This is a genomic window from Paraburkholderia jirisanensis (assembly GCF_054782355.1).
This window is the reverse complement of the sequence record NZ_BAAGSQ010000029.1, coordinates 115490-171784: the sequence shown is the minus strand read 5'-3', so window position 1 is coordinate 171784 and position 56295 is coordinate 115490. Positions and strand designations below refer to the sequence as shown.

The 56295-nt window shown below is 62.3% G+C and carries 49 protein-coding genes, 1 other RNA gene and 2 pseudogenes (1 of these 52 running past the window's edge); 21 read left to right on the top strand and 31 right to left on the bottom strand.

What is annotated here, in order from left to right; translation table 11 throughout:
* Positions 1–103 carry the beginning of a helix-turn-helix transcriptional regulator gene (locus tag ACYVNQ_RS26515; protein ID WP_460906423.1) on the bottom strand. It extends 677 nt beyond the left edge of the window, so 103 of the gene's 780 nt are visible here — the first part of the coding sequence; its start codon is at positions 101–103; the stop codon falls past the left edge of the window.
* A gap of 266 nt (positions 104–369) precedes the next feature.
* Between ACYVNQ_RS26515 and ACYVNQ_RS26510 the strand changes: the two genes are divergently transcribed.
* The 3 genes from ACYVNQ_RS26510 to ACYVNQ_RS26500 all read left to right on the top strand — a co-directional run bounded on the left by ACYVNQ_RS26510 (position 370) and on the right by ACYVNQ_RS26500 (position 2847).
* Positions 370–1416 carry an AvrD family protein gene (locus tag ACYVNQ_RS26510; protein WP_460906421.1) on the top strand — a complete coding sequence of 349 codons (1047 nt, stop codon included), beginning with the start codon at positions 370–372 and terminating at the stop codon, positions 1414–1416.
* A complete protein-coding gene (locus ACYVNQ_RS26505; RefSeq protein WP_460906419.1) occupies positions 1417–2172 on the top strand; it encodes an ATP/GTP-binding protein in 756 nt (251 codons plus the stop codon).
* 99 nt (positions 2173–2271) lie between these two features.
* Positions 2272–2847 (top strand): flavodoxin family protein, encoded by a 576-nt coding sequence (locus ACYVNQ_RS26500; RefSeq protein WP_460906417.1) that lies wholly within the window; start codon positions 2272–2274, stop codon positions 2845–2847.
* Positions 2848–3126: 279 nt separating this feature from the next.
* Here the strand turns inward: ACYVNQ_RS26500 and ACYVNQ_RS26495 are convergent, their stop codons facing one another.
* The 3 genes from ACYVNQ_RS26495 to ACYVNQ_RS26485 all read right to left on the bottom strand — a co-directional run bounded on the left by ACYVNQ_RS26495 (position 3127) and on the right by ACYVNQ_RS26485 (position 6154).
* Positions 3127–4581, bottom strand: coding sequence for an NAD(P)(+) transhydrogenase (Re/Si-specific) subunit beta (locus ACYVNQ_RS26495; RefSeq protein ID WP_460906415.1), 1455 nt, complete (start codon positions 4579–4581; stop codon positions 3127–3129).
* A gap of 2 nt (positions 4582–4583) precedes the next feature.
* Positions 4584–4940 carry an NAD(P) transhydrogenase subunit alpha part 2 gene (locus tag ACYVNQ_RS26490; protein WP_460906413.1) on the bottom strand — a complete coding sequence of 119 codons (357 nt, stop codon included), beginning with the start codon at positions 4938–4940 and terminating at the stop codon, positions 4584–4586.
* Between the two features lie 68 nt (positions 4941–5008).
* The gene (locus ACYVNQ_RS26485) at positions 5009–6154 is read right to left on the bottom strand and encodes a Re/Si-specific NAD(P)(+) transhydrogenase subunit alpha (protein ID WP_460906411.1); all 1146 of its coding nucleotides are present in this window, start codon (positions 6152–6154) and stop codon (positions 5009–5011) included.
* 234 nt (positions 6155–6388) lie between these two features.
* Here ACYVNQ_RS26485 and ACYVNQ_RS26480 point away from each other — a divergent pair, with 234 nt between their 5' ends.
* From ACYVNQ_RS26480 to ACYVNQ_RS26470, 3 genes are all read left to right on the top strand, one after another.
* Complete coding sequence (locus ACYVNQ_RS26480) at positions 6389–6865, top strand: NUDIX hydrolase (RefSeq protein ID WP_460906409.1); 477 nt, start codon at positions 6389–6391, stop codon at positions 6863–6865.
* 17 nt (positions 6866–6882) lie between these two features.
* Positions 6883–8028, top strand: coding sequence for a tRNA 2-thiouridine(34) synthase MnmA (gene mnmA, locus ACYVNQ_RS26475; protein WP_460906407.1), 1146 nt, complete (start codon positions 6883–6885; stop codon positions 8026–8028).
* Positions 8029–8165: 137 nt separating this feature from the next.
* Positions 8166–9776, top strand: a complete 1611-nt coding sequence (locus ACYVNQ_RS26470) for an FMN-binding glutamate synthase family protein (protein WP_460906405.1) — start codon at positions 8166–8168, stop codon at positions 9774–9776.
* A 109-nt stretch (positions 9777–9885) separates the two neighbouring features.
* Here the strand turns inward: ACYVNQ_RS26470 and ACYVNQ_RS26465 are convergent, their stop codons facing one another.
* On the bottom strand, positions 9886–10512 hold the full coding sequence (locus ACYVNQ_RS26465) for a glutathione S-transferase N-terminal domain-containing protein (protein ID WP_460906403.1): 627 nt from the start codon (positions 10510–10512) through the stop codon (positions 9886–9888).
* A 220-nt stretch (positions 10513–10732) separates the two neighbouring features.
* On the opposite strand from ACYVNQ_RS26465, the gene ACYVNQ_RS26460 reads away from it, so the two are divergent.
* From ACYVNQ_RS26460 to ruvB, 8 genes are all read left to right on the top strand, one after another.
* The gene (locus ACYVNQ_RS26460; RefSeq protein ID WP_460906401.1) at positions 10733–12163 is read left to right on the top strand and encodes an aminopeptidase P N-terminal domain-containing protein; all 1431 of its coding nucleotides are present in this window, start codon (positions 10733–10735) and stop codon (positions 12161–12163) included.
* A gap of 11 nt (positions 12164–12174) precedes the next feature.
* Complete coding sequence (locus ACYVNQ_RS26455; protein ID WP_460906399.1) at positions 12175–13422, top strand: UbiH/UbiF/VisC/COQ6 family ubiquinone biosynthesis hydroxylase; 1248 nt, start codon at positions 12175–12177, stop codon at positions 13420–13422.
* Between the two features lie 307 nt (positions 13423–13729).
* On the top strand, positions 13730–14794 hold the full coding sequence (gene dusB, locus ACYVNQ_RS26450; RefSeq protein WP_460906397.1) for a tRNA dihydrouridine synthase DusB: 1065 nt from the start codon (positions 13730–13732) through the stop codon (positions 14792–14794).
* Positions 14791–15024 (top strand): Fis family transcriptional regulator, encoded by a 234-nt coding sequence (locus tag ACYVNQ_RS26445; RefSeq protein WP_460906395.1) that lies wholly within the window; start codon positions 14791–14793, stop codon positions 15022–15024. Before dusB ends, ACYVNQ_RS26445 begins: the two co-directional genes overlap by 4 nt.
* Before the next feature lie 43 nt (positions 15025–15067).
* Positions 15068–16633 (top strand): bifunctional phosphoribosylaminoimidazolecarboxamide formyltransferase/IMP cyclohydrolase, encoded by a 1566-nt coding sequence (gene purH / locus ACYVNQ_RS26440; RefSeq protein WP_460906393.1) that lies wholly within the window; start codon positions 15068–15070, stop codon positions 16631–16633.
* A gap of 112 nt (positions 16634–16745) precedes the next feature.
* Positions 16746–17291 carry a crossover junction endodeoxyribonuclease RuvC gene (gene ruvC, locus ACYVNQ_RS26435; RefSeq protein WP_460906391.1) on the top strand — a complete coding sequence of 182 codons (546 nt, stop codon included), beginning with the start codon at positions 16746–16748 and terminating at the stop codon, positions 17289–17291.
* A gap of 56 nt (positions 17292–17347) precedes the next feature.
* On the top strand, positions 17348–17929 hold the full coding sequence (ruvA, locus tag ACYVNQ_RS26430; protein ID WP_460906389.1) for a Holliday junction branch migration protein RuvA: 582 nt from the start codon (positions 17348–17350) through the stop codon (positions 17927–17929).
* A 130-nt stretch (positions 17930–18059) separates the two neighbouring features.
* The gene (ruvB, locus tag ACYVNQ_RS26425) at positions 18060–19133 is read left to right on the top strand and encodes a Holliday junction branch migration DNA helicase RuvB (protein ID WP_460906387.1); all 1074 of its coding nucleotides are present in this window, start codon (positions 18060–18062) and stop codon (positions 19131–19133) included.
* Positions 19134–19137: 4 nt separating this feature from the next.
* On the opposite strand, the gene ACYVNQ_RS26420 is transcribed toward ruvB, so the two are convergent.
* From ACYVNQ_RS26420 to tyrS, 3 genes are all read right to left on the bottom strand, one after another.
* Positions 19138–19803: a histidine phosphatase family protein gene (locus ACYVNQ_RS26420; RefSeq protein ID WP_460906385.1), complete on the bottom strand. Its 666-nt coding sequence runs from the start codon at positions 19801–19803 to the stop codon at positions 19138–19140.
* Between the two features lie 85 nt (positions 19804–19888).
* Complete coding sequence (dtd, locus tag ACYVNQ_RS26415) at positions 19889–20347, bottom strand: D-aminoacyl-tRNA deacylase (protein ID WP_460906383.1); 459 nt, start codon at positions 20345–20347, stop codon at positions 19889–19891.
* 64 nt (positions 20348–20411) lie between these two features.
* A complete protein-coding gene (gene tyrS, locus ACYVNQ_RS26410) occupies positions 20412–21653 on the bottom strand; it encodes a tyrosine--tRNA ligase (protein ID WP_460906381.1) in 1242 nt (413 codons plus the stop codon).
* A gap of 245 nt (positions 21654–21898) precedes the next feature.
* On the opposite strand from tyrS, the gene ACYVNQ_RS26405 reads away from it, so the two are divergent.
* Entirely contained in the window at positions 21899–23029 is a 1131-nt protein-coding gene (locus tag ACYVNQ_RS26405) for an anhydro-N-acetylmuramic acid kinase (protein ID WP_460906379.1), read from the top strand.
* A gap of 94 nt (positions 23030–23123) precedes the next feature.
* On the opposite strand, the gene erpA is transcribed toward ACYVNQ_RS26405, so the two are convergent.
* The 3 genes from erpA to rplM all read right to left on the bottom strand — a co-directional run bounded on the left by erpA (position 23124) and on the right by rplM (position 24609).
* The gene (gene erpA, locus ACYVNQ_RS26400; protein ID WP_460906377.1) at positions 23124–23489 is read right to left on the bottom strand and encodes an iron-sulfur cluster insertion protein ErpA; all 366 of its coding nucleotides are present in this window, start codon (positions 23487–23489) and stop codon (positions 23124–23126) included.
* 287 nt (positions 23490–23776) lie between these two features.
* The gene (gene rpsI, locus ACYVNQ_RS26395; protein ID WP_460906375.1) at positions 23777–24169 is read right to left on the bottom strand and encodes a 30S ribosomal protein S9; all 393 of its coding nucleotides are present in this window, start codon (positions 24167–24169) and stop codon (positions 23777–23779) included.
* A gap of 11 nt (positions 24170–24180) precedes the next feature.
* On the bottom strand, positions 24181–24609 hold the full coding sequence (rplM, locus tag ACYVNQ_RS26390; RefSeq protein ID WP_460906373.1) for a 50S ribosomal protein L13: 429 nt from the start codon (positions 24607–24609) through the stop codon (positions 24181–24183).
* Positions 24610–25280: 671 nt separating this feature from the next.
* Between rplM and ACYVNQ_RS26385 the strand changes: the two genes are divergently transcribed.
* A complete protein-coding gene (locus tag ACYVNQ_RS26385; protein ID WP_460906371.1) occupies positions 25281–25703 on the top strand; it encodes an OsmC family protein in 423 nt (140 codons plus the stop codon).
* A gap of 112 nt (positions 25704–25815) precedes the next feature.
* Here ACYVNQ_RS26385 and rnpB read toward each other — a convergent pair.
* The 3 genes and pseudogenes from rnpB to pyrC form a co-directional block, all read right to left on the bottom strand.
* Positions 25816–26229, bottom strand: an RNA gene (gene rnpB / locus ACYVNQ_RS26380) — RNase P RNA component class A.
* Between the two features lie 105 nt (positions 26230–26334).
* A pseudogene (locus ACYVNQ_RS26375) lies at positions 26335–26955 on the bottom strand (DUF3025 domain-containing protein); the annotation flags it as partial.
* Between the two features lie 235 nt (positions 26956–27190).
* The gene (pyrC, locus tag ACYVNQ_RS26370) at positions 27191–28273 is read right to left on the bottom strand and encodes a dihydroorotase (protein ID WP_460906369.1); all 1083 of its coding nucleotides are present in this window, start codon (positions 28271–28273) and stop codon (positions 27191–27193) included.
* 169 nt (positions 28274–28442) lie between these two features.
* Between pyrC and ACYVNQ_RS26365 the strand changes: the two genes are divergently transcribed.
* Entirely contained in the window at positions 28443–29357 is a 915-nt protein-coding gene (locus tag ACYVNQ_RS26365) for a class II glutamine amidotransferase (RefSeq protein ID WP_460906367.1), read from the top strand.
* 88 nt (positions 29358–29445) lie between these two features.
* Here the strand turns inward: ACYVNQ_RS26365 and ACYVNQ_RS26360 are convergent, their stop codons facing one another.
* The 5 genes from ACYVNQ_RS26360 to ACYVNQ_RS26340 are packed head-to-tail and all read right to left on the bottom strand — an operon-like array spanning position 29446 to position 34167.
* Positions 29446–30387 (bottom strand): transporter substrate-binding domain-containing protein, encoded by a 942-nt coding sequence (locus ACYVNQ_RS26360; protein ID WP_460906365.1) that lies wholly within the window; start codon positions 30385–30387, stop codon positions 29446–29448.
* 51 nt (positions 30388–30438) lie between these two features.
* The gene (locus tag ACYVNQ_RS26355; protein WP_460906363.1) at positions 30439–31644 is read right to left on the bottom strand and encodes a pyridoxal phosphate-dependent aminotransferase; all 1206 of its coding nucleotides are present in this window, start codon (positions 31642–31644) and stop codon (positions 30439–30441) included.
* Positions 31645–31676: 32 nt separating this feature from the next.
* Positions 31677–32357: an RraA family protein gene (locus tag ACYVNQ_RS26350; protein ID WP_460906361.1), complete on the bottom strand. Its 681-nt coding sequence runs from the start codon at positions 32355–32357 to the stop codon at positions 31677–31679.
* Positions 32358–32389: 32 nt separating this feature from the next.
* On the bottom strand, positions 32390–32890 hold the full coding sequence (locus ACYVNQ_RS26345; protein WP_460906359.1) for a LeuD/DmdB family oxidoreductase small subunit: 501 nt from the start codon (positions 32888–32890) through the stop codon (positions 32390–32392).
* A gap of 17 nt (positions 32891–32907) precedes the next feature.
* Positions 32908–34167, bottom strand: coding sequence for a 3-isopropylmalate dehydratase large subunit (locus ACYVNQ_RS26340; protein ID WP_460906357.1), 1260 nt, complete (start codon positions 34165–34167; stop codon positions 32908–32910).
* A 238-nt stretch (positions 34168–34405) separates the two neighbouring features.
* Here ACYVNQ_RS26340 and ACYVNQ_RS26335 point away from each other — a divergent pair, with 238 nt between their 5' ends.
* Positions 34406–35317 carry a LysR family transcriptional regulator gene (locus ACYVNQ_RS26335; protein WP_460906355.1) on the top strand — a complete coding sequence of 304 codons (912 nt, stop codon included), beginning with the start codon at positions 34406–34408 and terminating at the stop codon, positions 35315–35317.
* A 64-nt stretch (positions 35318–35381) separates the two neighbouring features.
* Here the strand turns inward: ACYVNQ_RS26335 and ACYVNQ_RS26330 are convergent, their stop codons facing one another.
* The 6 genes from ACYVNQ_RS26330 to ACYVNQ_RS26305 all read right to left on the bottom strand — a co-directional run bounded on the left by ACYVNQ_RS26330 (position 35382) and on the right by ACYVNQ_RS26305 (position 41193).
* Positions 35382–36107, bottom strand: a complete 726-nt coding sequence (locus tag ACYVNQ_RS26330; protein ID WP_460906353.1) for an amino acid ABC transporter ATP-binding protein — start codon at positions 36105–36107, stop codon at positions 35382–35384.
* Positions 36104–36781, bottom strand: a complete 678-nt coding sequence (gltK, locus tag ACYVNQ_RS26325; RefSeq protein ID WP_460906351.1) for a glutamate/aspartate ABC transporter permease GltK — start codon at positions 36779–36781, stop codon at positions 36104–36106. The genes ACYVNQ_RS26330 and gltK overlap by 4 nt, the downstream gene beginning before the upstream one ends.
* Positions 36781–37521 (bottom strand): amino acid ABC transporter permease, encoded by a 741-nt coding sequence (locus ACYVNQ_RS26320; RefSeq protein ID WP_460906349.1) that lies wholly within the window; start codon positions 37519–37521, stop codon positions 36781–36783. The genes gltK and ACYVNQ_RS26320 overlap by 1 nt, the downstream gene beginning before the upstream one ends.
* An 86-nt stretch (positions 37522–37607) precedes the next feature.
* A complete protein-coding gene (locus ACYVNQ_RS26315) occupies positions 37608–38501 on the bottom strand; it encodes a glutamate/aspartate ABC transporter substrate-binding protein (protein ID WP_460906347.1) in 894 nt (297 codons plus the stop codon).
* A gap of 218 nt (positions 38502–38719) precedes the next feature.
* Entirely contained in the window at positions 38720–40024 is a 1305-nt protein-coding gene (locus ACYVNQ_RS26310; protein WP_460906345.1) for a Glu/Leu/Phe/Val family dehydrogenase, read from the bottom strand.
* Positions 40025–40233: 209 nt separating this feature from the next.
* Positions 40234–41193, bottom strand: a complete 960-nt coding sequence (locus tag ACYVNQ_RS26305; RefSeq protein WP_460906343.1) for a LysR substrate-binding domain-containing protein — start codon at positions 41191–41193, stop codon at positions 40234–40236.
* Between the two features lie 171 nt (positions 41194–41364).
* Here ACYVNQ_RS26305 and purB point away from each other — a divergent pair, with 171 nt between their 5' ends.
* Together purB and ACYVNQ_RS26295 are read left to right on the top strand one after the other, a co-directional pair.
* Positions 41365–42753: an adenylosuccinate lyase gene (purB, locus tag ACYVNQ_RS26300; RefSeq protein WP_460906341.1), complete on the top strand. Its 1389-nt coding sequence runs from the start codon at positions 41365–41367 to the stop codon at positions 42751–42753.
* Positions 42754–43126: 373 nt separating this feature from the next.
* A complete protein-coding gene (locus ACYVNQ_RS26295; protein ID WP_460906339.1) occupies positions 43127–43498 on the top strand; it encodes a hypothetical protein in 372 nt (123 codons plus the stop codon).
* 38 nt (positions 43499–43536) lie between these two features.
* Here the strand turns inward: ACYVNQ_RS26295 and ACYVNQ_RS26290 are convergent, their stop codons facing one another.
* The 5 genes from ACYVNQ_RS26290 to edd form a co-directional block, all read right to left on the bottom strand.
* Positions 43537–44403, bottom strand: coding sequence for a hypothetical protein (locus ACYVNQ_RS26290; RefSeq protein ID WP_460906337.1), 867 nt, complete (start codon positions 44401–44403; stop codon positions 43537–43539).
* A 233-nt stretch (positions 44404–44636) separates the two neighbouring features.
* Entirely contained in the window at positions 44637–45131 is a 495-nt protein-coding gene (locus ACYVNQ_RS26285) for a gluconokinase (RefSeq protein WP_460906335.1), read from the bottom strand.
* 10 nt (positions 45132–45141) lie between these two features.
* Positions 45142–46509, bottom strand: a complete 1368-nt coding sequence (locus tag ACYVNQ_RS26280; protein WP_460906333.1) for a GntP family permease — start codon at positions 46507–46509, stop codon at positions 45142–45144.
* Positions 46510–46740: 231 nt separating this feature from the next.
* Entirely contained in the window at positions 46741–47376 is a 636-nt protein-coding gene (eda, locus tag ACYVNQ_RS26275) for a bifunctional 4-hydroxy-2-oxoglutarate aldolase/2-dehydro-3-deoxy-phosphogluconate aldolase (RefSeq protein WP_460906331.1), read from the bottom strand.
* Between the two features lie 11 nt (positions 47377–47387).
* Positions 47388–49343, bottom strand: coding sequence for a phosphogluconate dehydratase (edd, locus tag ACYVNQ_RS26270; protein ID WP_460906329.1), 1956 nt, complete (start codon positions 49341–49343; stop codon positions 47388–47390).
* Between the two features lie 294 nt (positions 49344–49637).
* Between edd and ACYVNQ_RS26265 the strand changes: the two genes are divergently transcribed.
* A complete protein-coding gene (locus tag ACYVNQ_RS26265; protein ID WP_460906327.1) occupies positions 49638–50483 on the top strand; it encodes a MurR/RpiR family transcriptional regulator in 846 nt (281 codons plus the stop codon).
* Between the two features lie 216 nt (positions 50484–50699).
* Here the strand turns inward: ACYVNQ_RS26265 and ACYVNQ_RS26260 are convergent.
* Positions 50700–56276, bottom strand: a pseudogene (locus ACYVNQ_RS26260) (YadA-like family protein); the annotation flags it as partial.
* Between the last annotated feature and the right edge of the window lie 19 nt (positions 56277–56295).

The following is a 56295-nucleotide window of genomic DNA, read 5'->3' as shown; positions in this document are numbered from 1 at the left end:
CGAACACGGCGCCGCGATAAGGTATCAGCTCGGACAACCAGCCGCCGACCCATTTCGCGAAGTCGTCCCGACTCGCGTTTTCACTGTATCTGTCGTCTTCCATCGAATTTCCCTCGAATACGAGCACGCTGGTTTGTCATCGGCGCTGTTGCGCTCGACCGGCCAGCCTGGAGCCGAAATATTCTGCGTGGTATTGAGGAAAAGCCAAATCAGAAACGTCCCAATGAGGATGCCGAATCGTCACGTTATTCGTGAGCATCAGCCATCGGCAATCGCTTTGCCAATACTCCGGGTGGAGTATGGAAATCATGCGACGCTCAGCCGAAACTAGTGCCGCTCCAGTTTCAGTTGAACCCGTGAGAGGCATGCATGGACCGTGGCCCGCAATCGTTTGCATCCCGCTTGATCGATCCTGCGCTGTTCGGAATAGACAACGATTACTTCCCGCATATCGATGCCATTCTCGGCGCACGCGAGTCGCGCTATTTCGGCAGCGGATTTCAACGCGTGCGCTATTGCGCAAAAGTCGATGTCGCGGCCAGCGAACCGTTGCTTGCCGACGGATCGCTCTGCGTGCGGTATCCGCCGGACTGGTCCGTCAAGGCACCGCAAAACCGGATCTCGCCTCACCTGTCGACCGTCGACGCGGTCTACCTGGGCGCCACGCTCTCCGAGTGGGCGCTGCATCACGCGTTCACCACGCAGCAGGGCCATCCTGCGCCGCTGCTAACCCATTGCGAGGTCAAAAGCGGCGCCGTACCGGACGAATACCTCGATGCACTGCCGTTCACGATACGCAGCCTCGGCACCGCGCCAAACAAGGACCGCAGCTCTCCATACGGCCTAAACACCGCACTGCAACTGCGCATCGGCGTGATGCAGATGGTGGTGGAAATCGCACACAGCGGTGCGTTGAAGAGCGAGCGCACTGCGCAGCAAACAGACCCGCTCGCGTCAGCAGGCCCTCAAGCCGATGCCGGCCGGCTTGCCGTCGCGGGCACGCACCATATCGACCTGCAGCACGTGCTGCTCGACCGCGCCGGCTTGCGGGCCAGCGCGGAAGTGCTGTTCGGCCCGACGGCGCCGGGCTACCGCCTGCTGTCGTATGTCGAATTCGTGCTCGCCAGTGCGCAGCTCGCGCAGGCCATCATTTATCGAACCGACCGTATCCCGCGCGTGCACAGCAACACGCTGTGGATGCGCGACTTCAGGATCGCCGCCGCCGCGCACTGCAAGGTGTGCGAGCCTCAACTGATCGAGCTGCGCACGCTGAACCATAAGCGCCAATGCCTGGGCGGGGATCTATGGTCGGTGTACCGTTTTCTGTGCCGCCTCGGTCCGCTCGGCGCGACCTTCACGTTCGCGCACAAGCTAAACGGCGCGCACGCCGCGCCTGCCACGACGGAGCGCAGCTAAATGCGCATTGTCATCTCCGGCACGTATTCGACTGGCAAGACCACGCTCACCGATGCGCTGGCCTATTTGACCGGCATTCGCCGCACTCATGCACGCACGATGCGCGAAATCCTGCCGGAGGCGTTGCCCGGCAAAGTGCTCGAGGAGTGCGGTCTCGCCGAGCTGATGGAACTCTGCTTGTGGCGCTTCAAGGAACGCGTTGCCGCCGAGCAGGCATGCGGCAGCCCGTTCATTTCCGATGGCTCGTGCCTGCACGAGTGGATCTACGCGCGCGCCAGGCTGGATACCGGCGTCAATCCCGCGCACGGCCCCATCACGCGAAGCTTGCTGCATGCCACGCAAGCGAGCGCCCGGCGCACCTATCGGCGCGTGTTTGACCGGCTCATCCATGCAGTCGAAGCGCACGCAAAGTCCGCGTACGACGAGGTCATTCACCTGCCGATCGAGTTTCCGTTGCGCGACGACGGGCATCGTCCGGTATCCGAACCGTTCAGGCGGCTTACCGAGCAGATGCTGCTCGATACATTGCAACGCCTGCGGATTCCGGTTCATGTCGTCAGCGGCACCGTCGAATCCCGGCTCGCGCAGATCGTCAACCGCTACGGATGGTTACCGACGCGCAGCGTCGCCGAAGCGCTTGCGCTCGCGCAGGCAAACGCGCTTCGCGTCGAGCACGAGGCACTGGAGAAACATGCTGCGTGGCGCCGCGACATGAACTGGCCACGCCGTGTGCTGCGGCAGTTAAGCAGGTTGTAAACAGGCCGGCTGCCATGCGAGGTGCAGCGGGCTCTCTGCTTTTGCCCGTTCACTCACCCATTCACTCAATCATCCATTCCGAAGAACAAGGAGTCTTTTATGCCTAAAGTGGCCATCGTTTTCCAAAGCAACAGCGGCCATACCGCCGTGCTTGCCGAAGCTGTCAAGCGCGGCATCGTGTCGAACGCGGGCACCGAGGCCGTGTTGATTCCGGTCAATGCGGCAAGCGAGCATGCACACATACTCGATGCAGCCGAGGCGATCATATTCGGCGCGCCGACCTTCATGGGCAACGTGCCGGCCGAATTCAAACAATTCATGGATTCGACCGCTAGCGTATGGTTGAAACAAGGCTGGCGTAACAAGGTCGCGGCAGGCTTCACCTGCTCGGCGTGCTGGAGCGGCGACAAGCTGAATACGCTGGTGCAGATGGCGATTTTCGCTGCGCAGCATTCCATGCTGTGGGCGCCGCTCGGCATGATGCCGGGAAACTGTACGAGCGCGGGCTCGCCAAGCGATCTGAACCGGGTTGGTGGGTTTCTCGGCGCGATGGCACAAGCTAACGCCGATCAGGGCGCGGACGTCGCGCCGCCGCAGGCGGACCGCGACACGGCGGAGCATCTCGGCAAACAGGTCGCCGATATCGTGCATCGGCTAACTTATGGGGTGCGTTGACGCATTAACCAACGCGTGGCGACCGGCGTAGACATGGGTAGCGGGTGTTGGGCCGCGCGCTTTTGCCTTGCTGTTTGTTACTGGACGCGCGGCCGCACCGATGTTGGCCGCGCGCTACTACAGCAATTAGCAGGATGAGGCAGTGGGGCCCAGTTGACAGCGCGGTCCGATGTGGCGCAACCAGGGGTGGCTCGGCTGAGGTGGTTCGGCTGAACGGCGGGAGGCAGGCGACGCAGCGGATATCCTCCCGCCACGACGGCCAGCCGCCTCGCACCGCGATCACTCCACCGACTTCACCATATCCTCGATCACCTTCTTCGCATCGCCGAACACCATCATCGTCTTGTCCATGTAGAACAGGTCGTTGTCGAGCCCGGCGTAACCCGCCGCCATCGAGCGCTTGTTGACGATCACGGTGCGCGCCTTGTACGCCTCGATAATCGGCATGCCCGCGATCGGCGATTTCGGATCGGTCTTCGCCGCCGGGTTCACCACGTCGTTCGCGCCCAGCACCAGCACCACGTCGGTCTGGCCGAACTCGTTGTTGATGTCGTCCATTTCGAACACGAGGTCGTACGGCACTTCGGCCTCCGCCAGCAGCACGTTCATGTGCCCCGGCATGCGGCCCGCCACCGGGTGGATCGCGTAGCGCACGTCGATGCCCTTCTCCACCAGCTTGTCGGTCAGCTCCTTTAGCGCATGCTGCGCGCGCGCCACCGCCAGCCCGTAGCCCGGCACGATCACCACCGTCTCCGCATTACCCAGCATGAACGATGCGTCTTCGGCCGAGCCCGCCTTCACCGGCCGCTGCTCGGTCGCGCCGCCTGTGGCCGCGGCGCTGGCTTCCCCGCCAAAGCCGCCCAGCAGCACGTTGAAAAACGAGCGGTTCATCGCGTGGCACATGATGTACGACAGGATCGCGCCCGATGAGCCCACCAGCGAGCCCGCGATGATCAGCATCGCATTGTTCAGCGAGAAACCGATGCCCGCGGCCGCCCAGCCCGAGTACGAGTTCAGCATCGACACCACCACCGGCATGTCCGCCCCGCCGATCGGGATGATGATCAGCACGCCCAGCACGAACGCGATCAGCGTCATGATGATGAACGGCAGCCAGGACTGCGTCAGGAAGAACAGGATCCCGAAGCCGAGCATCGCCAGCGCGAGCAGCAGGTTGATCATGTGCTGGCCCGCGTACACCACCGGCGCGCCCTGGAACAGCCGGAACTTATATTTGCCCGACAGCTTGCCGAACGCGATCACCGAACCGGAGAACGTGATCGCGCCGACGAACGTGCCGATAAACAGTTCGATGCGGTTACCGTACGGCAGGAAACCCGGGACCGGATTGTCCGGATCGACCAGCCCGAACGCCGACGGCTCCGACACCACCGCATACGCAATGCACACCGCTGCCAGACCGATCAGCGAGTGCATCGCGGCGACCAGTTCGGGCATCTTGGTCATCTCGACGCGCGCGGCGACGAACGCGCCGATCGCCCCGCCCACTACCAGCGCCGCGAACAGCAGCCCGAGGCCAAGCCCGAGATTCGAGCCGAGGCCGGCCGCCTGTTTGAGGATCAGTGCGATGGTCGTGACGATCGCGATCGCCATACCGACCATGCCGAACAGGTTGCCGGCGCGTGCGCTTTTCGGGTTCGACAGGCCTTTCAACGCCTGGATAAAGCAGACCGACGCGATCAGGTACAGCAGCGTCACGAGGTTCATGCTCATTTTTATGCGCCCTCCTGCTTGCCGCCGGGGGCTGCGAGCTTGCCTGCGGCTGCGCCTGCGAGCTTCTTAGGTTCTTTCTTCCTGAACATCTCGAGCATCCGTCTTGTCACCAGAAACCCGCCGAACACGTTGACCGCCGCGAGCGCCACCGCCACCGTGCCGAAGAACTTGCCGGTGCCGCCCACCGTCAGCCCGACCGCCAGCATTGCGCCGACGATCACGATCGCCGAGATCGCGTTGGTCACCGCCATCAGCGGTGTGTGCAGTGCCGGCGTGACGTTCCAGACGACGTGGTAGCCGACGTAGATCGCCAGCACGAAGATGATCAGGTTGATCACCGTGTGGTTGATGACTTCCATTGCCATTTCTCCTTGTGCGTGAAGGCGTCCTGAGGGCCTGAGCGGGCCGCGGGACGCTTTGCGAGGCTTTACGAAGCCTTGCGTGCGAGTTCGCCGTCTCGTGTGAGCAGGGTGGCCGCGACGATGTCGTCGGCCAGATCGATGTTCAGCGCCCCTTCGTTCGTGACGATCAGCTTGAGGAAATCGAGCAGGTTGCGCGCGTACAGCGACGACGCGTCGGCCGGCACCATTGCCGCGAGGTTCGTATAGCCGGCCAGCGTCACGCCGTGTTTCGTGACCACCTGGTCGGTTTCAGTGAGCGGGCAATTGCCGCCGCGCCGGCCGTCGGCCTCCGCGCCGCGACCTGCGGCGAGGTCGATCAGCACCGAGCCGGGTTTCATCGCCGTGACCGTTTCCGCGGAAATCAGCGTGGGCGCGGCGCGGCCCGGGATCAGCGCGGTGGTGATCACGATATCCGCCTGTTTCGCGCGCTCGTGCACCAGCGCCGCCTGGCGCGTGAGCCACGACGGCGGCATTGGTCGCGCGTAGCCGCCCACGCCGACGGCCGCTTCGCGTTCTTCGTCGGTTTCGTAGGGCACGTCGAGGAATTTCGCGCCGAGCGATTCGATCTGCTCTTTCACGGCAGGACGCACGTCCGACGCTTCGATCACGGCGCCCAGACGTTTAGCCGTGGCGATCGCCTGCAGACCCGCGACGCCCGCGCCGAGGATCAGTACGCGCGCCGCTTTCACGGTGCCCGCGGCGGTCATCAGCATCGGCATGAAGCGGGGGTACAGGTCGGCAGCGAGCAGCACCGCCTTGTAGCCCGCGATGTTCGCCTGCGACGATAGAACGTCGAGACTCTGCGCACGCGTGGTGCGTGGCGCGGCTTCGAGCGCGAAGGCAGTCACACCCGCAGCCGCGAGGCGCGCAGCGTTTTCTGCATTGAACGGATCGAGCATGCCGACCAGCGTCGCACCGCGCTTCATCAGCGGCAGCTCGGCCTCGGTCGGAGACTGGACCTTCAGGACCAGTTCGGCGGCAAACGCAGTGGCGGCATCGGCGAGCTGCGCACCGACGGCGGTAAAGGCGTCGTCCGGAAAACTGGCGCGCACCCCAGCGCCGCTTTGCACCGTCACCTGGTGACCCTGCGACACGTATTTCTTCACCGTCTCCGGCGTTGCGGCCACGCGGGTTTCGTAGGGGCGCGTCTCGGCTGGCACTCCGATGTGCATCGTGAACTCTCCTCGACTTTCTTGTTAGACAGACTCGCCGACGAGGGCAACGCCGGCTTGCAAATGCAACGGCTACCGCGTCACTTTAACCAAAACCCGCGACCAAATCGATATTTGTGCGGGATCCCCGCCCAGCAGGGCTCTGCGGCCTCATCGGCGTGACAGGCGGCCCCGGCGCGTCGGCTATCGGTGCACCCGGGCGGCGAAAGCTCATAACCGGTAAAATGCAGCCCCATGAAACCGGAAACGTGGGCTCCGCATGTAACGGTCGCCGCCGTGGTCGAACGCGACGGGCGCTTTCTCGTCGTCGAGGAACACACTTCGGCCGGGCTGCGCCTCAACCAGCCGGCCGGGCACCTCGAGCGCGGCGAAACGCTCGTCGACGCAGTCTCCCGCGAAACCCTCGAGGAAACCGCGCATCCGTTCACGCCCGACGCGCTGATCGCCGTCTATATGACGCACTTCGGCCGCGCGGACAGCGAAGGCGTCACCTATGTGCGTTTCACCTATTGCGGCACGGTCGCCGACGCGCAAAACCGCGCGCTCGACCCGGACATTGTCCGCACGCTGTGGATGAGCGCCGATGAACTGCGTGCGTGTCCCGAGCGGCATCGCTCGCCGCTGGTGATGCGCTCCGTCGACGATTACCTCGCGGGCCGGCGTTTCCCGCTCGACCTGGTGCACACGCATTCGGTCGGGCCTCCCCGATAAAGAAGTCAGGCACAAGCATGAGCAAGCAGAAAGTCGTAGTGGGCATGTCGGGCGGCGTCGATTCGTCGGTCACCGCATGGCTGCTGAAAGAACAGGGCTACGACGTGGTCGGCCTTTTTATGAAGAACTGGGAAGACGACGACGACGGCGAATACTGTTCGACCCGGCAGGACTGGATCGACGTGGTTTCGGTGGCCGATCTGATCGGCATCGACGTCGAGGCGGTCAACTTTGCCGCCGAGTACAAAGACCGCGTCTTCGCCGAATTCCTGCGCGAGTACTCGGCCGGCCGCACGCCGAACCCGGACGTGCTGTGCAACGCGGAAATCAAGTTCAAGGCCTTCCTCGACCACGCGATGTCGCTCGGCGCGCAAACCATCGCGACCGGCCACTACGCGCGCGTGCGCGAGATCGACGGCCGCTTCGAACTGCTGAAAGCGAAGGACCACACGAAAGACCAGTCGTACTTTCTGCATCGGCTCAACCAGGCGCAGCTGTCCAAAACCCTGTTCCCGCTCGGCGAGATTCCGAAAACCAAAGTGCGTGAAATCGCCGAACAGATCGGTCTGCCAAACGCGAAGAAGAAAGATTCGACCGGCATCTGCTTCATCGGCGAGCGGCCGTTCCGCGAGTTCCTGAACCGCTATCTGCCGACCCAACCGGGGCCGATGAAAACCACCGACGGGAAAACCGTCGGCGAGCATATCGGTCTTGCGTTCTATACGTTCGGCCAGCGCAAGGGCATTGGTCTCGGCGGCAGCAAGGAAGGCAGCGGCGAGCCATGGTTCGTCGCCGGCAAGGACATCGCATCGAACACGCTGTTCGTCGCGCAGGGCCACGACCACCCGTGGCTGCTCAGCGAAACGCTGAGCGCCGGCAATACCAGCTGGGTGGCCGGCCACGCACCGTCCGAGGGCTTCGCCTGCGGCGCCAAGACCCGCTATCGGCAAGCCGACGCGGCGTGCCATTTCGGCCACGCCGAGGTTGCGCCGGAACGCTTCTCGCTGCACTTCGACGACGCCCAATGGGCTGTCACACCGGGGCAATCCGCGGTGCTCTACGATGGCGACATCTGTCTCGGCGGCGGCATCATCGAACACGCGGCCACCGCGCAGCACGCCGCCGGCAGCGACGTGCGGCAAGCAGCGCTGGCGGCGCGCTGAAAAACGCGCGGTACGGCTCGCTGGCTGGCCGTACGCAAGGAAAAGCCTGTCCGTCAGTCATCAACCCGCAGCGAATTCCGTCCGCACCGATGTGGGCGATCCCGTCGCGGTGAACTCAAAAAAGCAACGGAGTCCCCATGTTCTCTCGACGTTATCTGGCGATGTGGTGCGTGGTGCTGCTCGCGGCGGCCTGCGCGCTGCTGGCGGCACTCGATCGCATCTCGTGGCTGTGGCTGATCGTGCCCGCGCTGCTGGTCGGGCTCGGCGCATCGGATCTGCTGCAACAGCGCCATGCGATCCTGCGCAACTACCCGCTGTGGGGCCACTTCCGCTTCATGTTCGAGTTCATCCGGCCGGAGATCCGCCAGTACTTCGTCGAAGACGACACCGAGGAAAAGCCGTTCTCGCGCGCGCAGCGCAGCATCGTCTATCAACGCGCGAAGAATGAAACGGACAGCCGCCCGTACGGCACCGAGATCGACGTAAAGGCGGTCGGCCACGAGTGGATCAGCCATTCGCTCGCGCCGACCAGGCTCGATAACCACGACTTCCGGATCGTCGTCGGCGATACGCGCGCGCAGCCGTACTCGATGTCGATCTTCAACATCTCCGCGATGAGCTTCGGCTCGCTGTCCGCAAATGCGATCCGTGCGCTGAACCTCGGCGCGAAGAAAGGCAATTTCGCGCACGACACCGGCGAAGGCTCGATGTCGAAGCATCACCGTGAGCATGGCGGCGACATCATCTGGGAGATCGCATCGGGTTACTTCGGCTGCCGCAACGACGACGGCACCTTCAACGCCGACAAGTTCGCACAGCAGGCGCGCGAACCGCAGGTGAAGATGATCGAAATCAAGCTGTCGCAAGGCGCGAAGCCCGGCCACGGCGGCGTGCTGCCGGCCGCGAAGATCACACCGGAAATCGCCGAAACGCGCGGCGTGCCGATGGGCCGCGACTGCATTTCGCCGGCGACGCACTCGGAGTTCTCGACGCCGCGCGAACTGCTCGCCTTCGTCGAGCGGCTGCGCACGCTGTCGGGCGGCAAGCCGACCGGCTTCAAGCTGTGCATCGGCCACCCGTGGGAGTTCTTCGGCATTGCGAAAGCGATGCTGGAAACCGGCATCCTGCCGGACTTCATCGTCGTCGATGGCGCGGAAGGCGGCACCGGCGCCGCGCCGCTCGAGTTCACCGATCATATCGGCGTGCCGCTGCAGGAAGGCCTGCTGCTGGTGCGCAATACGCTCGTCGGCATCGGGCTGCGTGACAAGATCCGCATCGGCGCGAGCGGCAAGATGATCACCGCATTCGATATCGCGAAGACGCTGGCGATCGGCGCGGACTGGGTCAACGCGGCACGCGGATTTATGTTTGCGGTGGGCTGCATTCAGGCGCAGCACTGTCATACCGGCCGCTGCCCGACCGGCGTGGCCACCCAGGACCCGGTGCGGCAGCGCGCGCTGATCGTGACCGACAAGTCCGACCGCGTGTTCAACTTCCATCACAACACGCTGCACGCGCTGAAGGAAATCGTGCAGGCCACTGGCCTGATGCACCCGTCCGATCTGCGGCCGCATCATATCGTGCGGCGCGTGTCGTCTTATGAAGTCCGGCTGATGTGCGACCTGTTGAAGTTTCTCGAACCCGGCGATCTGCTGAACGGCAACTATCGCTACACGCTGTACGAGAAATGGTGGCCGGTGGCGCGCAGCGATTCGTTCACGCCCGAAGTGACGAGCGTCGCGGCTTGAGGCGGGTTGCGGCGGGTTGCGGCTTGACGCGTTATGCGAAAGGACTGGGCGGCGAGCACGCATAGCGGCAGGCCGTGCAGCCTGCCTACCCGCCAGCCCTGCGCGATATTCAGTTGGCCGGCGCGGTATCGGTCAGCGCCGTGTCGATGAACGACTGGCGTTGCGACAGCTTCTGGTAATGCTTGTCGAGACTCGGATGGTGCTCGCGCCAGTTCAGATCGGGCATTCTGAAATCCAGATAGCTGAGCGCACAACCGACGGCGATGTCCGCCAACGTATAGTGGTTGCCTGCGCACCAGGTCTTGCTGCCGAGGCCTTGCGACATCGCGACGAGACCCTCGTCGACCTTGCGCCGCTGCCGCGTGAGCCACTTTTCGCTGCGTTCACCGGCCTCGCGCTGCACGCCCTCGATGCGTACCAGCACCGCCGCATCCATCATGCCGTCCGCCAGCGCTTCCCAGCAGCGAACTTCGATGCGTTCACGGCCCGGCTGCGGAATCAGCTTGCCGACCGGCGACAGCGTATCGACGTATTCGCAGATCACCCGCGAATCGAACACCGCCTCGCCGTCGTCCATGACGAGGCACGGCACCTTGCCAAGCGGGTTGAAGGTGTGGATCGAAGTGTCGTCGGCCCAGACGTTTTCGAGCACCAGCTTATAGTCGATTTTTTTCTCGGCGAGCACGATCCGCGCTTTGCGGACAAATGGGCTCGACAACGAACCGATGAGTTTCATCACATCTGCCTTTTCTTGAACTGGGCGAAAGTATACGTGGAATGGCGCCATTTCAACTGGCATGGCGGCTTCTGGCGAGTCCCGCCGGTACGGCTTGTGGGCGGATTGCAACAGAGCCGACGCGCGCACTGGCGCTCGGGCGCGCTACCCTTGTCCGAACGGCCGGCGATGCACGCGGCGCGGCCGCAAACCATTGCGCATTGAGCGCTACAATCGCACGATGAACCTGCCTACCGAACCCTCCATCGATCTGACAGCGGCCGTCGCCATCTACCGTCAGCGCCGCGCGCGCGTACTCGCCGCACTGCGCGCGGCGGGCGGCGGCGTGGCGATCGTGCCGACCGCCACCGAAGTGCTGCGCAACCGTGACGCCGACTATCCGTACCGGCACGACAGCTACTTCTACTATCTGACCGGCTTTACCGAACCCGAGGCGCTGCTCGTGCTCGACGCGAGCGCGGCGGCAGGCGAGCCCGAGGCGATTCTGTTCTGCCGCGCGAAGAATGCGGAGCGCGAAACCTGGGAAGGCTTCCGCTTCGGCCCCGAGGGTGCGCGCGATACATTCGGCTTCGACGCGGCCTTCCCGTTCGACGAACTCGATACGCATGTGCCACGCATGATTGCCGACAAGCCGGCACTGCACTATGCACTCGGTGCGTCGGCAGAGCTCGACGCGCAGGTGCGCAGCTGGCTGGACGCGGTGCGTGTGCGGGCGCGCAGCGGCGTGCAGGCGCCGACCACCGTGCATGACCTGCTGCCGCTGCTCGATGAAATGCGGCTCGTCAAAGACGACCATGAACTCACGGTGATGCGGCGCGCCGCGCAGATCTCCGCGCTGGCGCATCGCCGTGCGATGGCTGCGTGCCGGCCGGGCATGCGCGAGTACGAACTGGAAGCGGAGCTGCTCTATACGTTTCGCAAGCATGGCGCACAGGCGCCGGCGTATGGCTCGATCGTCGCGGCAGGCGCGAATGCGTGCGTCCTGCATTACCCGGCCGGCAACGCGATCGCGCGCGACGGCGATCTGATCCTGATCGACGCCGCCTGCGAACTGGACGGCTATGCGTCTGACATCACGCGCACTTTTCCCGCCAACGGGCGCTTCAGCGCCGCGCAGCGCGAGTTGTACGACATCGTGCTCGCCGCGCAGCAGGCCGCCATCGACGCGACGCGCGCCGGTGCGAGCTTCGATGCGCCACATGAAGCAGCCGTGCGGGTGCTCGCGCAGGGGCTGCTCGACACGGGCATCATCGCCCGCGAGCGCTTTTCGAGTGTCGACGACGTGATTGCCGAGCGTGCGTACGCGCGCTTTTACATGCATCGCACCGGCCACTGGATCGGCATGGACGTTCACGATTGCGGCGACTATCGCGAACGCAGCGTGCCGCCCGACGCGCAGGGCCTGCAGCCGTCACGCACGCTCGCGCCGTCGATGACGCTGACGATCGAACCCGGCCTGTATATCCGCGCGGCCGAGGATGTGCCGGAGCAATACTGGAACATCGGCATTCGCATCGAAGACGACGCGGTCGTCACCGGCACCGGCTGTGAACTGCTCACGCGCGATGTGCCGGTGGCCGCCGACGAGATCGAGGCGCTGATGCGCGATGGGCGTGCAGACCTTGGTGCGGCCGCGCCGCGTAGCGCATGAGCATGCCAGGCATGGATCGCACACAGCAAACCGATGCCGCTTCGGCAGTCGACGCACCTCGCCCCGACGCCGTCTCGCGCACAGACGCCACGGGCCAGCCGTTCGACTTCGACGTGACGATCGTCGGCGCGGGGCCGGTTGGGCTCGCACTCGCGGGTTGGCTCGCGCGACGCAGCGCCACGCGCGCGCTGTCGGTCGCGCTGATCGACGCACGCGAACCGGAAGACGCCGTGTCGGACCCGCGGGCCATCGCGGTCTCGCACGGCAGCCGGATGATCCTCGAGCCGCTGCGCTGGCCCGCGGACGCCACCGCCATCCAGCGCATACACGTATCGCAGCGAGGCCACTTCGGGCGCACGCTGATCGAACATGCGGAACACGGACTGCCCGCGCTCGGCTATGTGCTGCGCTATGGGTCGGTCGTGCACGCGTTGGCTGAAGCGGTGCGTGCAACATCGGTGCATTGGTTCAAGTCGACTACCGCGCAGCCGCCGGTACAGGAAAACGACGGCGTTACGCTGCGCATCGAAAACAGCCATGTGACGCGTACGCTGCGCACCCGCATTCTGGTCAGCGCAGAAGGCGGGCTGTTTCATGAACAGCAGGCGCGCGCAGGCGGCTCGCGCGATTACGGGCAAACCGCGCTGGTCGGTACGGTAACCGTATCGGCACCGCGACCGCACGTGGCGTGGGAGCGTTTTACCTCGCAAGGCCCGATTGCGCTGCTGCCGCTCGGTGGCGTGCGCGGTGCGGATTACGCGCTCGTCTGGTGCTGTACGCCGGCAGAAGCTGCGCGCCGCGCCGAATTGTCCGACGATGCGTTTCTGTGCGAACTCGGCATTGCGTTCGGCGAACGCATGGGACAGTTCACGCAGATCAAGGGGCGCGCGGCCTTTCCGCTTGGCCTCAATAGTGTGGATGCACTGGTCAAGGGCCGCGTTGTTGCGGTCGGCAATGCGGCGCAGACACTGCACCCGGTGGCGGGCCAAGGGCTCAACCTGGGCCTGCGCGACGCGCACGCGCTGACCGACGCGCTGTCGCAGTTCGGCGCGACGCCGCTCGCGCTCGCCGCATTCGCACAAAAGCGCGCGCTAGACCGGCGGCTGACGATCGGCGCAACCGACACGCTCGCGCGTTTGTTTACAGTCGACTTGCCGGCATTGGGCACGCTGCGCGGGCTTGCGCTTGCCGCGCTGGAGTTCGTGCCGCCGGTGAAGACGGCGCTCGCGCGGCAGATGATGTTCGGACAACGTCGTTAATGCTGGTTCGCGCACGGGTCCTGCAAATGGACACGACAGTGTTCGTCTTCTTTTGGTCTTCGCGCGGTCGTCTCACGGTCTTCTCGTGGTCTTCTCGTGGTCTTCTATGACCCAACGGACTTTCATAGAAGATTTAACGGCGTGCCGCAGGCTCAACTGTCGTTGCGTTGAGCCGTTAACGTTAAAATAGAAACTTTCCCTTCGCGGTTTGCGGTTCTCACTGCTGTGTCAGGATTACCTGATGCAGCGGCTTATCCACGCGTTTTGCACGCGTTTTGCATCCGCCTTGCACCCGTTTTGCGTCGCTATGCCCGTTCTCGGCTCACACAATTTGCGTAACAACCTGTTCGTCGCCCCGATGGCCGGGGTCACGGACCGGCCCTTCCGTCAGCTCTGCAAGCGCCTGGGCGCGGGCTACGCGGTGTCCGAAATGGTGGCATCGAACGCGCAGCTGTGGAAAAGCGAAAAAACCATGCGCCGCGCGAACCACACGGGCGAGGTCGAGCCGATCGCGGTGCAGATCGCCGGTGCCGATCCGCAGATGATGGCCGAGGCGGCACGCTACAACGTCGCAAACGGCGCGCAGATCATCGACATCAACATGGGCTGCCCCGCGAAGAAAGTGTGTAACGTCGCGGCCGGTTCGGCGCTGCTGCAAAACGAGCCGCTCGTGCAGCGTATCGTCGAAGCAGTCGTGAACGCGGTCGGCATTGGCCCCGACGCGGTGCCTGTTACGCTGAAGATCCGCACCGGCTGGGATCGCGAAAACAGGAATGCGCTCACCGTTGCACATCTTGCCGAGGCTGCGGGCATTTCAATGCTGACCGTGCACGGCCGCACGCGCGCCGACCTGTATCACGGCGCGGCCGAGTACGAAACCATCGCCGCGGTGAAGGCCGCCGTGAAAATTCCAGTCGTGGCGAACGGCGACATTACGTCGCCGCACAAAGCGCGCGACGTGCTCGCCGCCACCGGCGCAGACGCAATCATGATCGGCCGCGCAGCGCAGGGGCGCCCGTGGCTGTTTCGCGAGATCGAGCATTTTTTGCAGACCGGCGCCCTGCTGCCGGCGCCGCGTATCGACGAAATCCAGCAGGTGATGAACGATCACCTGGAGGACCACTACGCGTTTTATGGGGAATTTACCGGCGTACGTACTGCGCGTAAGCATATCGGCTGGTACACTCGCGGCCTTTCCGGCGCCAACGCGTTCCGTCATCGGATGAACACGCTGGACACGACGCGCGAGCAGTTGCTCGCTGTCAACCAATTTTTCGACGAGCAGAAGGCGGTTTCCGACCGCCTTGTGTACGTCGACGAAGATGTCAATAACAACGGCGACCCGGACCAATCCGACCGATTAGCAGCATGAGCAAGCACAATATCGAACAATGTGTCCGCGATAGCCTGGATGTGTATTTCCAGGATCTCGACGGCTCCAATCCGCACGACGTCTACGAAATGGTGATGGCGTGCGTCGAAAAACCGATGCTCGAGGTGGTGCTCGAGCAGGCCGGCGGCAACCAGTCGCTGGCAGCCGAATATCTCGGCATCAACCGCAATACGCTGCGCAAAAAGCTGCAACAGCACGGGTTGCTGTAGCGCGCGCCCCGCCACGCTTTCATCGGGCTTTTCCGTTCTCATCATGATCAAGCAAGCGCTCATCTCTGTTTCCGACAAGTCCGGCATCGTCGATTTTGCGAAATCGCTGTCGGCGCTCGGCGTCAAGATCCTGTCCACCGGCGGCACCGCGAAACTGCTCGCGGACGCGGGGCTCGCCGTCACCGAAGTGGCCGACTACACGGGCTTCCCGGAAATGCTCGATGGGCGCGTAAAGACGCTGCATCCGAAAGTGCACGGCGGCATTCTCGCGCGCCGCGACCTGCCCGAGCATATGGCTGCGCTCGGACAGCACGACATTCCGACGATCGACCTGCTCGTCGTGAACCTGTATCCGTTCGTGCAGACGGTGTCTAAAGAAGATTGCACGCTGGAAGACGCGATCGAAAACATCGACATCGGCGGCCCGACGATGCTGCGTTCCGCAGCGAAGAATCACCGCGACGTAACGGTTATCGTCGATCCGGCCGACTACGCAGCCGTGCTCGACGAGATGCGCGCAAACAGCAACACGGTCGGCTATACGACGAACTTCCGCCTGGCTACCAAGGTGTTCGCTCATACCGCGCAATACGACGGCGCGATCACGAACTATCTGACGAGCCTGACCGAAGAGCTGCAGCACCGCACGCGCAACACGTATCCGGCTACGTTCAATCTCGCCTTCGACAAGGTGCAGGATCTGCGCTACGGCGAAAACCCGCATCAGAGCGCCGCGTTCTACCGCGACCTGTCGGTGCCGGCGGGTGCGCTAGCCAACTACCAGCAGTTGCAGGGCAAAGAGCTGTCATACAACAACATCGCCGATTCCGATGCCGCGTGGGAGTGTGTCAAGACTTTCGACGTGCCGGCCTGCGTGATCATCAAGCACGCGAATCCGTGCGGCGTGGCGATGGGCGCGGATACGAACGAAGCGTATGCGAAGGCGTTCCAGACCGATCCGACTTCGGCCTTCGGCGGCATCATCGCGTTCAACCGCGAGGTGGATCAGGCAACCGCTCAGGCGGTAGCGAAGCAGTTCGTCGAAGTGCTGATCGCGCCGGCATTCAGCGCTGAGGCGCGCCAGGTGTTTGCGGCCAAGCAGAACGTCCGCCTGCTGGAAATCGCGCTCGGCGATGGGCACAACGCATTCGACCTGAAGCGTGTTGGCGGCGGCCTGCTGGTGCAATCGCTCGACGCGAAAAACGTGCAGGCGCAGGACCTGCGAGTAGTAAGCAGGCGCCATCCGACGTCGAAGGAAATGGACAACCTGCTGTTCGCATGGCGCGTGGCCAAGTTCGTGAAGTCGAACGCGATCGTGTTCTGCGGCAACGGTATGACGCTTGGCGTAGGTGCTGGCCAGATGAGCCGCGTGGATTCCGCTCGGATTGCGAGTATCAAGGCGCAGAACGCGGGATTATCGCTGGGCGGCTCGGCCGTTGCGTCGGATGCGTTCTTCCCGTTCCGTGACGGGCTCGACGTCGTGGTGGCGGCAGGCGCAACCTGCGTGATCCAGCCGGGCGGCTCGGTGCGCGACGATGAAGTGATCGCCGCCGCGGACGAGCACAACATCGCAATGGTGCTGACCGGCGTGCGCCACTTCCGCCATTGAGCATCGGCTAGATCAGCAATTCGCTGCTAAACGGCCCGGCAGTCCAGCACTGCCGGGCCGTTTTTTGTCCGATTCGTTGTAGTATCGCAGGCACTGAGTCAGCCCTTTCGTTATGAGAATTCTCGGCATCGACCCCGGCCTGCGTGTGACCGGCTTCGGCGTGATCGACCAGACCGGCCACCACCAGTTAACCTATGTCGCGAGCGGCGTCATCAAGACGCAGGACACCGACTTGCCCACTCGCCTCGGCACGATCTTCGACGGGATTTCCATGCTGATTCGACAGCACGCGCCCGACCAGTCGGCGATCGAAAAGGTGTTCGTCAACGTCAACCCGCAGTCGACACTGCTGCTCGGCCAGGCACGTGGCGCCGCAATTTGCGGGCTGGTAGCGGGCGGCGTGCCGGTCGCGGAATATACGGCGCTGCAGTTGAAACAGGCGGTGGTCGGCTATGGCCGCGCGACCAAGGAACAGATGCAGCAAATGGTCGTGCGTCTGCTGACGCTCTCTGGCGTGCCCGGTACCGACGCAGCGGATGCGCTCGGCATGGCGATCTGCCATGCGCACAGCGGTGGCACGCTGGCCACGCTCGGCGGTATTGCCCCGGCGCTGGCGAAGAAGGGGCTACGCGTGCGGCGCGGACGGCTCGTCGGTTAACGTCGGCTAGCGCCACTCGCGCTACACTCGCGCTTTCCCCCTCGATTGAATCGATCATGATTGGTCGCATTGCCGGCGTCCTGCTGGAAAAGAATCCGCCGCACCTGCTCGTCGATTGCAACGGCATCGGCTACGAAGTCGACGTGCCGATGAGCACCTTCTACAACCTGCCGTCGACCGGTGAAAAGGTCGTGCTGCTCACGCAACTCATCGTGCGTGAGGATGCCCACCTGCTATATGGCTTCGGCACCGCGCAGGAACGTGCGACGTTTCGCGAATTGTTAAAGATCAGTGGCATCGGCGCGCGCATGGCGCTCGCCGTGCTATCGGGCATGAGCGTGCAGGAACTGTCTCAAACCGTCACGCTGCAAGACGCCGCGCGTCTCACCCGTGTGCCCGGAATCGGCAAGAAGACAGCGGAGCGCCTGCTGCTCGAACTCAAGGGTAAGCTCGGCGCCGATTTAGGCGCGCCCGCCGGCGCCGTATCTGCCTCCGATCATGCTTCCGATATTCTGAATGCCTTGCTCGCATTGGGTTACTCCGAAAAAGAGGCGCTGGCTGCCACCAAGAACGTGCCAGCCGGCACCGGGGTTTCCGAGGGCATCAAACTCGCGTTGAAGGCGCTATCGAAGGCCTGACCAGCAGGCCTGGCACCGTGCAGCGAGCACCGTGTAACGATGGGGTGAAGCATCGCATGCCGGCGCCGTTCGCGCACCCTGGCCAATCGGCAGAGTTTCGTAACGGACGACGCGCGGTACAATGCGCGTCATGATCGAAACTGACAAACTCGCTGCCGAACGCATCATCGCCGCCACGCCCGTGTCGCCGAACGAAGAGGCATTCGAGCGTGCGCTGCGCCCTCGCCAGCTCGACGAATACGTCGGCCAGGAAAAGGTGCGGGGTCAGTTGGAGATCTTCATCGAGGCAGCCAGACGCCGGTCGGAATCGCTAGACCACGTGCTCCTATTTGGGCCGCCGGGTCTCGGCAAGACTACGCTTGCGCACATCATCGCGCGGGAAATGGGCGTCAATCTGCGGCAAACGTCGGGGCCCGTGCTCGAGCGTGCCGGCGATCTCGCCGCGCTGCTCACGAATCTCGAAGCGAACGACGTATTGTTCATCGACGAGATTCATCGTTTGTCGCCGGTGGTCGAGGAAATTCTGTATCCGGCGCTCGAGGATTACCAGATCGACATCATGATCGGCGAGGGGCCCGCTGCGCGCAGCGTCAAGCTCGATCTTCAGCCGTTCACGCTAGTCGGCGCGACCACCCGCGCCGGCATGCTCACGAACCCGTTGCGCGACCGTTTCGGCATCGTCGCGCGGCTAGAGTTCTATAACGCGCAGGAGCTGGCGCGCATCGTGTTGCGTTCGGCGTCGCTGCTCGGCGCACAGATTCATCCGGACGGCGCGCTTGAAATCGCCAAACGCTCGCGCGGCACGCCCCGTATTGCGAACCGGCTGTTGCGGCGCGTGCGCGATTTCGCTGAAGTCAAAGCAGACGGCAACATCACCTCGCAGGTCGCCGATGCCGCGCTGGCAATGCTCGATGTCGATCCTGTGGGTTTCGACCTGATGGACCGCAAGCTGCTCGAAGCGATCCTGCACAAGTTCGACGGCGGCCCGGTCGGCGTCGACAATCTCGCCGCGGCGATCGGCGAAGAGCGCGATACGATCGAAGACGTCCTTGAGCCTTATCTGATCCAGCAAGGCTATTTGCAGCGCACACCACGCGGCCGCGTGGCGACGTTGCTGAGCTACCGGCACTTCGGCCTCGCCGCGCCGGATTCTTCAAGCACGGTGCGCGGTTTGTGGGATCCGGATCCGGCCGCGCAAGACTGAGCGATTAACGCGCAGCGTTCTTGTCGAAGCTGTCGTCGCCGCTCTGTCCGTCGAGATGATCGACGTCCGCCCAGACTTTGACAGTCGCCCGGCCGTTGTCGAAATCGACAACATTAACGCTGGTGTTAAGCAGCGGGTAGTCGCGTGGCACATCGAGCGAGATTCCATTCGCGAACCGGTACACACAGTCAAGCACACCGCCATGCGCGACACACGCGATGCGTCCATTCGGATGCGCCGCGATAATCGGCTCAAGCGTACGCAGCACGCGGTGATAGAACGTGCGTTGCGACTCGCCGTCGGCCGGTGCAAATGCCGGATCGTGCGTTTGCCACTGCGTGTATTCGTCAGGAAAGCGCTCGGCGATTTCCTCGCTGTCATAGCCCTGGAACGCGCCGAACGAGCGCTCGCGCAAACCGCGATTCAGCACGATCGGCATATGCAGCACTTCCGCCATCGGACGCGCAGTCTGCTGCGCGCGCTGCAGATCGCTCGAATAAATTGCATCGAGCGTGATGCCTTCCTGCGCCTCGCGCGTGAAGCGGTCGGCAAGTCGCCGCGCCTGCTCGACGCCGCTGGTAGCGAGCGGAATGTCCAGATGCCCTTGAATGCGCTTGATGCGATTCCAGTCCGTTTCGCCGTGCCGGATGAAAAGTATTTGAGTGGACATGTATCAGCGTTCGTTGTCGATCGATGAGGGCAGACGTGGTGTACCAACCCGCCGTTGATCACACCAACACCCGCAGTTCAGCACTCTACGCACGCACTTGCAGCCAGAACGTGACGGGGCCGTCGTTGACCAGCGAGACTTGCATATCCGCGCCGAATTCGCCGGTTTCGACCGTCGGATGCTTCGTGCGCGCCGCAGCAACGATGTAGTCGAACAGGCGCTTGCCTTCGTCGGGCGGCGCGGCTGGGGTGAAGCTCGGACGCAGCCCGCTATTCGTATCGGCCGCCAGCGTGAATTGCGAGACAAGCAGCAACCCGCCTGCTTGCCCCGCGCCGTCGATGTTCTGCACCGACAGGTTCATCTTGCCCGCCGCATCGCTGAATACGCGGTAGCCGAGCATCTTCGCGAGCAACCGGTCGGCGATGGAATCCGTGTCGCCTCGCTCCGCGCATACCAGTGCCAGCAGGCCGGCGCCAATCGCGCCCGTCACGCGATCGCCGACGCGCACTTCGGCATGTCGCACGCGCTGGATCAACGCGATCATGCGGCGCGCCCAGCAAATTGAAACGGACGCAACATGACAGCGACGGACACGAACGGCATCTGCATTACGCGGAAAGCGTCACGCGCGCAAAACGCCGCTTGCCTACTTGCACCACGTACTCGCCGGCATCCACCTTCAGCGCGCGGTCGGAAATGATGGTGCCGTCGATCTTCACGCCGCCCTGATCGACGTTGCGCAGTCCGTCGCTGGTCGACGGCACGAGGCCTGCCTGCTTCAGAAACTGCCCGATCGCAAGCGGCGCGCCCGTCAGCGAGATGGACGGAATATCGTCTGGCACGCCGCCTTTCGCGCGATGGTTGAAGTCTTCGAGCGCCCGCCCGGCATCCGCCTGCGAATGAAAGCGTGCAACGATTTCCTGTGCCAGCAACACCTTGAAGTCGCGTGGGTTGCGGCCGGATTCCGCTTCACGCCGGAAACCCGCGATCTCGTCCATCGAACGGAACGACAGCAGTTCGAAGTAGCGCCACATCAGGTCGTCCGAGATGCTCATCAGCTTGCCGAACATGTCGGTAGGCTTTTCGCTGATCCCCACGTAGTTGTGTTTCGACTTCGACATCTTCTCGACGCCGTCGAGTCCTTCGAGCAGCGGCATCGTCAGAATGCATTGCTGCTCCTGGCCGTATTGCTTTTGCAGTTCGCGGCCAACCAGCAGATTGAATTTCTGATCGGTGCCACCGAGTTCGAGGTCCGAGTTCAACGCGACCGAGTCGTAGCCCTGCATCAGCGGATACAGGAATTCGTGAATCGAGATCGGCACGCCGCCCTGGAAGCGCTTGGTGAAATCTTCCCGCTCAAGAATGCGCGCGACCGTGTAGCGTGAAGCCAGCTTGATCATGCCGTCTGCGCCAAGCGGCATCGACCATTCGCTGTTGTAGCGCATTTCGGTCTTTTCGCGATCCAGCACCAGCGCGGCCTGCTCGAAGTACGTTTTCGCGTTCGATTCGATTTGCTCGCGCGTAAGCGGCGGACGCGTGGCGTTGCGCCCCGACGGATCGCCGATCAACGACGTGAAGTCGCCGATCAGGAAAATCACCGTGTGCCCAAGATCCTGCAGCTGGCGCATCTTGTTTAGCACAACCGTATGGCCGATATGGATGTCCGGCGCAGTCGGATCCAGCCCCAGCTTGATGCGCAGCGGCGTACCGGTGGCAGCGCTGCGCGCGAGCTTCTGCGTGAATTCCTCTTCGATCAGCAACTCATCGACACCGCGCTTCGTAATGGCGAGCGCATGACGAACTTCGTCCGTGACGGGAAAGGTGGGTTTGGAGGTGGGCTCAGTGCTCATGCTGGAACGGGGAGATCGCAAAAGCGTAGATTGTCCCATAGTTGCGTCGCAAAGCGACCTATGCGCGCTGCGATTCGACGAGCGTTGGCCGATCGGCCAGGGTTCGCGTCGCGCCCGCAGCCTTTATGCTCATGTCCATTGAGCGAGGCGCATTTCTTGCGCACTGCAGCAGACTGTCGCGGCGAGCAACGTTGAGCGACAATCGGCATCGTCAGTTTAAAACGGACTCTTTAAGGGAGCATCACGTGGCGAAAGACGCGGCAGACGGCGTGTATTTCGGATTGATGTCAGGCACGAGCATGGACGGCGTGGACGGCATCGCGGTCGAATTGACAAAAGGCAAGCCGCCGGTGGTCCGCTCGGAGGCGTTCGTCGGCTTTTCGGAGGGCTTGCGCGATGCGCTGTTCGCTCTGCAACAGCCCGGCGACAACGAAATCGAGCGTGAAGCGCTGGCCGCGAACGCGCTGGCCGCGCGCTACACGGTGTGCTGCCACGAACTGCTTCGAAGCGGCAACCTGTCGGCGGAGGGCGTGCGCGCGATCGGCGTACACGGCCAAACCGTTCGGCACCGGCCCGAGAAAGGCTATACCCGGCAGATCAATAATCCGGCGCTGCTCGCCGAAATGACCCATATCGACGTCATTGCCGATTTTCGCTCGCGTGATGTCGCCGCGGGCGGCCAGGGCGCCCCGCTGGTTCCGGCGTTTCATGCGACGGTGTTCGGCGTGAAAGGCGAAACGCGTGTGGTATGCAATCTGGGCGGCATCAGCAATGTGACGATCCTGTCTGCAAACGGCGCTGTACGCGGCTTCGATTGCGGCCCCGCCAATGCGTTGCTGGATGCATGGGCGCAGCGGCATCTCGGCAAGCCGTTCGACGAAAACGGTCATTTCGCGAGCGAGGGACAGGTACATCGGCCATTGCTGAACGCGCTGCTCGACGAGCCGTTCTTCGAGCTTCAGCCGCCGAAAAGCACCGGCCGAGACCTGTTCAACGAAGAATGGCTGAATGCGAAGCTGCAGCCGTTCCAATCCCTGAATCCGGCAGACGTGCAAGCGACGCTCGCCGCGCTAACCGCCGTGACGGTAGCACGTGAAGTCGAGCGTCATGCCCCCGATTGCAACGGGCTTTATGTGTGTGGCGGCGGCGCGCGCAATCCGGAGCTGCTGCGGGCGCTGCAACGCGCGCTCGAGGAAAGCGGCGTGTCCGGCGTGCCGGTCATGACCACGGAAGCGCTTGGGGTCCCGCCACACCAGGTCGAGCCGCTCGCTTTCGCGTGGCTTGCCATGCGCTGTGTCGCGCGCCTGCCGGGGAATCTGCCGGCGGTCACCGGCGCGGCCGACGAACGTGTATTGGGCGCGATCTACCCGCGCTGAAATTCAAACCGCGCCGGATCTTGCGACCACGACGCGGCATAAAAAAACGGGGCTTCGGCCCCGTTTCTTGTACTACTACTCGCTCAGAACTATCTCAAACCGAGAATGACGAACCGCAACCGCAAGTGGTCGTCGCATTCGGGTTCTTGATGACGAACTGCGCGCCGTTGATATCGTCCTTGTAGTCGATCTCAGCACCGACCAGATACTGATAACTCATCGAATCGATCAGCAGGTGAACGCCGCTCTTGTTCATCACGGTGTCGTCTTCGTTGACCGCTTCGTCGAACGTGAAACCGTACTGGAAGCCCGAGCAGCCGCCGCCCTGGACGAACACGCGCAGCTTCAGATCCGGATTGCCTTCTTCGTCGATCAGTTGCTTGACCTTGTCGGCCGCTGCGTCGGTGAAGACGAACGGAGCCGGCATTTCAGCCACGGGGGTGTCGGTCACTTCGCTCATGCGAACTCTCCAAAAAAACTGCTAGACGCTATTGTAGGGCCGATCCTGATATCGTGCTGAAGCCCATGAAAACAATAGGTTCTTACGAATTGCGCGGTGGCGGGACACGATGCCGCGCCGGGCGGTTCGATCGAATTGGCTCGCCTATGTCTGTATAACCACTCGGCGAGGTAGAAAATTCCAAACAAAAAGCCGCCGACGCAAGTTTGCGACAGCGGCTTTTCCCAGCAGATCTTGCCGTGCGGCCCCCAACTGCAGCCAGCTCCGGCAAAACCGGCATGAAGCGATTAACGCTTCGAGAACTGTTTCCGGCGACGTGCCTTGTGGAAACCGACCTTTTTACGCTCGACTTCACGCGCGTCACGCGTAACGAAGCCTGCGCTCGACAGAGCCGGCTTCAACGTTGCGTCGTAGTCCATCAGCGCGCGGGTGATGCCGTGGCGAACCGCACCAGCTTGACCCGTTTCGCCGCCGCCCGTCACGTTCACCTTGATGTCGAACGTTGCAGCGTGGTTCGTCAGTTCCAGCGGTTGACGCACGATCATCAGCGACGTTTCGCGCGAGAAATAGTCGGCGATAGGCTTGCCGTTGACGATGATGTCGCCCTTGCCTGCCTTGATAAAGACACGAGCGACTGCGCTCTTGCGGCGGCCCGTACCGTAATTCCAGTTACCGATCATGTGGGCTCCCCTTAGAACTCGAGCGCTTTCGGCTGTTGTGCCGAGTGCGGATGCGTTGCTTCAGCGTAGACCTTGAGCTTCTTGATCATCGCGTACCCGAGCGGGCCCTTCGGCAGCATGCCCTTGACCGCCTTCTCGAGCGCACGGCCCGGGAAGCGTTCCTGCATCTTGCCAAACGTCGTTTCGTAGATGCCGCCCGGATAACCCGAGTGACGGTAGTACTTCTTGTCCAGGGTCTTGTTACCTGTGACCCTCAGCTTGCCGGCGTTGATAACGATGATGAAATCACCGGTGTCGACGTGCGGGGTGAATTCTGGCTTGTGTTTGCCGCGAAGACGGCGTGCCACTTCGCTGGCGACACGGCCGAGAACCTTATCCGTCGCGTCAATCACGTACCATTCGCGCGCCACCTCATGGGCTTTGGCGGAAAAAGTCTTCATGATCGATCCAAAAAAAATGCCATGCCCAATGCTTGTTCCTGCTTGTATTTTTGCGCCTATCAAGAAGTTCTGATGCTTCCGTGACGCGCTTGACGCTCGCTGTAACGCGGGCCTCGCAGGCTCTCCCTGTTCTTCTCCCGCGGGCATGAATGCGGAAAAGCCCTGAATTATAAAGGAATTTACGCGCCGGAGTCAAAACATCGGCGCAGGCAAGATGGAATCTGGCGGAAGGGAGGAAAAAGCAGAAAAAAAGCCCGAACCTTTGGTTCGGGCTTAATCCACCTTAGGAGGAGGGTGGAGGAGACATGCGGAGATTGCTCAACAGCAGCAACCAATGAACAGATTATATGTGCGCAGCTTGTGCGACGCAAGAGCATTTACATTGCGAAATCTAACTTCACGATATGAAATTCAAGCCAGCCCTCCAAAATCGGAAAACATTTCTTTAATTTCAACAGGTTAAGCGAATATAACCACCGCCCGGAAGCGCTGCGAAGTGCGCGAAATCCCTTAGTCGTCGAGGGGAATCCCGCACGGCGCCAAACATGCTGCATCGCAACACACAAGCGCAAAGCCGCTCCTGCGCAATCCGAGATAACGCCCGGCGGCCGCACGATCGACCGGCTACAATGCATCCTCGAATTTGCTCCGAAAGAGCTGGGGATACGGGTATGGAATGCAAAGTGAGCTGGATGGGACAGGACGGGATGGCCTTCGCCGCCGAGACCGGCAGCGGCCATCTGGTCACGATGGACGGCGCCCCCGAAGGCGGCGGTCGCAATCTCGCGCCGCGCCCGATGGAAATGGTGCTGCTCGGCACCGGCGGCTGCACCGCCTACGACGTCGTGATGATCCTGAAGAAAAGCCGTCAGGAAATCACCGACTGCTCGGTGACGCTGAAAGCGGAGCGCGCCAGCGAAGACCCGAAGGTGTTCACCAAGATCCACTTCCACTTCACCGTGACCGGCAAGAACCTCAATCCGGCAACGGTCGAGCGCGCGATCAACCTGTCGCACGACAAGTACTGCTCTGCGTCGATCATGCTGGCGAAGACCGCCGAGTTGACCCACTCGTTCGACATCGTCGAGATCTGATACGGGCCGAACGGCCGGCCGCGAAACGCGCGGCACAAGCCGTACAAGCGCACACCGCAGCACATAAAGCAAAACGCCGGCGCCCTTACGGACGCCGGCGTTTTTCATTCAGCGGCAAAGCCTGCCGATAAGCCGGATTCTGTGCACGCGAAACGTCCGAAGACGCGCCGCGCGTAGCAGCCATTCCTCTAGGCGCGCCATTGCTGACGCGCTCAAGCTTCCTACCCGCAGACGGAACGGGGGCCCCGCCCTGCATCTCGAAGATGCACGCCTGCCTACTTGGAATTGCTCCGGGTGGAGGTTACCTTGCCGGAATACGTTGCCGCATCCGCGGTGCGCTCTTACCGCACCGTTTCACCCTTACCTGATCCTGGCTTGCGCCAGGCCATCGGCGGTTTGCTTTCTGTTGCCCTGTTCCGCGTGTCGCCACGGATGGCCGTTAGCCATCACCCTGCCCTGTGGAGTCCGGACTTTCCTCGCCCTCGCCGGCGTGAGCCGGCAAAGCCGCGGCTGCCTGGCCTGCTTTGCTGGGCGCCATTCTAACATTGCCGGTGACGGGGTCTGCGCGGCGTCGGCCGGGGCGGAATACCGCCGGGTCGTCGTAGAAGGATGCGGCTTCATTCGCTTGCCACCAGCCGGGTATGCCGAGCACCGGCAACGGTGCGAAGACGCGGCTGGTCAGAGCGTCGGCGGTTAGCAAGGTGCGGCTCACCGTGTCGTCGAGCCAGGCGTCGCGTGCCGCTGCGGTCCACGCGAAGTACTCGCCGGGCACGTCGACGATCCACGCGTGCGCGGTGCACGCCTTGTATGGCGCGACCAGCTTTTCCAGCAACGCATGTCCAAAGCAGCGCACCTCGCAAAGCGTGCTCCATGCGGCACGCCGCGCGAGAAACAGCGACCGCCAGTCGAAACCGCGCAACGCAGCGGCAAGCGCAGGGTCGGCGCAAGCGAACAACACGGCGTTTTCGTCGAAGACAGTGAGTACATCGCGTGTCGCGCCGCGCGTCGGGCCGACGCCCAAGGCGTCGAGCGCGGCCGATCCGCGTGCGCTCAATGCGGCCTTGATGCGCGGAAACTGGAACCACGACAGCGCGTTGAAGAAATCGTGCAGATTGTGCCGCGTAGGGACAGCGCCCGTCGACGCGATATGGGCCTCGTAAGTCGTGCCTTGCGGAAGCTCGTGCTGCGCAATGAACGACAGGCGCTGGCCTCGCCCGGTGTTCACGTTGGCACACGATGCATCCGCGTTCATGGCGCTGAGCAGCTCAGCCGGGCCTCGCAGCGCGGCGTGCTGCCAGCGCGGCCCGCGCGCGTCGAACTGGGCGAACCACGGCGTGGACCAGTCGATGTCATCAAAGCCCACAGCCAGCGGCTTCATCACACCGCGTGGCGACAGCTGGCCGCTAGCGGCGATACCGTGGATGTCGACGTTATCGCAGCACGCACCGTCGTTGCACTGATCAACCACAAGCGCCGCTACAGCCGCTTTAGACCAGCCGCCAGCCGATCGACTCGCCACCGCCCAACGGCACGACCGGCGTATCGCCTGCCAGGACTTCGGCAGGCAGCGTCCATTCTTCACGGCGCAGCGTCACGTGTTCGGTGCTGCGCGGCAGGCCGTAAAAGTCCGCACCAAAGAAACTTGCGAAGCCTTCCAGCCGATCCAGCGCCCCAACGCTGTCGAACGCTTGCGCATACAACTCCATCGCATGCAGTGCCGTATAGCATCCAGCGCAGCCGCACGCATGCTCTTTCAGCCCCTTCGCATGTGGCGCGCTATCAGTGCCGAGGAAGAAGCGCGGATTACCGGACGTAGCCGCCTCAACCAGTGCAACGCGATGCATCTCGCGCTTGAGCACCGGCAGACAGTAGTAATGCGGCCGAATCCCGCCCTGGAAAATCGCATTGCGGTTGTACAACAGATGGTGCGCCGTGATCGTCGCACCGAGCCGCCCAGGCGCCGCATCCGCGTCGCGCACGTACTCCGCGGCGTCCTTCGTCGTGATGTGCTCGAACACCACCTTCAATTCCGGAAAATCGCGACGCAGCGGCGTCAGCACACGATCGATGAACACCTTCTCGCGATCGAACAGATCGATCGACGCATCGGTCACTTCGCCGTGGATCAGCAGCGGCATCCCGGTTTCCTGCATCGCCTCGAGCGTCTTCGTGCACTTCGAAAGACTGGTCACGCCACCATCGGAATTGGTCGTCGCGCCGGCCGGATACAGCTTCACACCGTGCACGAAGCCGCTTGCACGCGCCCGGCGGATTTCATCCGCAGGGGTGTTGTCGGTCAGATACAGCGTCATCAGGGGTTCGAACTTTGCGCCCGCAGCGTCGCCCTTGGGCAGCGCCGCGAGAATGCGCTCTCGATACGCGCCCGCCTGTTCGGTGGTCGTCACCGGCGGCCGCAGGTTCGGCATGATGATCGCGCGGCCGAACTGCCGCGCGGTATGCGGCAGCACAGCCGCGAGCATCGCGCCGTCGCGCACGTGCAGATGCCAGTCGTCAGGGCGCGCGAGCGTAACGGAATCGACGGAGGCGGAGGTAGCGGAAGAAGAGGTCATGGCAAGCGGGTAGCGAATTGCGCAACACTTTATTGACGCGCGCAAACCGTCGTTAAGCGGCCTGAACACCCGTCAATTTTAATAATGTCGCGTGAGGGCGAGATGATATGCTTGTAAAAATGTCATTGTAACGGCTCGCCCGCTGTTACACGCTCTACGCTAGCGCATCATGTGCCAACTTCTCGGAATGAATTGCGCCGCGCCGACCGATGTCGTGTTTTCGTTCACCGGCTTCGCGGCACGCGGCGGCGTCACCGATCACCATGCCGATGGCTGGGGGATCGCGTTCTTCGAAGACAAGGCCTGCCGCCTGTTCATCGATCATCAATCGTCGGCCACCTCACCGGTTGCCGAGATGGTCAAGCGCTACCCGATCAAGTCGAAAAATACGATTGCGCATATCCGCAAGGCGACGCAAGGCCACATCGTGCTCGAAAACTGTCATCCGTTTTTGCGCGAATTGTGGGGCCGACACTGGATCTTTGCGCACAACGGCGATCTGCAGAATTACCATCCGGAGCTCGACGGCGTTTATCAGCCGGTCGGCACCACCGACAGCGAACTCGCGTACTGCGCGCTGCTGCAAGGGCTGCGTAAAGCGTTCCCGGGTCAGCAACAGCCGCCTCTCGAAGAACTGTTCGCCGCGCTCGAAACGCTGACGCGCGAAATCACGCAGTTCGGTGTATTCAACTTTCTGATGTCGAACGGGCAGGCGCTGTTTGCGCATTGCTCGACACATCTCTACTACCTCGTACGCAGCTGGCCGTTTTCGACCGCACATCTGGTGGATGCGGACGTGTCGATCGATTTCGCGAAGTACACGACGCCGGAAGACCGCGTCGCGGTGATCGCCACGCAGCCGCTCACCGATAACGAAACATGGACGCGTTTCGCGCCCGGCGATCTGCTGATGTTTCAGCACGGCAACGTGATTGCACGCACCAACGTGCCGGTGCCGCTGGAAGTGCTGGAAAAGGCCTCGAAGCCGTTGTGCGACGGTACGGTCCAGCCGAGCGCGACGATGCTGCCGGAAGCTGCGACGCTCGACCTCGAAGCCGACGATCAGGCCGCCTTCGAATCCTGATACACACGAACACGAACGGCGCTCGCGCGACGGTATCGCTGCTGCAGCGAATTGCAGCGAGTGCACCACCGCGCGCTCAAGCCATCAATCAATCGTCCATCGGCTGATCGTTCGGGTGCAGGAACACCGCTTTCAGCGCATTGCTCATCGGCAAATTCAGATTGATGCCCTTCGGCGCGATCGGTGACATGAACCATTTGCGATAAAGCGCCTCACCCTGCCCGTTCGTCTCGAGCCGTGCGATCGTGCGGTCCGCAATTGCCTTGATGGCCGGCTCCCCTTTCGGCAGCATGCAGGCGATCGCCTCGTGCGTCTGCGGCTCTCCGGTCACCACATACTCCTGCGGGTTGTGAGCAGTCGCACGCTCGCTTGCCAGCACATCGGCGTCCATGAAAAACGCTGCCGCGCGCCCCGTTTCGAGATTCATGAACGATGCGCTGTGATCGCGCGACGAGATTACCGTGATGTCGGCGTTTTTCTCATGCACGTAGCTGCGCAAGTAACGCTCAGACGTCGTGCCGGCCGTCACGGCCACCGTCTTGCCACTCAAATCGCCAAACGAATGAATGTTGGAATTGGCCTTCGTCAGCAGTCGCGTCTCGGTAACCGAAATCGTGTTGGAAAAATCGACCTGCTGCGCGCGCTCCTTATTATTCGTGGTGCCGCCACATTCGATGTCGATCGTGCCGTTCTGGATCAGCGGGATGCGATTCTGCGCGTTCACCGGAATCATCTTCACCTGCAGGTTCGGCGCACCGATCGCGACCTTCAGATCCTTGACGATTTCCAGCGAGATATCGTGCGAATAGCCGATCACCTGCTCGCTGTTGTCGTAGTACGAGTACGGCACCGACGCTTCGCGAAAGCCGAGCACGATGGTATTTCTGCCCTTGATTGCCGCAAGCCGGCCGGTCAGATCCTGCGCCTCTACCGGTTGCACGAGTCCAGACAGCGCGAAACATCCGCACAACAGCACCGCGAAGACGCCATAAGGCAAGCGTCGGTGCAACGACAGCGACTGCGTTTTCATGGAGGTCTCCTTCACGATGATGGGGAACGCGACGTCGATCGGATCGCCCGCCTAGGCGCGCAACGCCGCGCACCCCGCGGCGATCCGGTTGCAGGCTTCTTCGAGTTGCTGATACGACGTCGCGAACGAAATGCGGAACGCCGGCGACAAGCCGAACGCCGCGCCCTGAATCACGGCCACTTCGTGGCTTTCGAGCAGATACATGACGAAATCGGTGTCGTCGCCGATCACGCTGCCATCCGGTTTGCGCCGGCCGATCATGCCCGCACACGACGGATACACGTAGAACGCACCTGTCGGACGCGGACAAAACAGGCCATCGATTGCATTCAGCCGGCTGACGACCAGATCGCGCCTACGCTGATACTCGCTGCGCCAGCCGACGAGAAAATCGGTCGGACCGGTCAACGCAGCCAGCGCCGCGGCCTGGCTCACCGACGAAGCATTGCTGGTGCTCTGCGTCTGCAGCTTGGCCATTGTCTTGATCAGCGGCTTCGGGCCGCCCGCATAACCGATGCGCCAGCCGGTCATCGCGAACGCCTTCGATACGCCGTTGATCGTCAGCGTGCGCTCGCGCAGTTGCGGATTGCATTGCGCGAACGTCGCGAACTTCAGGCCGTCGTAGATCAGATGCTCGTACACGTCGTCGGTCATCACCCACACGTGCGGATGGCGGCTCAGCACTTCACCCAGCGCGACCAGTTCGTTCGCGGTATACGTCGCACCAGACGGATTGCACGGCGAATTGAGCACGACCCATTTGGTGCGGCTCGTGATCGCGGCCTCCAGTTGCGCGGGCGTCAGCTTGTAATCGCTTTGCGCACCGCACTCGACGATCACCGGACGACCGCCGTTCAGCATCACCATGTCCGGATACGACACCCAGTAAGGCGCGGGAATCACAACCTCATCGCCGTCTTCGACAGTGCTGGTTATCGCGTTGAACACGACCTGCTTGCCGCCGGTGCTGACCATCACTTCGTCCTGCGCGAACGCGAGGCCGTTCTCGCGTTCGAACTTGTCGCGAATCGCGCGCTTCAGCTCAGGCGTGCCGTCGACTGTCGTGTAACGCGTCTTGCCGGCCTTCATCGCAGCGTAAGCCGCCTCGACGATATGCGGCGGCGTATCGAAGTCCGGCTCGCCCGCCGTGAGTCCAACCACGTCGCGGCCCGCGGCGCGCAGTTCCTTCACGCGCGCGGTCGCCATCGAGGTCGGCGACGGCAGGATACGGTCCATGCGTGCGGCGATCAGCTTCATAGCGGGTTCCCTGGTCGATGACGTAGCGGCGCTCACGCGATCACGCCTTTCTGCTTCAGGTAAATATCGATCCAGTCGCGCTTGTCCTCGCCTTTCAGGATCGCTGCCTTGCGTTGCTGTTCGCGCTGGGCCTGCGCGTTGGCAGCGGCCAGCACGCTTTCCAGCTGGTTGGCGGGCACGGCGACCAGACCGTCTTCATCGCCGACGATCAGATCGCCCGCTTCGATCACCAGCCCGCCGATCGCGACCGGCACATTGATTTCGCCCGGGCCGTCCTTGAACGGGCCGCGGTGCGTATTGCCGCGCGCATAGCACGGGAAATCGGCGGCATGAAATGCTGCGACGTCGCGCACGGCGCCGTCGATTACGAAGCCGGCGATACCACGCACCTGCGCATGCATCTGCATCAACTCGCCGACCAGAGCTTGAGTGACTTCACCGCCGCCGTCGACGACGATCACATCGCCGGGCTGCGCGATATCGATCGCCTTATGGATCATCAGGTTGTCGCCGGGCCGCACCTTGACGGTGATCGCGCGGCCCACCAGCTTCTTGCGGTGGTGATACGGTTTCAGGCCGATCACGCCGCACAGCCGCTGCATGCTGTCGCTGATATGCGGCGTGACGACCGTCTGAAAACGCTCGATGATGTCTTTGCCGATCGGCGCGGGCATCGGCAGAATGCGAAAGCCGGGAAGGTTGGGCTGGCTCATGAGGCGTGGTCCATTGGCTGGATGAATCGGGATCAGAACGTCGCGTGCTGGCGCAGATACGGCACGAGTCCGCCCGCGTCGAGAATCTTCAGGATGTCGTGCGGGAACGGCACCGCGTCGAGCAGCAGACCGTTGCGCATGCAACGTATGTGCGTGCGTGGGCCGACGTCCACTTGCAGCGTGTCGCCCTCGCCGATACCGCTGGTATCGCACTCGACCGGATACAAGCCGTTGTTGATCGCGTTGCGAAAGTAGGTGCGCGCGAAACTTTGCGCGAGCACGATGCGAATGCCGGCGCCGACCACTGCCGTCACCGCGACTTCCATCGCCGAGCCGCAACCGAAGTTCTTGCCGGCCACGAGGATGTCGCCGATGCGCACGGTGGCGGCGAACGCCGGGGCAATCGTTTCGAACAGATAGTCTTTCAGCACCGCGGGGTCGAGCGACTCCCGCTTGCGGCGCGAGGAAATAATGTAGTCGGTGTTGACGTCGTCGCCGAAGCAGCGCGCAGTGCCGTTCACGGAAAATTGCATGGCGTAGGTCGTTTTCGTTATCGATGCGCGGCAATCGCCTGCGGGCTGACGATCCTGCCTGCCACCGCGCTAGCCGCGCACACTTCCGGCGAAGCGAGGAACACGTTGGCGTTCGCGTTGCCCATGCGTCCTTTGAAATTACGATTGGCGGTGGAGATCACGTTGGCGCCGTCTTCGGGAATCGCGCCCGCCGTACCGCAGCATGAACCGCAGCCCGGTGTGACGATCACGGCCCCGAGTGCAATGAACTCGGCCAGTTCGCCGCCTTGCGTCAATTCCTGCAGCACTTCGCGCGAGGCTGGCGTGACCACCAGTTGCACGCCCGCGGCAGGCTTGCCAAACTCGCGGAACACCGCGAGTGCCTGGCGGAAATCTTTCGCGCGGCCGCCCGTGCAAGTGCCCAGATACGCCATATGCACCGGCACCTCGCCGAGCGCGGCGAGGTTCGTCACGTTGTCGACGTTGTGTGGCCGCGCGACGTACGGCTGCAGCGTCGACAGATCGATGTCGAACGACTGCACATAGATCGCGTCTGCGTCGGGCGTTACTGCCTCCAGCGGCTCGGCAACGCGAGACTCGAGATAGCGGCGTGTCGCGGCGTCGCAAGGAAACACCGCGTTTTTAGCGCCCATCTCGACAGACAGGTTCGCCACCACCAGACGGTCTTCGAAATCCAGCGACGCAACGCCTTCGCCATCGAATTCCAGCGCGCAATACGTGGCGCCATCTGCGCCGAGGCGTTGCGCAAGATGCAGCGCCAGATCTTTCGGATAGACGCCGCGCGGCAGCTCGCCATGCAATGTGATGCGGATCGATTCCGGCACGCGCAACCAGACCTTGCCGGTCAGCATGACGCCCGCCAGATCCGACGAGCCGATACCGGTCGCAAAGCAGTTCGCCGCGCCGTACGTGACCGCATGGCTGTCGGCCCCGACCAACAGCTGCCCGGGCTTGGCAAGCCCTCGCTCGACCACAAGCTGATGCCCGATGCCCGCACCGATATCGCATAACGCAATGCCCTGCTCACCGGCAAAGCGGCGGATCTTCGCCTGCAACATCGCGGCTTTCGGGCTTGGCGGCGGCGCGTAATGGTCGAGCGCGAACAGCAGTTTCTGCGGCGCATGCACCCGTTCGCCACCCATCGACGCGAAATAGTCCATCGCCATCGGGATCGAGCCGTCCGTGCCCATCGCGCAGTCGACTTCGCAAATCGCGATATCGCCCGCACGCACGCTGCGCCCCGCGCTCGCAGACAGCAACTTTTCCGAGAGGGTCATGCCTCGCATTTCATCGTGCCTCGTGTTGAGGTTGGCCGGCGATCCTGGTATCCAGGTTGTCTCCTGCGCGACCGGTGTGCCGAGTATCCCAAACCAAAATCGCGCATAACGGGAGTAATCGGCATCGCGACCGATGAATAAAATTCCTGGGTCGCGACCGGCGTAAGATGCCGTTTCCGCCTGCAAGCCCTGTCAAACGGGGCTGGTGCACCGTAGCCCCGTTTCTCCGCTATAGACCATGCTCACACTCAAACAGCTGGAAGCCGTCTACTGGGTTGCACGCCTCGGTACCTTCGGAGCCGCCGCCGACCGGCTCTACACCACGCAGTCGGCGATTTCGAAGCGCATTGGCGAACTGGAAGAGTTCTTTGCGACGCCGCTGTTCGACCGCAGCCGCCGCACCGTGCAGCTCACCCCGAAAGGACGCGAGTTGCTCGAAGCCGCCGAGGAAATGTTGCAGCTACGCGACCGGCTGCTCGAGCGGATGGGCAAGGAAGTCGAAGTCGTGCGCCACTTCCGGCTCGGCATCACCGAGCTGATCGCGCTCACCTTCCTGCCGAGTCTCGTGCAGGAGATCCGGCTCGCCTATCCGACCGTCTCGCTCGAACCGGAAATCGACGTCAGCGCCAATCTCAGCGCGAAACTGCTGCGCGGCGAGGTCGACTTCATCATTGCGCCGACCGTGCAGCGAGACCCGCGTTTCACGTCGGTGCCGCTCAAGAAGCTGCAGCTCAAATGGATGGCGAGCCCGTCGCTGCTCAGCAATGCGAAGGCGTTGTCGCTGGAGGAGATCGCGAACTATCCGATCCTGATGCAGATCGGCACGTCGGGCGTCGACGCGATTTACGAGCGCTGGTTCGAATCGAAAAAGCTGGCGATCCGGCGCACGTATGCCGGCAATAGCCTGATCGCGCTGAGTTCGCTGACGGTGGCGGGATTTGGTGTGAGCTACCTGCCGGCGCTGTATTTCGCCGATCTGGTCGAGCAAGGGCTGCTCAATGTGCTGAATTCGCCGCAGCGGATACCGGCTGTGCGGTATTACGCGGTGTATCGGAATGACGGGCCGGCGCCTTTGTCGTCGGTAGTTGCCGACCTGGCGCGGCGCTTATGTGATTTTTCGAAACCGGATTTGAAGCCTGTTGCGGCCTAGCGCCGCAAACAGGTGAACAGGTGGACAGCGCAACCCGCTGCCGCCCACCCGCATCACACAACGTTCAATGCAGGATCTTCGCGAGAAAATCCTTCGCGCGATCGGATTTCGGGTTCGCAAAGAAATCTTCCTTGCGATCGTCTTCGACGATCAAGCCCTTATCCATAAAGATCACGCGGTGCGCGACCTTCTTCGCGAAGCCCATTTCATGGGTGACGCACATCATCGTCATCCCTTCCTGCGCGAGTTCGACCATCACGTCGAGCACTTCGTTGATCATCTCCGGGTCGAGCGCCGAAGTCGGCTCATCGAACAGCATCGCGATCGGATCCATCGACAGCGCGCGCGCAATCGCTACGCGCTGCTGCTGGCCGCCGGACAACTGCCCCGGAAATTTATCCGCATGCGCCCGCAGCCCGACGCGATCGAGCAGCTTGATGCCCTTCGCCGCGGCTTCGTCCTTCGAGCGGCCGAGCACCTTGATCTGCGCGAGCGTCAGATTCTCGGTGATCGACAGATGCGGGAACAGCTCGAAATGCTGGAACACCATGCCGACCTTCGCGCGCAGCTTCGACAGATTGGTTTTCTTGTCGGTCAGCGACTGGCCGTTGATGACGATATCGCCTTGCTGGAACGGCTCGAGGCCGTTGACGGTCTTGATCAGCGTCGACTTACCCGACCCCGACGGACCGCACACCACGACCACTTCGCCCTTTTTGACTTCGGTCGTGCAGTCGGTCAGCACCTGGAACTGACCGTACCACTTCGAAACATTCTTGATAGAGATCATCTTGCGACCTTTTTCTGAAGACCTTTGACGAGGCTCGACGCGACCACGCAGATCACGAAATAGCATGCGCCCGCGAACAGTACCATCTCGACAATCGTGCCGTCACGGTCGCCAATATTCGCCGCCGTGCGGAAGAAATCGGCGAGGCTGATCACGTACACCAGCGACGTATCCTGAAACAGCACGATGGCCTGCGTCAGCAGCAGCGGCACCATCGCGCGAAACGCTTGCGGCAGCACGATCAGCTTCATCGCCTGGCTGTACGTCATGCCGAGCGCGAAGGCCGCATTCACCTGCCCGCGCGACACCGCCTGAATACCGGCGCGAATGATTTCCGAGTAATACGCGGCTTCGAACAGCGAGAACGCGATCATCGCCGACGCCAGCCGGATGTCGATATCAGGCGACAGCCCGAGCACGTTCTGCAGCAGCTGCGGCACGATCAGGAAAAACCACAGCAGCACCATCACCAGCGGGATCGAACGGAACAACGTGACGTACAGCCGCGCGAACCATTCGAGCGGCTTGACGCCCGACAGCCGCAGCAGCGCGAGCACCGTGCCGATCAGAATACCGGCGACGATTGCGATCACGGTGATCTGCAACGTGATGATCGCGCCGGTCCACAACGTAGGCAGCGCGCCCGGAATACCACTCCAGTCGAAATGATGCATCACTTGCCTCCGATGTAACCCGGCAGCCGGGTCTTTTGCTCGACGATCTTCATCAGCTGCATCACGACGAGGTTGATAATCATGTAGGCAACCGTCACCGCGATGAACGACTCATACGACTGCGCGGTGTAATCGACCAGCTGACGCGCCTGTGCGGACAATTCGAGCAAACCGATGGTCGACGCGACCGCGGAGTTCTTGAAGATATTCAGAAACTCGGACGTGAGCGGCGGCACGATGATCCGGTACGCGACCGGCAGCAGCACGTAGCGATACGTCTGCGCCTGCGTGAAGCCCAACGCGAGTCCCGCGCCACGCTGGCCGCGCGGCAACGCATTGATACCCGAGCGCACCTGCTCGCACACGCGCGCGGCGGTAAACAGCCCGAGACAGATAATCGAAGACGAGTAAAACTGCATGAACGGCGGCAGCTGCTTGAACCACGTGCCCATCGAAACGGGCAGCAATTCCGGTATCACCAGATACCAGACGAAAAACTGGACGATCAGCGGAATGTTGCGAAAGATCGCGACGTACACGGTGCCGATTGCGGAAAGCGTCCTGCTCGGCGCGGTTCGCAGCACCCCGAACAGCGAGCCGACGATCAGCGCGATCACCCATGCCACCAGCGACACGGTAATGGTCACCCAGAAGCCCGACATCAGCCAGCCGAGGTAGGTAGTCGGCTCGCCGGTGGAAACCGGACTTAGCAGAATGCCCCAGTTCCAGTTGTAGGACATAACGAAGCTCCAACAAAAAGAAACGGAAGAAGCGCGCGGCCTCTTCCGTTTCGTTTAACGCATAGCGTCAGTGACGGTGAATGACGTTAGTCGATCGCCTTGTCGTTCGGGCTCTTGTACAGCGCCTTGATGTCGTCGCTTTCCGGGAAGTTCAGGTTCAGGCCCTTCGGCGGAATCGGCGATTCGAACCACTTCTTGTAGATCGCGTCGGCGTCGCCCGAGGTTTCGACCTTCGCGATCGCGTCGTCGACCACCTTCTTGAACTCCGGATCGTTCTTGCGCATCATGCAGCCGTACGCTTCGTGCGACTGCGGCGTGCCGACGATCACGAAATCGTTCGGGGTGTTCGACTTGGCGCGCTCGCCGGCAAGCAGCGCGTCGTCCATCATGAACGCGGCGGCACGACCGGTCGACAGCGTCAGGAACGATTCGCCGTGATCCTTCGCGCTGATGATGTTCATGCCCATGTTCTTGTCCTGGTTCATCTTGCGAAGCAGGCGCTCGGACGTGGTGCCTGCGGTCGTCACGACCGTCTTGCCCTTCAGATCCGCCCAGTCCTTCACGCCCGAATCTTTCTTCGTCATCAGGCGCGTGCCGATCACGAAGATGGTGTTCGAGAACGCCACTTGCTGCTGGCGCTCGGCGTTGTTGGTGGTCGAACCGCACTCGATGTCGATCGTGCCGTTCTGCACCAGCGGAATGCGGTTTTGCGACGTGACCGGCGTGAGCTTCACCTTCAGGTTCGGCATGTTCAGCTTTTGCTTGACCGCGTCGACCACCTTCAGCGCGAATTCCTGCGAGTAACCGACGACGTTTTGCTTGTCGTCATAGTACGAAAACGGAATCGACGATTCGCGGTGACCCAGCGAAATAACGCCCGTATCCTTGATTTTCTTCAGCGTGCCGGCGTCTTGCGCTTGCGCGCCAACAGCAAACAATCCGAGGGTGGCGAGAAGCAGCGCAGCTTTTTTAACTTTCATTTGTGATCTCCTAGGCAATAACACGGGCGCCAGTTTATCAAAGTAATAATTCTGAAAGTATGGTTGTTAACCATGTTCAGAAGCACATGTTGCGTAAAGCCCGCACTGGCCAACGCGCGAACCGGTACGCAAAAACGGACGGCATCTTACAATGCCGTCCGCCTGTAATGTGTGCGATCGAACGATATCGCACGAAATGATGTTGTAAAGCTATGAATTCAGGGGTAAAGGCCGCGCATTTCGCGTGCTTGCAGGATCCGCTTGCAGGCCACGATAAACGCCGCCGTGCGCACCGACACCTTCTGCTCGTCCGACACCTGCCAGACCGCCGCGAATGCCTCGCGCATCACCCGTTCGAGGCGTTCGTTGATCTCGTCTTCGGTCCAGAAGAAGCTCGAGAAATCCTGCACCCACTCGAAATACGACACTGTCACGCCGCCGGCATTGGCCACGACGTCGGGAATCACGAGAATGCCCTTGTCGTGCAGGATGTCGTCGGCGGCGGTGGTGGTCGGGCCGTTCGCGCCTTCGACGATGATTTTGGTACGGATCTTCGCCGCGTTTTTCTCGGTGATCTGGTTTTCCAGCGCAGCCGGAATCAGGATGTCGGATTCGACCGTCCAGAAGTCTTCGTTCGCAATCGTGTCGGCTTCCGGGAAACCGCCGACGCCGCCATGCTGCGCGACGTGATCGAGCAGCGCATTGGCATCGATGCCGGTCGACTTGTAGAGCGTGCCAGTGTGGTCCTGCACGGCAACCACTTTCGCGCCGGCTTCCTGGAACAGCCGCGCCGCGATGCCGCCGACGTTGCCGAAGCCCTGCACCGCGATCCGCGCGCCTTCGACGCTAAAGCCGATGCGCCGCGCCGCCTCGCAGCCGACCACGAACACGCCGCGGCCGGTCGCTTCACGGCGGCCGAGTGAACCGCCAAGCGTGATTGGCTTGCCGGTCACGACGCCAGTGGCCGTTTGGCCCTGGTTCATCGAGTAGGTGTCCATCATCCACGCCATGATCTGGTCGTTGGTGTTGACGTCCGGCGCGGGAATATCGGTGTTCGGCCCGATGATGATGCCGATTTCGCTGGTGTAGCGACGCGTCATCCGCTCCAGTTCGCCGCGCGACAACCGGCGCGGGTCGACGCGAATACCGCCTTTGGCGCCGCCGTACGGCACGTTGACGGCAGCGTTCTTCACCGACATCCACGCCGACAGCGCCATCACTTCCGACAGCGTGACGTCCTGGTGATAACGCACGCCGCCCTTGCCAGGGCCGCGCGATACGTTGTGCTGCACACGATAGCCTTCGAAGTGGGCCACGGTGCCGTTATCGAGTTCGATCGGGACGTCTACGATCAGGATGCGCTTGGGGCGCTTGAGCGTCTCGATCCAGCGGGACAACGAACCGAGATACGGTGCAACGCGATCGACCTGGCGCAGGTAGTTGCCCCACGGGCCGAGCTCGTCTTTATGCAGATAGGATGGCAGAGATTCCGGCGATGCTTCTAACTTCGGTTGGGATGACATGCAGACTCCGACGGTCGACGAATGACGCCATTGTCGAAAATCGGCTGAAGCAAGGCCAATGCCGTTTGATCATCCCGTTATGCGTGAAATGCATAACATTGTAGGGGACGCTGAATTACGCGGTGGCGGTGGCGGTGGCGGTGGCGGTGGCGGTGGCGGTGGCGGCGCGTTGCAACGCTGCGTTGAAGATGTTGATTGCGTTGGCCTGCTTATGACGCCGGTTGCTTCGACAACTCCTCCGACACCACGCCCCACAGCGCGCGCACCAGCGCATGCCGCGGATCGTCGCTTTGCCCGGCGAGCTTGTCGCGGTACAGACGGATCTCCATCGTCAGCGTGAACTGGCCTTGCGGCACGCCGCGCGCCGCGCGATCGAGGCGGATCAGGCGGCCGTCGGCGAGCGCGTCTTCGACGGCGCTATGCGGCAGGAACGCGACGCCGTGCCCAGCCAGCGCCATCGCCTTGAGGCCTTCGGCCATGTCGGTTTCATAGACGCGATCCAGATACAGCGGGTGCGGGCCGTTGGCGATGATCACTTCCGTCATGCGGCCCAGATACGCGTTCGGCGTGTACGACAGATACGGCGTGGGCTCTTGTGCAGTACCCGGCAGCGTATATCGCGCACGGCCGGCGCGGCCCGGCGCGGAGAACGGGCTGATCAGCTCGACGCCGAGAGACAGCATGTCGTAGCGGGCCGGGTCGAGCGCAACCGGGTGGCTTGGATGGTGATAGCCCATCACCAGATCGCAGCCGCCCTCGACCAGCGACAGCACCGCGTCATGCACGTTCAGCGCGCGCAGGCGCGTGTGGATCGAGCCTAGCTTTGCCTCTATGCGTTGCAGCCAGCGCGGGAAATAGGTGAGCGACAGCGTATGCGGCACCGCGAACTCGATCGTGGCCGCCGGCGTCGCAGTGTGGCCGCGTAGCAGCGTGCGCGCCTCGTGAAACTGCGACAGCATCGCAAGCGCCTGCTCGTAGAACACCTGGCCGGCATTGGTCAGACGTGTCGGATACACCGAGCGGTCGATCAGTTCAGTACCGAGCCACGCTTCCAGCGCCTGGATACGCCGTGAAAAGGCCGGCTGCGTAACGTGCCGCAGCTCGGCGGAACGGCTGAAACTGCGGGTTTCCGCGAGCGAAACGAAGTCTTCGAGCCATTTCAGTTCCATGCGAAATTAGGCGGCAGCGGCAATGGGAAGTCAGCATTCTAGCGGCGTGCCGCGGGTGTGCCACTAGCGTGTCACGCTTGCCGCCGGCACCGCCGCCGGGCCGTTAAGGCTTGCGGTGGTAAAATTCGCGGTTCTCCCCGTTTCCCTCCTGACGCCTCGCGTCCGCCGATCATGTCCGACACCCGTCCCGATACCCTGTTCGCGCTCACCGCGCTGTCCCCGCTCGACGGCCGCTATGCGCCGAAAACCGAAGCCCTGCGCGACTGGCTTTCGGAATCTGCCTTCATGCGCCATCGCGTGATGGTTGAAATTCACTGGCTGATTGCGCTGTCGCAGGCCGGATTTGCCGAAGTGCCGCGCTTCTCCGCGGAATCGGAGCAGTTCCTGCTGCAACTGGTCGAGCGCTTCACCGCGCACGACGCCGCGCGCATCAAGGACATCGAGCGCGTGACGAATCACGACGTGAAGGCTGTCGAGTACTGGTTGAAGGAATCGGTGAAGGGTCAGCCGGAGCTGGAGCGCGCCAGCGAGTTCATTCACTTCGCGTGCACATCCGAAGACATCAACAATACGTCGCACGGCTTGATGCTGGCTGGTGCGCGTGAACATGTGATTCTGCCGGCGCTGCGCTCGGTGCATCAGCGGTTGATCGCGCTTGCTCACGCGCAGGCTGCGCAGCCGATGATGTCGCGCACGCACGGCCAGCCGGCCAGCCCGACCACGCTCGGCAAGGAAATCGCCAACGTCGCAGCGCGGCTTGCGCGTGCGATCGATCGCATCGAGAAGGTTGAACTGCTCGGCAAGATGAACGGCGCGGTGGGTAACTTCAACGCGCATCTGTCCGCTTATCCGGAGTTCGACTGGGAAGCGTTCTCGCGCAAGGTCGTGGAAGAGCGGCTGAAGCTGACGTTCAACCCGTACACGATCCAGATCGAACCGCACGACTATATGGCCGAACTGTTCGATGCCGTGTCGCGTGCGAACACGATTTTGCTGGACCTCGATCGCGACATCTGGGGTTACATCTCGATCGGCTACTTCAAGCAACGCACGAAGGCCGGCGAAATCGGTTCATCGACGATGCCGCACAAGGTCAATCCGATCGACTTCGAAAACTCGGAAGGCAACCTCGGGCTGGCCAATGCAACGCTGCGTCACCTCGCCGACAAGCTGCCGATCTCGCGCTGGCAGCGCGATCTGACCGACTCGACGGTGCTGCGCAATATCGGCGTGGCGTTTGGTTACTCGCTGCTGGCGTATGACTCGTTGATCCGCGGGCTCGACAAGCTTGAAGTGAACCCGCAACGGCTGAATGAAGACCTCGACAACACGTGGGAAGTGCTGGCTGAGCCGGTGCAAACGGTGATGCGCCGTTATGGCATCGAGAACCCGTACGAGCAGCTGAAGGAATTGACGCGCGGTAAAGGCATCACGCGCGAGGGGCTGCAGACGTTTATCAACGGGTTGAATATCCCGGCTGATGCGAAGGAACGGCTGCTGGCGATGACACCGGCTTCTTATGTCGGTAAGGCCATCGAGCTGGCAAAGCGGATCGCTTAAGCAGTTCGATAAGACGCTTTTCAGAAACGTGCCGTTCAGTTGAGAAGCTGAACGGCACGTTTCTTTTTGTATCAACGGCGACGGACATAGTTAGCCAGTGCGGTTGATCCGCTAATAGTTTGGCATCCTACAATGGCTGCGCCGTCGAAAACATCGATGGTCGGGTTTGAGAGCCTGCTTTTGTCCGTCCGCACATTCTGCGTCGAGTAGGTGTGCGTCGCCACTGCGTGCTGCCAAAGGGCGGGCCGTGGCGAGGGAGCCGTAAGGCTCGCCGGATTGACGTGACGCCGGTCTCTCAACCTCGCTAGCGCGCCCGCCCACCTTCTACAGAATTTTGTGCGGGCGATTTCGAGTTTCCACGAGAGATCGCAGCATGAGCAAACTTCCTCCTCCGCAAGCCATCCGCATTGGGCTTCTCGCTGCACGCGCGAGCCAACGATACGCGGATCAATTCGCCGAACTGCGTGCGCTCGCCAAAGTTCTCCAATCCGCCGCCGAGTTCGACAAGACGGACAAGAGTGTGTCTCGCGACCACGGAAAAGTCGCATCGATCATTGCGCGTCTAAGCGACGAGTATTCGAAATTCGCTCAAGCGGAGGCTAATATGTTCGAAGTCTCGACAGAACCCGAGCCCGAAGAGGGAGACTTCATTCCCAGCTACATGCCGCAAGCGCAGCCGGGCATCCGGCCAGCGCGCCGCAAAAAAGAAGCAGCGGCCGCAGTTGCAGCCCCCGCACCGGCCTGAGCACATAAGCGGGCCGCGTCTGCGGCCCGCTCGCCGAATCAAACAAGACGCGGCACGCCAAGCGTCTGCAACTCGGTCACCGCCAGATAACGCGTCTCGCGCAAAGGCCGCAGCACCTTGCCGGAATCGGCCGTGCGATGCATGTAGTAGTAGAGCCCGTTGGTCGTGGTCAACTGCATGAACGCGTGTTGAAACAGGGTGTCGTCCCATACGCGAATCAATGTCTTGTCCATATCGAGCAGCGTCTGCCGTAAGCTGGCCACTTCCTGCCGCAACGCCAGCATCATTCCGCCCGGACTCTTCGGTACGCGCGGTGGCTCGCCGTCCCGCACCGAGTATTTAACATTCCAAAGCGACGCGTGATGTCCAATCTGATCCCTCACCCGCTTGTGTTTTTCGATTCTGCGCAACAGAGGAATCCAGGCCGCTGTCGCGCTAGACCAGAGTTTTCTGTCAGATAGCGCGGCGTAATTCGGAAAGGTCGCTTCGACAAATTTATAGCGACGATTCACCTGAATCTGCCGAAGCACCTCGACCCAAAATCCGAACGACATCGCCGCCACGAAATCATCCGGAGAGCGCACGGACGGCTTGCCCCATTCATCGAGCGCGTTCAAACGCTCGTCGGCCTTGTTCTGCAAGCGTGGCTGCAGCACCATCGAATTGCGGTTGCCGGCGTACCACGTGCCGGAATACATGCCGCTCAACGTGGTGTGCAAGCGATTGCGAAGCGCCACCTCGACGTGACTGATCAACGGCCACATCGCGGCGGCAACGTGCTGATGCCAGATCAGCGCACCCAGGCACTGCGCCTGGTTCTCGGCCTTGAAGAATGTCTGGAACGCTCGGATTCGCGCAGAAGAGAATGTGTCTGCGACAACTGAAGCTGGAATATTTTGCGGCATCTGGATTTCTTTGCTAGACTAGCAACGCGCCTGAGGAATCGGACCACTTGCTAGCTCGCTAGTCCAATGTCCCCGACTGGTAAGGAAATGAGAGCCGCCCTCGGGCGGCTTTCGCTTTTTCTGACTTCGTTTCCCCTACTTTCAGCCGCTGCTCTCATCCAGTGCCGAGGTCGAGATACATCATTGTTACCTATCTCGACTTTAGTTTGGAGTAGAAAACTCTGATTTACATGTCAGCGCTTTTCGAGCTGCTCAAGCACGCTGTCCACAATCTGCTCCGGCGCGAGCTCGATGCTCACGGTAATCGCTTCGTCGTCGCTCGGCTCTTCCAGAGTATCCAGTTGGCTCGTCAATAGCGACGGGTCGAAGAAATGCCCGGTGCGCGTGTGCAGCCGCTGTTCCAGCACCTCGCGCGTCCCCTTCAGATACACGAAGCACACGTCGCTGTCGCCGTCGCGCAGAATGTCGCGGTACGAGCGCTTTAACGACGAGCACGTGAACACCGCCGTCTCGTTCGCGCGCTGCTTCTCTTCGATCGCCTCGCGTATCGTCGCGAGCCACGGCCAGCGATCTTCGTCGGTCAACGGAATGCCCTTGTGCATCTTCTCCTTGTTGGCCGTGCTGTGAAACGCATCGCCATCGGTGAAGCTGCATTTCAGGCGCTCCGCCAGCAGTTCTCCAATGCGGCTCTTGCCCGCGCCCGACACACCCATCGCAATCAGAATCATCGAACACTCCTTACACGACCGCCGCCAACGCGAAGGTCAGTCCCAAACCGAGCAGCGAGATGATCGTTTCGCACAGCGACCATGTCTTGAACGTCTGCCCCACCGTCATGCCAAAGTATTCCTTGATCAACCAGAAGCCGCCGTCGTTCACGTGCGAGAAGATCAGCGAGCCCGCGCCGGTGGCCAGCACCAGCAGTTCCGGCTTGACCGGCAGCGCGTGCGCGGCTGCGATCGGCGCGACGATGCCGCAGGCGGTACTCATCGCGACCGTCGCCGAACCGGTCGCGAGTCGGATCAGCGCCGCGACGAGCCAGCCGAAGAACAACGGCGACAGGTGCGCCGCCGTCGCCGTTTCGACGATCTCCTTCGAGATGCCGCTGTCCATCAGCACGCGCCCAAAACCGCCGCCGGCTCCGACGATCAGCGTGATGCCTGCGATCGGCGCCAGGCAGTCGCCGCAAAACTTCTGGATCTGCTCGCGATTGAAGCCGCGCCGCGCACCGAAGGTCCAGAAGCTGACCAGCACTGCGATCAGCAGCGCGACGTCGGAGTTGCCGACAAAGTGCAGCAGGTCGTTGGCGAGGGTCTTGGGCGTAAACACGAGATCGGCCCAGCTGCCGATCAGCATCAGGATGACGGGCAGCAGAATCGTGAACAGCGTCACGCCGAAGCTCGGCAAATCGTGCAGAGATTTCTCCGTCTTCTCCGCGCTATCGACGAACTGTGCCGCAAGCGGATTATTCTCCGGCAGCTTGATGTGCCGATGAATCAGCAACGCGAACAGCGGCCCGGCGACGATCGCGGTCGGCACACCGACGATCAGCCCATACGCGATGGTTCTGCCGATATCCGCGTGATACGCCTGCACGGCGAGCATCGCAGCCGGATGCGGAGGAATCAGTCCGTGCACGACGGACAAACCAGCAACCATCGGCATGCCGATCAGCAGCAGCGACTTGCCGGTACGCTTCGCGACATTGAACGCAATCGGAATCAGCAGCACGAAGCCCACTTCGAAAAACACCGGCAAGCCGACAATGATCGCGACGAACATCATCGCCCAGTGGATGTTCTTCTCGCCGAACCAGTCAATCAACGAAGTCGCGACCCGCTCGGCGCCGCCGGATTCGGCCATCATCTTGCCGAGCATCGTGCCCAGACCGACGACCACCGCGATATGCCCGAGCGTATTGCCGTTACCCGTTTCGAACGACTTGACGATCGTGCCCATCGGCATGCCGACCGCCAGCCCCAGCAGCAGCGACACGATGATCAGCACGAGGAACGGATAGACCTTGTAGCGCGTGATCATCAGGATCAGCAGCACGATCGCGATGACCGCGTAGGTCAGCAGCATGCTGCCGTGGACAGCCTCCATGAACGCCTCCTTTTAGTGTTTATTGGTTCGACGGAACAGCGGGTTGCACGCCGCGTGCCGGGGCGCGGATTTTACTGCCGACTGCCGGCCCATGCGCGCTCCATCCAGTTCTGCTTGCGTGCACGCCTGAAAAACGAAAGAGCCTCGCCTTCGCAGCCATCAAGGCTGAAGCGGCGAGGCTCCGTGATGCTGAACTAGTCTCGTCTAAGTGTCAGCGGCTAAAACGCATAATCAGTGCGCCGCGAGTGCGCTTGCAGCGCGTGCGAGGCGCGTCACTTCGTCCCAGTTCTGCGCGGCGAGCGCAGCTTTCGGCGTCAGCCACGAACCGCCGACGCACACCACGTTCGGCAGCGCGAGGAAGTTCGGCGCGGATTCCGCAGTAATGCCGCCGGTCGGGCAGAATTTCAGCGTCGGGAACGGGCCATGGAACGCCTGCAACATCGGCACGCCGCCCGCTTGCTGCGCCGGGAAGAACTTGACGATTTCATAACCGAGTTCGAGCGCGACGATGATGTCCGACGGCGTCATCACGCCCGGCAGCAGCGGCAAGCCAGCGTCTTGCGCGGCCTTGTGCATGTCCTTCGTGAGGCCCGGCGACACGCCAAACTGTGCGCCAGCTTTCTTCGCCTGCGCGCAATGCTCAGGCTTCGTGATCGTGCCGACACCCACCACAATATCTTCCGCCAACTGGCTCGCGCGCTCGATCGCCTTCAGGCCGGCTTCCGTGCGCAGCGTGATCTCCAGCACCTTCACGCCGCCCGCATGCAACGCGCGCGATACGTTTTCGCCCTGCTCAGCCGAATCGAATGCGAGTACCGGAATCACCGGGCCGAGCCGTACGATGTCGCTTACTTTTTTTGCCGTCATGGTCAGACTCCTTACTTGTGCAGGGCGTGTGCTTTCGCACTTGCGGCAGTCCTGGCCGGCTTGTGCGCATGATGCTCCGCATTCGCATCGGCTGCAGCAGAACCGCGCTCGTCCCCACCGTGATTATGTTCGGCCTCGCCGCGCAGCGGACCGAACACCGACGCGCCAAGTTCCGCCGGCGCCGCCGCAGTCCGGAACACGCTGAACAGCTCGCGCCCGAAGCCCACTTCGTTTTCCGCCTGATGGTGGCATACGGCGAGCGGCCGTGCGTCCCATTCAGCGGCGTCGATTTCGATGTCGAGCACGCCGGCTTCGGCATCGATGACCAGCGTGTCGCCGGTGCGCACTTTGCCGAGCGGTCCTTGCAGCAGCGCTTCAGGTGACACGTGAATCACTGCCGGCACCTTGCCCGATGCGCCGGACATGCGGCCATCAGTCACCAACGCAACGTGGAAACCTTCATCCTGCAGCACGCCGAGCAGCGGCGTCAAACGATGCAGCTCAGGCATGCCGTTTGCCCTCGCGCCCTGAAAGCGCACAACAGCGATGAAATCGCGCTTCAGTTCGCCTTTGTCGAAAGCTTCCTGTACGGCTTCCTGCGAATCGAACACGATCGCCGGTGCCTTAACTGCGCGATGCGCGTGCGCCACCGCGGAAATCTTGATTACGCCGCGGCCGAGCTTGCCCTGCATCAGACGCAGGCCACCGTCCGGTTGGAACGGCTCGTCGATGGGCCGCAGCACCTGGGTGTCGTGGCTTTGCTGTGCGCCCGCTTGCCACGTCAGCTTGCCGTCGATCAGCTTCGGCTCGTGCGTGTAGTGATGAAGGCCCTTGCCGGCCACCGTATTCACGTCCTCGTGCAGCAGGCCGCCTTCGAGCATGGTGCGGATCAGGAACGCGATACCGCCCGCCGCGTGGAAGTGATTCACGTCGGCCTTGCCGTTCGGATAGATCTTCGCGAGCAGCGGCACGGCTTGCGACAACGTGTCGAAATCGTCCCAGTCGATGATGATGCCGGCCGCGCGTGCGATTGCTACCAGATGCAGCGTGTGGTTTGTCGAGCCGCCGGTGGCGAGCAGCGCAGCGATGCCGTTGACGATCGCCTTCTCGTCGACGATGTGGCCGATCGGCGTGTAGTGGCCGCGATCGACCGTCAAGTCGAGCACGCGGCGCGCGGCTTGCGCAGTGAGCGCGTCGCGCAGCGGCGTATGCGGATGCACGAATGCTGAGCCCGGCAGATGCAGGCCCATCACTTCCACCAGCATCTGGTTGCTATTGGCCGTGCCGTAGAACGTGCAGGTGCCGTGGCCGTGATAAGCAGCGGCTTCGGCTTCGAGCAGCGCATCGCGGTCGCAGCCGCCGGTTGCGAAGGTCTGGCGGATCTTCGCCTTGTCGTCGTTCGACAGGCCGCTCGTCATCGGCCCTGCGGGGACGAAGATAGTTGGCAGATGGCCGAACTGCAGCGCGCCGATCAGCAGGCCCGGCACGATCTTGTCGCAGACGCCGAGGCACAACGCAGCGTCGAACATGTTGTGCGTCAGCGCGACCGCGGTACTCATCGCGATCACTTCGCGCGAAAACAGCGACAGTTCCATGCCGGCATTGCCTTGCGTGATGCCGTCGCACATTGCGGGCACACCACCGGCGAATTGCGCGACGCCGCCGTTTTCGCGGGCGGCCGCCTTGATGATGTCCGGAAACGTGATGTACGGCGCGTGCGCGGACAGCATCTCGTTGTACGCGGAGACGATGCCGATGTTCGGTTGACGGATTGCCTTGATCGCCAGTTTGTCGTTGCCTTCGAGGCCGGCAAAGCCGTGTGCGAGGTTGGCGCAGGACAGCGCGCCACGCGCCGGGAATTTGCCTTGCGCCTGGTCGATGCGCGCCAGATAGGCTTCACGAGTGGGCTTGCTGCGCTCGATCACGCGGCGCGTGACCTTCATCAATTGCGAATGCGGGGAAACCATTGATGCTCCTTCTGCGCCGGGTGGCGGATGCGCGCGTGGCGCCGGATTCGGTATCGCGGGAACACGGCTGAGGAGCCGTGCAACGGATATTAGTAGAAAAACTACATCGAATCAATGTGGCAGTCGCTGAAATTGGTGGCGTGAGAAAAGAACGGGAGGCCGCTTCAGTGCTTGATTTGGCGCGACCACACGCATATTAGGGAAATCACCTATGAGCCAATATGTAGTTTTTGTACCAACATCGCTAATCAGCTATAGTCCAATCCGTTTCTTCAGCATAGTGCGAGTCCTCCGATGATGCTGTCCCAGTTGGAAGCGATGCGCGAACAGCTTCGCCCGTCCGAACGCAAGCTCGCGGATTACGTGATCGACGCGCCGCGCGAGGTGCTCGACCTGTCGATGACCGAACTCGCGGCGCGCACCGGCGTGAGCCAGCCGACCATCGCGCGCTTTTGCCATGCGCTCGGCTTCTCGGGCTTTCGCGAATTCAAGATTCGCCTCGCCCAAGCCATCGCAGGAGACGTGCCCGCGGTCTACCGCGACGTGCGGCCCGACGAGCCCGCGCCCGGCGTTGCCGCGAAGGTGCTCGACCGTACGATCGGCGCGCTGATCCAGATGCGCAATAACCTCTCCACGGATAGCGTCGCTGCGGCGATCGAGTTGCTCGCGCGGGCGCGGCGCATCGAGTTTTATGGTGCCGGCGGTTCGGGTATCGCTGCGCTCGATATGCAACACAAGTTTTTTCGGCTCGGCATGCCGAGCGTCGCGTATTCGGATCCGCATACGTTTCTGATGTCGGCCGCACTGCTCGGCAAGGGCGATGTGGTGGTTGCGATTTCGAACACGGGACGCACGCGCGATATCGTCGATGCGGTGAAGTCAGCGCTTGCTGCCGGTGCGAAGGTGATTGCGCTGACGCACGGCAATTCGCCACTCGCGCGGATCGCGTCGATCGGGCTGTTTGCCAACGTGGATGAAGACACTGATATTTTTTCACCGATGACGTCGCGTACGTCGCATCTCGCGATCGGTGACATTCTGGCGGTGGGTGTGGCGTTGCAGCGGGGGCCTGAGCTGGCCGAGAAGATGGCGGGCGCGAAGGATCTGATTACGCGCCGACGGATTGGGGCAGATGAATGAGCGCGGATGCGCGTTTGCATAGCCGCTCTGTGTCGACCGCATGGCAGCTTTAAGGCAAACGCATGCGGCACCCTTCGTGCATACACATGCGCCGCCGCAAACGCAAAATGGGCTCCCGAAGGAGCCCATTTTATTTACTACATGAAGTGAGCCACAGCTACGCGATTCGCAGTCGAGCAGCCTTACTGCGCCGCTCTTCCGCTCATCGCATCCGGCTTACCACTGGTACGAAGCACCCGCACCGATGGCCGTGCCGTTACCCGGGGCCACGCTACCGCCGATCTTGGCCTTCAGGTTCTGCGTGATGCGAACCGAAGCACCCAGCGCGACAGCCTGGTAACCCTTGTAGTTGCCGGTGCCGACACCGACCGCGATCGTCTTGCCTTGATCGACGTCCGGAATCATCGTCAGCGCGGTTGCCGCAGCGATACCGCTGTAGGCGCTCTTCGCGACACTGTTCACCTGCGACTGCACCGAGTTGATACGCTGGTCGGTGTAGTCCTTCGACGACATGCCGTTCGGCAGGTCACCGATACGCGCATCGGTGTAGCTGTTCGCGCCTGCAACCGCTTCGTTCAGCTGGCCGACGTTGACTGCATCGGTCGTCTCGGTGCCGGCCGCGACGTTGGTGATCTTGTTGCCACCGGCGTCGTTGTTCCAGCTGCTGCCGCCACCGCCCTGGTTGATCACCTGGCCTTCAACCACCGTTACACGGTTGTCGAGGTTGGTGACCTGACCTTGCAGAGCCGACAGCTGACCGAAGTTGACCGCGTCGTACTGCTTCTTGCCGTCAGCGACGTTGGTGAGCGTCACAGGGGCCGTCATCGTACCGCCGGCCATGCCGCCCAGCGTGATCGTGTCGTGCTTCGACGAGTCGTACATCACGACGTCACCGATGTTGCCGGTGTTGTAGTTGATGTCGTCGATGCGCTTGTTGGTTGCGTACAGCTGCGAACCATTCACCGCATCCGCGCTCGTCGCCGACAACTCGCCTGCTGCCACGTTGTGCAGCGCCACCGGAGCCGTAGCACCCTTGCCGCCGAACGTCACCGAGTCCTTCGCCGTGCTGTCGTACACCACGGCGAGCGTTTCACCCGTCGTACCGTCGATCACACCGCCGTCGACCAGCTTGTTCTTGATGTTCGTGATGTCACCAGTGTTCTGCGTGACACGGCCATCAATGTTGGTGATCGCGTCGCCGACCGTGTGCACCGTCGTCGAGCCTTCGTTCAGCGCGAACGTCGGAGCCGTGATCGTGCCGTCCGTGTTCACCGTCGAACCGCCGCCCAGCGCTGCTGCCGTGCTGCTGGCCACGTTGTACAGCTGCGAACCGTTGATCGCATCCATGCTGGTTGCGTTCACGTTGCCCGCCTGGACGTTGGCGATCTTCGTACCCGTTGCGCCGCCGAGCGAAATCTGGCTCTTTGCCGCATCGTCATACGAGACAAACGCGTTGGTCACGTTGCCCGACGTATCCACGTTCAGGCCTGCAGCCTTCAGCTGCGCGACGTTGACCGCGTCCTTGTCGGCTACGCCGGCGTTCACGTTCGACAGGATCGTGCCGTTCGCGCCGTTGAACGTCACCTTGTCGTGTGCCGAGGTGTCGTACGTGATGCCATCGACCGAACCGGTCGCTGCCTTCGCGTCCACCGCCGCCAGCGCTGCGCCGACGTCGGTGAAGGTATTGCCTGCAACGTTGTAGCTCGGCTTGTTGACCGTACCGTCAGCGTTCACCGACGAACCGCCGCCGAGCGCCGCCGCCGTGCTGCTGGCAGTGTTGTACAGCTGCGAACCGTTGATCGCTTCGGTGCTGGTTGCGCCGACTGCGCCTGCCTTCACACCCGCTAGCGTCGTGCCGCTGGCGCCGTTGAACGTCACCTTGTCGTGCGCCGAAGAGTCGTACGTGATGCCGTCGATCGAACCGGTGGCCGCCTTCGCGTCCACTGCTGCCAGCGCCGCACCGACATCGGTGAAGGTGCTGCCCGCCACGTTGTAGCTCGGCTTCTTCACCGAGCCATCCGCGTTGACGGTTGCGCCGCCGCCGAGTGCGGAGGTCACGCCCTTGAGCTGCGAGACGTTCACTGCGTCGAAGTCTTGCGTACCGGCTGCGACGTTGATCACCTGGCGACGTACGAGGCTGGTGCCCATGGACGGCACTGCCGACGAGCCGACCGATACCGTGTTGGCACGATTGTCGTCCGAGCTGTTTGCGCCGAGCACCACGCTGCCTGCAGTACCCGTGATGATGTTGCTACCGATCGCCACGGTGTTCTTGCCGCCCACCGACACGTTGCTGCCGATCGCCACCGCGTTGTCCGAACCCGTGTTCACTTCGGTTCCGTTGCTGCCGATGGCCACCGAGTTGATCGAGGCTACCGACACGGTCGAACCGATGCCCACTGCAGAATCAGAGCTAATCGCGACATTCTGGCCGACTGCCACACCATTCGCACCCAGCACGCTGATGTTCTGGCCAGCGGCTACGGCGTTGGCCGCATTGGCGTGAGCATTCAGACCCATCGCGACCGCATTGTTGCCGAGTGCATCGGTTGCCGTCGACAGCGTCGTCGGACCGGAGACGATCAACTGGTCCGGTGTTTTGCTGGACGCGGTTGCGCCGAGCATCATCGTCGAAGCGCCCAACATGCCGTTGTTCTTCACACCGTTGTTGACGATCGCCGCGCCGATGGCCGTGTTCATCTGACCGACCGTTACTGCGTCGCTGATGCTCGTGCCGTCTGCCAGGTTCACGATACGGCGCTTGCTGGTCGTGGAACCGACTGCAAACGTGTTCGCTTGCGAAGTCGACGAACCGAAGCCAATCGCCACCGAGTTGGTCGCCATGGCGCGGGCGTTTGCACCGATGGCGAGCGCACCGTCGCCCATCGCTTGCGCGAAGCCGCCGATGGCTACCGCATCCGCGCCTGCAGCCGTCGCATCCAGCGCGTTGGTGTCGCCGAACTTGATGTACTTCAGCTTCGGAGCGATTTCCACAATCGCCGACGACATGCCGGTGATGCGGGTATCGAGCGCGGTGACCGCGCCGTCGACGCCATCGACCGTCTTGCCGCCAACCGTGTACTCAGGCATCGAGATGCTGCCGTCCGGATTCACCGTCGAGCCGCCGCCGAGCGCCTTCGTTTCGCTTGAGGCCAGCGTGTACAACTGCGAGCCGTTGATCGCGTCCGCGCTGGTTGCACCAACTACGCCTGCCTTCACGTTCGTGATCGTCGTGCCGTTCGTGCCGCCTGCCAGCGTGACCTTGCCCTTCGCCGCATCGTCATACGCAACGAACGAGTTCGTCACGTTGCCGGACGTATCCACGTTCAGGCCTGCCGCCTTCAGCTGCGAAACGTTCACTGCGTCCATGTCGGCCGCCCCGGCCTTCACGTTTGACAGCGTCGTACCGCCGATGCGGTTGAACGTCACCTTGTCGTGTGCAGACGAGTCGTACTTTACTGCGTCAGACAGTTCGCCGTTGATGGTCGTAATCTGCGTGTTCAGCGAGTCGACATTCTGGTTCGTCGCGAAAAGCTGCGCCCCGTTGACTGCGTCCGTGCTCGTGGCGCTCAGTTCGCCCGCCTTCACATTCTCGATCTTCGTGCCAGCCGCGCCGCCTGCCAGCGTGATAGCGCCCTTCGTTGCGTCGTCATAGGCGACGAACGAGTTCGTCACGTTGCCCGAGGTGTCGACGTTCAGGCCTGCTGCCTTCAACTGTGCCAGATTCACTGCATCCATGTCGGCCGTACCAGCCGTCACGTTCGACAGCTTCGTGCCACTTGCACCGTCGAATGTCACCGAGTCATGCGCCGAGGTGTCGTACTTCACGCCGTCGACCGAGCCCGACGCCGCCTTCGCGTCGACTGCCGCCAGTGCGGAGCCCACGTCGCCATAAGTGTTGCCTGCGACGTTGTAGCTCGGCTTCCGGATCTTGCCGTCCGCATCCACCGACGAACCGCCGCCCAGTGCTTCGGCCGTGCTGCTGGCTGTGTTGTACAGCTGCGAGCCGTTGATAGCGTCCATGCTGGCTGCGCTGATCGCACCCGCCTTCACGTTCGTGATCGTCGTACCAGCGCTGCCGCCTGCCAGCGTCACCTTACCCATCGTCGCATCGTCGTAAGCGACGAACGAGTTCGTCACATTACCCGAGGTGTCGACGTTAAGACCGGCTGCCTTCAGCTGCGCAAGGTTCACTGCATCGGTATCCGCCTGGCCTGCCGAGACACCCTTCAATTGCCGTGCGCCTGCAATACCGGTGAAGTCTACGGTCGTGCCGTCCGTGCTTCTGGCCACGGTGATCGTCCGGCTTGCGGCATCCTGCTGGACCAGACCGATCTCGCCGTTGTTAATGTCGTTCGTCAGGTTTGTGATCGACGTCGTGTTACCCGTCGTCGCCGTATCGATGGCCGCCAGCGCCGAACCTACGTCGGTTTTCGTCTGGCCTTGAATCGTGTAAGACGGCGTCTTGATCGTGCCGTCGGCGTTCACCGACGAACCGCCGCCGAGCGCCGCTGCCGTGCTGCTGGCGGTGTTGTACAGCTGCGAACCGTTGATAGCGTCCGTGCTGGCTGCGCCCACTGCGCCAGCCTTCACGTTCGTGATCGTCGTGCCGGCCGTGCCGCCAGCCAGCGTGACCTTGCCCATTGTCGAATCATCGTATGCAACGAACGAGTTCGTCACATTGCCCGACGTGTCCACGTTCAGGCCCGCCGCCTTCAGTTGCGCCAGGTTGACTGCATCCATGTCGGCCGTACCAGCCATCACGTTCGACAGCTTCGTGCCGCTTGCGCCGCTGAACGTCACCTTGTCGTGTGCCGAGGTGTCGTACTTGATGCCGTCGACCGAACCTGACGCTGCCTTCGCATCGACTGCCGCCAAAGCCGTACCCACATCGCTATACGTGTTTCCAGCGACGTTGTAGCTCGGCTTCCTGACCTTGCCGTCTGCGTCGACCGACGAACCGCCGCCCAATGCTTCAGCCGTGCTGCTAGCGGTGTTGTACAGCTGAGAACCGTTGATAGCGTCCATGCTGGTTGCACCAACCGCACCTGCCTTCACGTTCGTGATGGTCGTGCCGCTCGTGCCGCCGGCCAGCGTCACCTTGTCGTGCGCTGATGAGTCGTACATCACTGCATCAGCCAACTGGCCATTGATATTCGTGATCTGCGTGTTCAGCGAGTCGACGTTCTGGTTGGTCGCGTACAGTTGCGAGCCGTTGACCGCGTCCGTACTAGCTGCGCTCAGGTCGCCTGCCGCCACATTCTTGATCTTCGTGCCAGCCGCGCCGCCTGCCAGCGTAATGGCGCTCTTCGTTGCATCGTCGTAGGCGACGAACGAGTTCGTCACGTTGCCCGACGTGTCGACGTTCAGACCGGCTGCTTTCAGCTGCGCCAGGTTCACTGCATCCGTGTCGGCTGCACCGGCCTTCACATTGGCGATCGTCGTGCCGTTCGTACCACCGGCCAGCGTCACCTTGTCGTGTGCCGACGAATCGTACTTCACCGCATCGGCCAGTTCGCCGTTGATGTTGGTAATCTGCGTGTTCACCGCACCGATGTCGGCGGTGTTCTGCGCGACGTTCTGGTTCGTGGCGTACAGTTGCGCACCGTTCACCGCGTCCGTGCTGGTGGCGCTCAGTGCGCCCGCCTTCACGTTCGTGATCGTCGTACCGTTCGTGCCGCCTGCCAGCGTGACCTTGCCCTTCGTTGCATCGTCGTAGGCGACGAACGAGTTCGTCACATTGCCCGACGTATCGACGTTCAGACCGGCTGCTTTCAGCTGCGCCAGGTTCACCGCATCCGTGTCGGTCGCC

What these genes read in the sequence shown, in the direction of transcription:
- ACYVNQ_RS26445 (WP_460906395.1), top strand. Translation starts at nt 14,791, where the DNA reads ATGAGCAAGCACAATATCGAACAATGTGTCCGCGATAGCCTGGATGTG.
- ACYVNQ_RS26365 (WP_460906367.1), top strand. Translation starts at nt 28,443, where the DNA reads ATGTGCCAACTTCTCGGAATGAATTGCGCCGCGCCGACCGATGTCGTG.
- tyrS (WP_460906381.1), bottom strand. Translation starts at nt 21,653, where the DNA reads ATGAGCACTGAGCCCACCTCCAAACCCACCTTTCCCGTCACGGACGAA.
- dusB (WP_460906397.1), top strand. Translation starts at nt 13,730, where the DNA reads ATGCCCGTTCTCGGCTCACACAATTTGCGTAACAACCTGTTCGTCGCC.
- erpA (WP_460906377.1), bottom strand. Translation starts at nt 23,489, where the DNA reads ATGAGCGAAGTGACCGACACCCCCGTGGCTGAAATGCCGGCTCCGTTC.
- ACYVNQ_RS26360 (WP_460906365.1), bottom strand. Translation starts at nt 30,387, where the DNA reads ATGAAAACGCAGTCGCTGTCGTTGCACCGACGCTTGCCTTATGGCGTC.
- ACYVNQ_RS26485 (WP_460906411.1), bottom strand. Translation starts at nt 6,154, where the DNA reads ATGCACATCGGAGTGCCAGCCGAGACGCGCCCCTACGAAACCCGCGTG.
- mnmA (WP_460906407.1), top strand. Translation starts at nt 6,883, where the DNA reads ATGAGCAAGCAGAAAGTCGTAGTGGGCATGTCGGGCGGCGTCGATTCG.
- ACYVNQ_RS26335 (WP_460906355.1), top strand. Translation starts at nt 34,406, where the DNA reads ATGCTCACACTCAAACAGCTGGAAGCCGTCTACTGGGTTGCACGCCTC.
- ACYVNQ_RS26505 (WP_460906419.1), top strand. Translation starts at nt 1,417, where the DNA reads ATGCGCATTGTCATCTCCGGCACGTATTCGACTGGCAAGACCACGCTC.
- gltK (WP_460906351.1), bottom strand. Translation starts at nt 36,781, where the DNA reads ATGCATCATTTCGACTGGAGTGGTATTCCGGGCGCGCTGCCTACGTTG.
- ACYVNQ_RS26355 (WP_460906363.1), bottom strand. Translation starts at nt 31,644, where the DNA reads ATGAAGCTGATCGCCGCACGCATGGACCGTATCCTGCCGTCGCCGACC.
- ACYVNQ_RS26285 (WP_460906335.1), bottom strand. Translation starts at nt 45,131, where the DNA reads ATGATTCTGATTGCGATGGGTGTGTCGGGCGCGGGCAAGAGCCGCATT.
- ACYVNQ_RS26315 (WP_460906347.1), bottom strand. Translation starts at nt 38,501, where the DNA reads ATGAAAGTTAAAAAAGCTGCGCTGCTTCTCGCCACCCTCGGATTGTTT.
- ACYVNQ_RS26490 (WP_460906413.1), bottom strand. Translation starts at nt 4,940, where the DNA reads ATGGAAGTCATCAACCACACGGTGATCAACCTGATCATCTTCGTGCTG.
- pyrC (WP_460906369.1), bottom strand. Translation starts at nt 28,273, where the DNA reads ATGACCTCTTCTTCCGCTACCTCCGCCTCCGTCGATTCCGTTACGCTC.
- ruvC (WP_460906391.1), top strand. Translation starts at nt 16,746, where the DNA reads ATGAGAATTCTCGGCATCGACCCCGGCCTGCGTGTGACCGGCTTCGGC.
- ACYVNQ_RS26470 (WP_460906405.1), top strand. Translation starts at nt 8,166, where the DNA reads ATGTTCTCTCGACGTTATCTGGCGATGTGGTGCGTGGTGCTGCTCGCG.
- ACYVNQ_RS26500 (WP_460906417.1), top strand. Translation starts at nt 2,272, where the DNA reads ATGCCTAAAGTGGCCATCGTTTTCCAAAGCAACAGCGGCCATACCGCC.
- eda (WP_460906331.1), bottom strand. Translation starts at nt 47,376, where the DNA reads ATGACGGCAAAAAAAGTAAGCGACATCGTACGGCTCGGCCCGGTGATT.
- ACYVNQ_RS26280 (WP_460906333.1), bottom strand. Translation starts at nt 46,509, where the DNA reads ATGGAGGCTGTCCACGGCAGCATGCTGCTGACCTACGCGGTCATCGCG.
- purH (WP_460906393.1), top strand. Translation starts at nt 15,068, where the DNA reads ATGATCAAGCAAGCGCTCATCTCTGTTTCCGACAAGTCCGGCATCGTC.
- ACYVNQ_RS26455 (WP_460906399.1), top strand. Translation starts at nt 12,175, where the DNA reads ATGGATCGCACACAGCAAACCGATGCCGCTTCGGCAGTCGACGCACCT.
- ACYVNQ_RS26495 (WP_460906415.1), bottom strand. Translation starts at nt 4,581, where the DNA reads ATGAGCATGAACCTCGTGACGCTGCTGTACCTGATCGCGTCGGTCTGC.
- dtd (WP_460906383.1), bottom strand. Translation starts at nt 20,347, where the DNA reads ATGATCGCGTTGATCCAGCGCGTGCGACATGCCGAAGTGCGCGTCGGC.
- ACYVNQ_RS26350 (WP_460906361.1), bottom strand. Translation starts at nt 32,357, where the DNA reads ATGAGCCAGCCCAACCTTCCCGGCTTTCGCATTCTGCCGATGCCCGCG.
- ACYVNQ_RS26305 (WP_460906343.1), bottom strand. Translation starts at nt 41,193, where the DNA reads ATGGAACTGAAATGGCTCGAAGACTTCGTTTCGCTCGCGGAAACCCGC.
- ACYVNQ_RS26465 (WP_460906403.1), bottom strand. Translation starts at nt 10,512, where the DNA reads ATGAAACTCATCGGTTCGTTGTCGAGCCCATTTGTCCGCAAAGCGCGG.
- ruvB (WP_460906387.1), top strand. Translation starts at nt 18,060, where the DNA reads ATGATCGAAACTGACAAACTCGCTGCCGAACGCATCATCGCCGCCACG.
- ACYVNQ_RS26295 (WP_460906339.1), top strand. Translation starts at nt 43,127, where the DNA reads ATGAGCAAACTTCCTCCTCCGCAAGCCATCCGCATTGGGCTTCTCGCT.
- ACYVNQ_RS26265 (WP_460906327.1), top strand. Translation starts at nt 49,638, where the DNA reads ATGATGCTGTCCCAGTTGGAAGCGATGCGCGAACAGCTTCGCCCGTCC.
- ACYVNQ_RS26460 (WP_460906401.1), top strand. Translation starts at nt 10,733, where the DNA reads ATGAACCTGCCTACCGAACCCTCCATCGATCTGACAGCGGCCGTCGCC.
- ACYVNQ_RS26420 (WP_460906385.1), bottom strand. Translation starts at nt 19,803, where the DNA reads ATGTCCACTCAAATACTTTTCATCCGGCACGGCGAAACGGACTGGAAT.
- ACYVNQ_RS26480 (WP_460906409.1), top strand. Translation starts at nt 6,389, where the DNA reads ATGAAACCGGAAACGTGGGCTCCGCATGTAACGGTCGCCGCCGTGGTC.
- edd (WP_460906329.1), bottom strand. Translation starts at nt 49,343, where the DNA reads ATGGTTTCCCCGCATTCGCAATTGATGAAGGTCACGCGCCGCGTGATC.
- purB (WP_460906341.1), top strand. Translation starts at nt 41,365, where the DNA reads ATGTCCGACACCCGTCCCGATACCCTGTTCGCGCTCACCGCGCTGTCC.
- ACYVNQ_RS26310 (WP_460906345.1), bottom strand. Translation starts at nt 40,024, where the DNA reads ATGTCATCCCAACCGAAGTTAGAAGCATCGCCGGAATCTCTGCCATCC.
- ACYVNQ_RS26340 (WP_460906357.1), bottom strand. Translation starts at nt 34,167, where the DNA reads ATGACCCTCTCGGAAAAGTTGCTGTCTGCGAGCGCGGGGCGCAGCGTG.
- ruvA (WP_460906389.1), top strand. Translation starts at nt 17,348, where the DNA reads ATGATTGGTCGCATTGCCGGCGTCCTGCTGGAAAAGAATCCGCCGCAC.
- ACYVNQ_RS26290 (WP_460906337.1), bottom strand. Translation starts at nt 44,403, where the DNA reads ATGCCGCAAAATATTCCAGCTTCAGTTGTCGCAGACACATTCTCTTCT.
- rpsI (WP_460906375.1), bottom strand. Translation starts at nt 24,169, where the DNA reads ATGATCGGTAACTGGAATTACGGTACGGGCCGCCGCAAGAGCGCAGTC.
- ACYVNQ_RS26330 (WP_460906353.1), bottom strand. Translation starts at nt 36,107, where the DNA reads ATGATCTCTATCAAGAATGTTTCGAAGTGGTACGGTCAGTTCCAGGTG.
- ACYVNQ_RS26345 (WP_460906359.1), bottom strand. Translation starts at nt 32,890, where the DNA reads ATGCAATTTTCCGTGAACGGCACTGCGCGCTGCTTCGGCGACGACGTC.
- ACYVNQ_RS26385 (WP_460906371.1), top strand. Translation starts at nt 25,281, where the DNA reads ATGGAATGCAAAGTGAGCTGGATGGGACAGGACGGGATGGCCTTCGCC.
- rplM (WP_460906373.1), bottom strand. Translation starts at nt 24,609, where the DNA reads ATGAAGACTTTTTCCGCCAAAGCCCATGAGGTGGCGCGCGAATGGTAC.
- ACYVNQ_RS26320 (WP_460906349.1), bottom strand. Translation starts at nt 37,521, where the DNA reads ATGTCCTACAACTGGAACTGGGGCATTCTGCTAAGTCCGGTTTCCACC.
- ACYVNQ_RS26510 (WP_460906421.1), top strand. Translation starts at nt 370, where the DNA reads ATGGACCGTGGCCCGCAATCGTTTGCATCCCGCTTGATCGATCCTGCG.